This is a genomic window from Paraburkholderia strydomiana (assembly GCF_046030495.1).
GTDB lineage: Bacteria > Pseudomonadota > Gammaproteobacteria > Burkholderiales > Burkholderiaceae > Paraburkholderia > Paraburkholderia strydomiana_A.
Window position 1 is genome coordinate 57,672 of sequence record NZ_JAQQCJ010000028.1, and the last position, 52,525, is coordinate 110,196.

Here is a 52,525-nt window from a genome sequence, read left to right on the forward strand (position 1 = left end):
CGCACCGGCGATCTCCAGTTCGTCGCTGTCGATCGGGGAAATGGCCTGCGACGCCAGCATCGTCAACGGATCGACGCCGATCGCGATCGCCACGTCGAGCGCGTCGCCCGCCGCTTCCGCGGCCTGATAGAACGCCAGCAGATGACGCGGCAACATCAGGATCGCCATGCGGTCCGGGGCGTGCACCTGAATGCGGTTGATCGACACGTTCTGGATGCCGGTCCGCGGATTACGAGCAATCACGAGGCCGGCCGTGATGTAGGGACCGTTGTCGTGCTCGCTGTGGGTCGGGATCGGCAGCAATGCGTGCAGATCGATGCCTTGGGTGCGGACGACCTGCTGACACGCGGCCTGTTCGCGTGGCAGTTCGTGCCAGGCAACAGGATGCCCGGCCGCATCGCGAAAGCGTTCGAGCAGCGCGGCCTCGGGCACGCCCATCGCTTCGGCAATCCACGCGCGCTTCGACATGAAGCCGCTCACCACCGGAATCGCGTGGCCGCCGGGTTTGAGAAAGATGGCGGCCTGTTCGCCGTCGAGCCGCTTGGCAACTGCCGCGAGTTCGTGTTCGAGCGAAACCGGCTGATCGATCGTTGCGACGCGGCCCGTTGCCGACAGGCGTTCAAGCCAGTGGCGCAGCGTCGGCGCGGTGCTCTGCGGCGCCCATGAGGATTGAGGTGTGCCGCTGCCTGCGGCATCGCGTGAGTTCATCTACGTCTCCATCGGTGCTTGCCGTCGGGCGCCGGAACGAGTCTGTCGGGCGGACATGCAGCAAGTTGGAATGAAGCGTAGCGAGAACGGGCTATAACTTCTAATATTGTTTTTTGATGTTTTTCATCATTAGTTTTGATATCAGTGTTAGCCCCGATGACGCCCTTCGGGCGCTCGGTTATCAATACGCAACGTTCCCGGTAAGGGTCTTTCTCACCTATTCAGATAGTTACGCGGTGTGCTGTTGTCACCGGCTTTCGTGAGTGACCTGATGGACCGCGCAGCGGATATCAACTTTCCTGATGCAACCCGCGGCGCCCCTGCTCGACGTCAAATGGACCTCGCATGGACCTGAAGCAGATCCAGTATTTCATCGCACTGTTCGAGGACGGCTCCGTGACGCGCGCCGCCAAGCGCCTGAACATTGTGCAACCGGCGCTCAGCATGCAGATCGCCAAGCTGGAGGAAGAACTGCATCAGCAACTGTTCGACCGTGGCGGGCACGGCATGGCGCCCACCGCCGCCGGACGGCTGATGTACCGCCTCTTTCTGCCGATCGTCCGCGATCTTGCGCATGCGCGTCAGCAAATGGTTCAGCGCGACGAGATCGTGACGGGCCACGTGTCGATCGGGCTGATCGCATCGGTGACGGAAAGCGTTCTCGCCGATTCGCTGTCACGCTTTCACGCGCGCTATCCGCATGTCGAAGTCACCGTCGCCGACGGCTACACCGCGACCTTCATCGACTGGGTGTCGGGCGGCCAACTCGACGCCGCGCTGATCAACAAGCCGCGCTCGCGCCTGTCGCTCGACTCGCAGCCGCTCCTCGATGAAGAGATGGTGCTCGTCACCAGCGCCGAACACGGCCCCGAACTGCCGCATGCGATCGAACTCGCGCAACTGCCCGAACTCGAACTCGTGCTGCCCACCAAGCGCCACGGCCTGCGCGGCGTGCTCGATACGGCCGCGCAGCATGAGGACGTGCTGCTTGCGCCGCGCTTCGAGATCGACGTGTTGAGCACGATCGTGAAGCTCGTCGAAAGCACCCGCTTTGCGACGATCCTGCCGCGCATCGCGGTTGAACGCGCAGTGCGGCGAGGGGCATTACGCACCTATCCGATTCTCGCGCCGCGCATCGTACGCCATATCGTGCGAATCAGTCATCCGCGGCGGCCGTTGAGCGCTGCTGCCGAAGCGCTGATCGAGATCATCGCCGACGAATTACGTGATGTATCGAACGAATCTGCGCCCTGTGCCACGCATGATGAAGGGACGGCTTCGTGAGTTCATCCATGATCAGTTTCCGTCCTGTAAGAACACGGCCTCAGCACTGAGAAGCGGGAGAAAAGCGCGGAGAGACACTGTCACGACACGGCCGGCCTTTGCATCGTAGACGTGACCGCCCACCGTGAACAGCGCCCGGAAGATTTGGGTTTCGTGCGGGCAACGGACAGCGAGACGAAGGGCCTCGCGCTCGAAACCCTCGTGTCGAAAGCCGAACCGAAAGGGGTCTTGCGTGGCCGTCGACGACGTTCGTTAAAGCGGCGCTTTCGCTGTCATCAGGCGGCGGCTCCAGTCAATCGCCGCGCCGCGCGCCTTCGCCGGAGCGTGTTTCGTGCTGCCGCTGTGCATACATATCGCGGTCGGGTTCGACGTCCGCCGCCGCTGCCGCGTCGACCGGATCGTCGCGCTGCCGCATCAGCCAGTAGACGCTTCCCAGCGCCACCAGCGCAAACGCAAGCGCCGCGATCTCCGCGGGTGCGCTGGCCGGGTCGAGAATGATGAATTTACGCGCGATGGCGAGCAGCGCAACGAGAACCACTGTCTTGACCTGAACGATATGATCGCGCCGCGCCATCACGCGCGTAATCGAATGTTTGAATTCCATTGCGATCAGCAGCGTCATGACCATGCCGAAGACCGTTTGAAACACTGCGTGATCAAGCGGGTTCAACGCGTCCGAAACCAGCAATGCAGTAACTGCGTGAATCAATTGCCAAAGCGACACGAGAATGATGACGGAGATCACCACGCTCAGCACATGCGCGACAAGCTGTTCAAAGCGCTCATAAAAGGTGAGTACGGCCCACTCCAGACGCAGCGCATCGAAATCCCTGCGCAGCCAGCTCTTCTTTCCGTCCATGATTTGGCTCCCGGCCGCTGCCGATACCCCGCGTGCGCACATCGGGCATGCGAATTGCACTTGTGCCGTGCACAGGTCAGATGACGATGCGGCAGCGCGTGCGCGACGGTCTTTCGAGTTCATGCTGTTTCTTTGCAGATAGCTGCCTGGAAACGCAACGGGCTGAGGTCGTTGTTGAAAGCTATAAGTCACCGCCGCCAGCGCACACCCTCGGGATCGGCGAATGCGGCATTTTTTTAAATTCGCGCACAGGAACGCGGCATGACACAACACGTACTAAGCTTGAAGTAGAAGCAGGAGCAGGAGCAGGAGTCGCAAGAACAGACCCAGAGGCCGCACCCCGACAGCGCAATATGGAACGTACCGCTTCCCTCGCCCCCCTTCAAGGATTACGCCACTACCCGCCTCGCGCTGCGTGTGTCGACCGGTTGACCGGTACACGTTCCGACATCTGCCTGCTCGTACCGGCCGACAGGACCGCCGTAGAAGCAAGCAGCCGTGACGCAACCGGCAAACGTAACCACCTCAGCGTTAGTGCACCGTGTATCGCCTTCGTCCCACCCACCGCACAATTAGCCGCGCCCAGGGACGATCCACAAGGGCTCGTCATTACGCTCGATTCGCACACGCTCGAAAGCAAATTGCAACAGGTTTTCGGAACGGCGCCCCGTAAGTTGCCACTATGGTCTCAGGCTTGGGATCCGTTCCTGCGCGCGGCGGCCGACACGCTGATTTCGCTCTCTCAAACCGCCGCCGTGGAAGTCGGCTGCCTCGAGGCCTTCGCCGACGCCATTGCCCTGCATGTCTCGTATCACTACAGCCGCAGCGCTCATGCAAGCGACCCCGAAGTACCGATGGAGCAGCAAAAACTGGCGCGCATCGACATCTACATCAGCGAACATATTGCCGAGAACATTCGCGTCGAGCATCTCGCCGCGCTGGTGCATATGAGTCCATCGCACTTCGCGCGAGCATTCAAGAAAGCCACCGGTTTCTCACCTCATTTTTATTTAACAACGGAGCGCCTGACGCTCGCCAAATGGATGCTGTCCTCCAGTCAGGTGCCGCTCGTTGACGTTGCGGCCCGCACGGGTTTCCAGACCCAGCAGCATTTCACCGAAGTATTTCATCGCTACACGGGAATGACTCCGCGCGCATTCCGGCTTGCTGCGCGAAGCGAATTGCCGGCATTGGGGAGGCGTACGCGAGGATCGCAGAATCCCGACACGTCTTGGCAGGATTGAGAAAGAAGTCGCCTATGTGGGCGCGTAGTGTTGAATGCATCGCTTCAATGGCTCCGCCCGGGGCGAATACAGTTCGTTGCTACGCGAGGCCTCACGATGCAAGTCCTGCCGGGACACGCGTGATGGGTGGCAGCGCTGCGCGGCGTCGCGGGTTTCATTCGGCTTGCTGACGCTGCGCCTATCTCGTCTCGTTCACCTTTCCGGTCGCGCTGTACGCGGCCAACGCGATTATTAGCGTGGAACGCGCGTTCGGCCAATTTCAGCGGGCGATTCCGTTGCCGTCCGGTGCCGGCCTCAATCGTACCGACACGCGCTTCGACAACGGCGCGGTGATCATACGCGACATACGCGAGCCCAAAGCGGGCGAGACAAAGCAGACCGCAAAGCAGATCGAGATCGGGTGACCCGCGAATCCCCCGAGGTCTCGCCGCGAGAAATCGTGAATCAGTGCGTCGGCGAGGCGGAAATATCCAGGATACGGACAGCCCAGCCGCCCACATCGCAACGCACAGCGCGTGGGCAGAACCTGAAGAGGAACATCATGGCCAAGTGCAGTGTTTGCGGCAAACCGGCGACTACACAGATTACGATCACCGAGAACGGCCAGCGCCGCCAGTTAATGCTTTGCGACGAACATCACATGGAGTTCATGGCACGCCATCAGCGCAGCCTGTCGCCGCTCGAGTCGCTTTTCCACGGCGGCCTGTTCGAGGGTCTGTTCGACGAGGGATGGTCGCCATTCGAAAACGGCGGCACGGACTGGGAGCGGGCCGGGCGTTCCGCGCCTCGCCGCGCGTCGGCTTCGGCCGGGTCATCCGGTCCGTCTGAAGCAGCGGGCGGCCCCGACAGCAGCGGTGCCCGCCCTCGCCGACACAGGCGTGCACGCGAGGCAGTCGACCTGCAAAGCTTTCTGAGCGAAAGCGGGCTCGACCGGCTGCATGCGGCCGCGCAGAAAGCTGTCGAGTTCGGCAAGAACGAGGTCGACACGGAACATCTGCTGCTCGCGCTCGCCGATAACAACGTGGTCAACGAAATCCTGCGCGAGTTCAAGCTCGATGCCGACGATATCAAACGCACCATCGAACAGGACGCGCCGCGCGGTACGGCCAAAGCCGATGGCGAGGAGCCCCGCATCGGCGTTTCGCCGCGTGCAAAAAGCGCGCTCGAAAATGCACTCGTGGCGTCGCGCGAGCTCGACCATAGCTATGTCGGCCCGGAACACATACTGATCGGTCTCGTCGAGGAAGGCGACGGCTTCGCCGGCGAACTGCTGCGCAAACTCGGGCTGACATCGCAATCGCTGCGCCAGAAAGCAGTGAAGGTGGTGGGCCAGGGCGCCGAAGACGGCAGCGTCGAAGGCCGCTCCTCCACCCCGACGCTCGATAAATACGCGCGCGATCTGAGCGAGCTGGCCAAGCGCGGCAAGCTCGATCCGGTGATCGGCCGCGACAAGGAAATCGAAACCACCATCGAAGTGCTCGCGCGGCGCCGCAAGAATAATCCAGTACTGATCGGCGAGCCGGGCGTCGGCAAGACGGCGATCGTCGAAGGTCTGGCGCAACGCATCGCGCAGGACCAGATCCCTGAAGTGCTGCGCGGCAAGCGCGTGGTCGAGCTGAACATCAACAGCGTGGTGGCGGGCGCGAAGTATCGGGGCGAATTCGAAGAGCGCATCAAGCAGGTGCTCGACGAAATCGTCGCGAACCAGGACCGGCTCATCATTTTCATCGACGAGCTTCATACGATCGTCGGCGCGGGCCAGGGCGGCGGCGAAGGCGGGCTCGATATCGGCAACGTGTTCAAGCCGGCGCTTGCGCGCGGCGAACTGCATCTGATCGGCGCGACTACGCTCAATGAATACCAGAAGTACATCGAAAAGGATTCGGCGCTCGAACGGCGCTTCCAGCCAGTGATGGTCCCCGAGCCGAGCGTCGAAGACACCATCGATATCCTGCGCGGCCTGCGCGACCGGCTAGAGGCGCATCACAAGGTGAAGATCACCGAAGAGGCGATCACGGCCGCGGCGAAGCTGTCGAATCGCTATATCGCCGCCCGCTTCCTGCCCGACAAGGCCATCGACCTGCTCGACCAGGCCGCGGCACGCGTGCGCATTTCGTCGAATTCGCGACCGCAGGCGCTGCACGGTATCGAGGCCACGATCCGTCGTCTGCGTCAGGAGCAGGACTCGGCGAGCGCGGCCAAACAGTTCGACAAGGCGAAGGCACTGCAGGAGAAAATCACGGCCGAGCAGGCGCGTCTGAACGAGTCGACCGAGGCCTGGAAGAAGGAGCGCGGCACCAGTTCGCAGGAAGTCGGGGCGGAAGACATCGCGCAGATCGTATCCTCGCTGACCGGCGTGCCGGTCTCCGAACTCACGGCCGAGGATCGCGACAAGCTGCTGCGTCTGGAAGACCGTTTGAGGGAGCGCGTTGTTGGCCAGGACGAAGCCGTAACGGCCGTATCAAAGGCCGTGCGACTTTCACGCGCGGGGTTGACGGAAGCGGGCAAGCCGATCGCCAGCTTCCTCTTTCTCGGACCGACAGGCGTTGGCAAGACCGAACTCGCGAAGGCGCTCGCCGCCGCCGTGTTCGGCGACGAGAACGCGCTCGTGCGCATCGACATGAGCGAATACTCGGAACGCCATACGGTGGCCCGTCTCGTCGGCGCGCCTCCCGGCTATGTCGGCTACGAAGAAGGCGGCCAGTTGACCGAACGCGTGCGGCGCCACCCCTACAGCGTCGTGCTGCTCGACGAGATCGAGAAGGCGCATTCCGAAGTGCACAACATCCTGCTGCAGCTATTCGACGAAGGACGTCTGACGGACGGCAAGGGACGGCTCGTGGATTTCACCAACACCGTGATCATCGCCACCAGCAACATCGGCTCGCAGATGATTCAGGACAACATGAAGGCCGATTCGAAACAGCTCGACTATCCCGCGCTACGCGACCGGCTGATGGAAATCCTGCGGCATCACTTCAAGCCGGAGTTCCTGAACCGTGTCGATGAAGTGGTTGTGTTCCATGCGCTCGGCAAGGAGCAGATCCGCCGGATCGTCGACCTGCAACTTCAGCGCGTGCAGCGCACCGCGGCCGCGCAAAATATCGAACTGTCGTTCGACGATGCACTGCGTGATCACCTGGCGACGGTCGGATACGATCCCGAGTTCGGCGCGCGGATGTTGAAGCGCAAGATCCGTCTGGAAGTGGAATCGGAACTCGCCGACTCGCTGTTAAGAGGCGATGTGCGCAGCGGCGATGCCGTCGAAATCCGCTGGGATGCCGGCGAAAAGGCCGTACGTGTGAAGAAGCTGGCGACGCAGGAAGAATCGACCGGAGAAGAAGCCAGGAAGGCCGCCGAAAGCCCGGCCTGAGGCCCGTATCGATGGGTGCTGCCGGCGGAGTCAACGCCGCCGGTTGTACCCGCTTACAGTGCCACTTCTCCCGCGATCATCTCGTCACGATAGCACCAGATCCACGTTTCGCCCGGTTCGATCGAACGCACCAGTGGGTGGCCGGTCGCGTGATAATGCGCGCTCGCATGGCGATCGGGCGACGAGTCGCAACAAGCTACATGACCGCACGACATGCAGAGCCGCAGATGCACCCACGGGTGGCCGAGTTTCACGCAGTCCTCGCAATAGTGCCTGGTAGTCTGTAATACGCGGATTCCATCCAGATGCGTGCAGGTGGGAGTCATGGTCAGCTCCTGGTGATGAGATTGCGACAGGGAAAGCGCACGGCGCCTCACTCATGGGGGGCACATGAAGCACATCATGTGCCACTCAGATAGCGGTGCACGAGCGCCACCGCCGTGGCTCCTTCGCCAACGGCAGCCGCCACGCGTTTGATCGAGCCATGGCGGACATCCCCGGCGGCGAACACGCCGGGCATGCTGGTTTCCAGATACAGCGGCTCGCGATCCAGCGGCCAACGCAACGTCCGGTCCGTGTCGTGCAGATCAGGGCCCGTCACGAGATAGCCGGCTTCATCGCGAGCCACCCCCACCTCTTTGGCCCAATCGGTCTGTGGCAGACCGCCGATGCAAACGAAGAGCCAGTTCGTCGTCACGCGTCGCGCTTCGCCGCTGCGGCGATCGGTGAGCGTGATTTCGCGTAGCACGTCGTTGCCGTGCAATGCGGTAACGGTTGTGCAGGTCAGCACCTCGATGTTCGGCGCGGCTGAAATACGGTCGATCAGGTACTGCGACAGTGTGCTTTTCAGCGACGTGTCGCGCACCAACATCGTGACGTGATTGCAGTACTGGGAAAAATGCATCGCTGCCTGCCCCGCCGAATTGCCTCCACCCACGATGTATACGTGTTCGCCGCGGACCAGCGACGCCTCGCTCGCTCCCGCGCCGTAGTACACACCCGCGCCGCTGAAGCGCGCTTCCTCCGGCAATCCGAGCAGCCGGTACGCGACACCTGTCGCGCACACGGACGTACGTGCCGTGATCCGCGAACCGTCTTCCAGATAGACGATCCCGTTGCCCGTCGAGAAATCCGCGCGCACGCCGGCACGGGCCAGCAGGATTTCCGCGCCGAACCGGACTGCTTGAGCGCGGGCCCGCTCGGCGAGCTCCGTGCCGCTGACACCGTCCGGAAACCCCAGGTAGTTCTCGATCTTCGAAGTGCTGCCGGCCTGCCCACCGATGGCCCAGCGCTCCACCAGCACCGTGCGCAATCCCTCGGATGCACCGTAGACCGCGGCGCTCAGACCGGCCGGCCCGGCGCCGTAAATCGCGAGATCGTATTCCGAACGTGATGGGCTGCGGAACCAGCCGAGCTTTTCGGTGATCTGCCGGATGGTCGGACATTCGAGTCTCGTGCCGTCGTGAAACTCGCATACCGGCAGGCGCGAGTCGCCAAGGTGCTGCACGTGCGCCAGCTTCACCGCCTCTTCATTGCTGCTGAGTTCGACCCACTCGAAGGGAATGTCGCAACGATGCAGGAAATCGCGGATCGCATAGCCTTGCGCCGAGCGCATGCGTCCATAGATCTTGACCATGTGTGCCTCGCCCATGTCTGTGGTCCGTGCGTGTGGTTAACAGTCAAACGGAATCCGCCGGCGTTTCGCTCTTTTGCCGGATGAAGCGACGGCCCCATTCGAAGCCGTCACGCACGGCTTCGGCCTCGGTTAGCCATTCCGGCTGCACGGTCTCGGGACGAAACTCGGTCAACACATCCGAAGCCTTGCGTACGCTGACGTTCGCGCGCCATGCGCCGAATTCGTTCTGCTGCGGTTGCACCGCGATCTCGTAGCCTCGCCACGCAAGCGTGTGTGCCTGCATACGGTGTCCGACGTCTGCCGCGACGCCGCCTCGATTTATTGAAACGCACTGGTTGACGCACGTTCGTCTCAATCCGGCAAAACGAACTCCGTACGCATGTCCTCGATGACGCGCCTGACCTGTCGAAGATAGTCGGCGCCGCTCTCATTGAGCGCGAGCATGTTCCAGTTCCGGCCGGAGGCATCGGGCGGATGCCGCTCGGGCAGCGGCACGCGGACTCGCAGATGGTGGGGGACGTCGGCTGAAAGCTGCTCGACGCGCCGTTGTGTTTCGTCGCGAATCTGTTCGGCCGTTTGAATGGACTTCGACATGGGCTTGCCCCCCGGAAGTGGCGGACGTCGACATGGAGTCACGTCGCGCGAAAGTCTCATGCGGAGATCGTGCTCCAGATGATTGAAGTCTAGTGCCTGTTCGACTAACGGTATCAGGATGCTCGCCGATTCATCTGGCTGTCGCGTTCGGGCACCATCCATACAAAATCCGCGTACAGGCACGCGCAAAAATCGGACGTCGATTCGCAGTCAGCTTCATGCTCGAGGGACCCTCAACGCGACGGCGCGCGCCGGTGGCCGCATGAAGTGCGTATCGGGCCATTACCTGATCGCGAGCGGATTCGACTATCTGGTGATGCGTTCCGGCACACCGACAATCGTAGACCGTATCGGTCGTATCGCCATTGCGACAGTAGATGCGTCACCGCCCGATACCGAACGGAGCTGTGCTCGGCCGCCGCTTGTTACCTTCGCGGCGAGTAGCCGTGACGACCGCTGCGAGCGCGATGAAAGTAGTGCTTCCTGCACGGTCACATCATCCTCCGCCGGACGGTGTTCAGGTAGCCGCGCCGCTGGTGTTCAAGCCCTCCAGTGCCTTTCTCAGACGTTCCTCCTGATCGTTCGTCAGAGACGTCTTCAATATCTTTCCACCTAGAGGTTGCAGTTCGGGCAGGACCTTGTCGAAGTTCACGCGACGCACCAGGATGAAAAGCGCGGACGAACCCGCCTCGATGTTCTGGCCTGTCGAACGCATGAAATCGTCATCGATTCCATAGTCTGACAGCGCGCCCGACAACGCGCCCGTGCCGGCGCCGACGACCATGCCTGCCGCCAGTCCGACGAGCGGATTGAGTAATAGCACACCAACCAGCGCACCTAGCAGAGTGCCCCAGGCGGCGCCGCTGAGCGCGCCTATCGTGACGAGATCCACGGCTTGCTTGAGGTGTATCTTGCCCTTCGCGTCCCGAACCACGATGCAGGCATCCTCAAGGTCAATCAGGTGCTCTTTCTGCAACTGCTGGAGCTTGTTCAACACCTGGTCGGCAGTGTCTTCACCTTTGAAACTCACAACGACTAGATCGCTCATGGACTCGCTCCTTCTTTCTGAAAGAATCAAGCGGAACACTGCCGGGACAAGATGATTGATTTGAGTCCCCGCGCCAGCTGCAACCCGGTCAGCCACTCGGCAAGGCTACGGCGGTGCCCCTCGCCCCGGCACCTACTTCCGCATCCAGCGGGGCAGACGGGATGCAACCATCAATCAAGACTAGGCTTCCGCTGACTACGCTTCTTCCGCGTTCCTGCCAAGACATGTCGGATTTCTGCAATGGCGTCGAAACTTGCAGCAGTCTTCCGCAGCGGGCTTCCGCCAATCGTTTGTCACACGACTCGAAGTGAGAGTGACGGCGCAACCTTTTCTTTTGCAGGGCAGCGTGGTCGAACGCGAGGTCCACATTTGAAAATCTTCCCAGCAAGGTCGTCGCAAGCAGCCCAGACACAACGGACGCGACCAAGCATCGTCTTGTGCAGACGCTCGACAATGCCGTTGGCCTGCGGTGACTCTTTCTTCGTGCGTGTGCGGTCGATGTTCTCGACGGCCAGATACAGCTGGCATTCGCGATATTCGGGGTTGCCGCAGTACTCGGTGTCCCGGTCGGTCAGCACTCGCGAGAGCGTAATACCATCGCTATCGAAGAACGGCACGACACGATCATTGAGCAGATCGGCTACCGGCGGAGGTGCCTCGCCACCGTAGAATTTTGCAAATGACACCTTCGAGCAGGTATCGACAAAGGTCTGCTGATAGAAGCGCCCCACGCCTTTGAGGGAACCGACATAAAAGGTGTCCCGCGCGCCAGAGTAGTCGGGGCACTCAGATTCGAACTCGCCGCGCGCCTCCCTTTTTCGCCCAAGCCCACAAAATCAGGGACCGCCGTCGATGGCCGCAGGAAGAACTTCAAGATCTATGTCAACGAATCAAAGCAAAGTGGTCTCTACGCGTCCCCATGCCGTCAACAGTTGCAGGGGCAGTTGGGGCAACACTTACGGTACGGTCAAGAGAGTGCCCACTCGAATTCGCTCCAGAGAGTCTCAACCGGTGTCCAACCCTTAGATGGTCGAACGGGGCTCGTCGTTGATGTGTCGAGCTCCATTGGGTTTTTTATTCAGGCATGGAGCGCAAAGGCCCTGCACCGGCGGATTGTTGGTCTGATTGAAGAACCTTGTAGATTAGTCTTTCGACATCGCTCGTTCGACTGACATGTGGGTCGTCATCATATTCTGGTTCGCGTTGTGCATGACCCACAGCGAAAGCCCGACGATGACAGCTATCAGAAATGCAGTACACGCAAACACTCCGGTTGCTGGCTTTCGCTCGTGTGTAGGTGCGACGGAGGCAGGTGCCGGCTAACCGGCCATAGACCGAAGCAATGCGAACGTCCGACTGCGCGTTGACCTCTAGCGTGATCCGCTTCCCGCGTCCTGCAACGACGAAACTCCAGCCGGGGCGTGCCCGAACCGTGGCTCGGCGTAAGGTTCGATGCGCGCTGCCGATACCGGCTTGCCAATGAAATATCCCTGCACGGCATCGCAACCGAGTTCTTTGACGAGGGCGAGTTGCGTTTCGGTCTCGATGCCTTCCGCGACCGTTCTCATGCCCAGCGCGCGCGCGAGCGCCACCATCGCTTCGACCATCGCGCGTGCCGGGTGACAGGTCTCCTTAACAGTGAGCTCCTGCACGAACGACTTGTCGATCTTGATGCGATCGACAGGCAGCCGTGTGAGGTATGCAAGGCTGGAGTAGCCGGTGCCGAAATCGTCGAGCGAGACGGTCACGCCGAGCCTTCGTACAGCTGAGAGCGCGCGCGATGCGGCGGCGAAGTCGCTCATGACGACAGTCTCCGTCACCTCGATGTCGAGGGCGGAAGCGCATACGCCGGCCGCCTCGGCCGCCTCCGAAACCAGTGCGGCAAGATCGCCGCTCTGGATCGTCGTGGCCGAGAGATTGACGGCGACCTTGAACGGCATGCGGTTCGCCGCCTGCCATTTTGCCGCCTGGAGGAACGCGAGGCGAATTAGCCAGTCGCCCGTCGCCTCGTAGACCGGCGATTCAAGCAGCACGTCGAGGAAGTCGGCCGGCGTGAGCAGCCCCAGTTGCGGATGGTTCCATCGCAGAAGCGCCTCGGCTCCATAGACGCGGCCAGTATGCAGGTCCAGTTGTGGCTGGTAGTGCAGTTCGAACTGGCGCGAGGCGCTCGCACTCTCCAGATCCGCGCGTAGCCGCCGGCGATGCGAGAGGCGCTGCGCATCGTCCTTGCCAAACGACCACACATGCGAACCGCCCGCGCGCTTCGCGTGATACATCGCGGTGTCCGCATTACGCAGCAGCTCGCCCGCATTCGATGCCGAGATGGGGTAGCGCGCCACGCCGATGCTCGCGCCCACCGAGGCCCGCACGCACGGCGTCTGGATTGGCTCGCGCATGCGTACTGTGACGTCGCGCGCGACGCGCGCGGCCTCGCCCTCTGGGGCCTCGACGAGAAAAATGACGAATTCGTCACCGCCGATGCGGGAAACATGGGCGCCTTCGGTAAACATGCCGGAAAGACGCTCGCCGATGACACGCAGCACTTCATCGCCCGCCGCGTGACCAAATGAATCGTTGATGTCCTTGAAGCGGTCAAGGTCGATGAAGAGCAGATCGACGGAAGCGGCCGCACCTTCGTCGACGAGACGGTTCAGGCGCAGCAGCAGTTCCCGGCGGTTGATGAGGCCGGTCAGTTCATCATGCGTGGCCTGGCGCGACAAGCGTTCGGAGATCGCGCGCGCTTCGGTAACATCGCGAACCAGCACGGTGACACCGTCGTCGCACGGGAAGGCCCGCACTTCAAACCAGGTACCGAGCGGTTCGTAGAAGGCGGTCGCGGTGCTGGGCATACCAGTCTCGGCCGCTTGTCGATAGGCCCTTTCGTAGCTCGACCCAATGAGGTCCGGGTACTCGGCCCAGATCTCGCGACCCAGCAGATCCGCAGACCGGCGCTTCAGCAATCGCGCAGCGGTGCGGTTGAGGTTTCGAAACTTCCACTCCCGGTCGAGCAACATCACCCCGTCCGTGATGTGGTCGAGCACTTGGAAATCTTTCACGCTTTTGTCTCCCTTGGCGGACCCGCGCAACGGTGCCCCCATATCTTAGATCGCCACCAGTGCGTATCGTAGGAGGATAGGCCGTGTTTGTGAACTGAAAATCTTCGCCGAACCGGCGCGCCGTGCCCTTCCGGACAAGGCTGCAGTGCGTTGGGCGTCCGCATGTCCCACCGTCGAATGACGCCAGATGGCCGCCCCTTTGTGTCATCGTCCCTCGATAAGCATTCTGACTTCGATCATGATTCTCCGTCTTCCATGTATTCCGGGCCTTTGTTCCCACCAAGGCGGGGCGTACCTCGCTCAGCCGTTGCGTGTCTCACCAACATGCCCAAAGTGCACATCTCCCTCTCGACGTCCGGCGACCACGGACGGCCGTAATTAAGCCGGATGTGACGGCGAAATTGGAGGTTGCGTGAAAAGATTGCACCGGGCGCGATCGCGATGTCGTGCGTCTGCGCTATCTCGAACAGTTGCGCTGTCTCGACGCCTTCTAGAAGCTCCACCCACAGAAAGAATCCGCCGGAAGGCAGAACGACTGACGTACCTTTGGGGAAGTACCTGGCTATCGCGGCCACCCCGAGGTCGAGTCCGCAGCGCGGATCGACGGGAATTTCCACGGCCTTCAGATGCAGGCGCCGAACCGCGTCCTGCACGGCATGGAAAGTGGGCCGTTCTAACCGGAAACGATGCGCGATCGGCGCTACGCAGGGCCGAGTTGTCGCGGCGAACTCAGCGCTCAGGTTTCGATCAGATGAAGGAACTGCTTTACGCGTGGACTGCAGTCCTCACCAAAGAAGGCTTGTGGTGTCGTGTCTTCAACAACGACGCCGCCGTCCATGAACACAACCCGATCCGCAACATCTCGCGCAAACCGCACCTCGTGCGTGACGATCAGCATCGTCATGCCCAGTTTGGCGACATCGCGCATGACGGTCAGGACATCCTCTCGCAGCGCTGGATCGAGAGCGGACGTGGGCTCGTCGAAGAATATGACTTCTGGATCCATCGCCAACGCCCGCGCGATAGCCACGCGCTGCTTCTGACCGCCGGACAGCCGTCCCGGATACTCGTTGGCTTTTGCCGCGAGGCCGACTTGTGTCAGCAGGCGCATTGCGCGCTCCGACGCTTGCGCGCGAGGGACGCCCTTGACGCTGACAGGACCTTCCATCACGTTTTCCAATGCTGTCCTGTGCGGAAAGAGGTTGAACGACTGGAAAACCATTGCCGTGCGCTGGCGGATCGCGCGGATCTTCTTCTGATGCTCGCGTGACGGTTTCGACGAACCAGCGCAATCGACATCGATTCCGCACACAGTCACGGTGCCGGCATCTGGCATCTCGAGGAAGTTCAGTGAGCGCAGCAACGTAGTCTTGCCCGACCCGGACGGCCCCATCACAACGACAACCTCGCCTCTCGATACGCTGAAGTCAACGCCGCGCAAGACCTGGTTGTCGCCAAAAGCCTTCATAAGTCCACGGACTTCAATCGTCCTGAGATCCGTATTCATACAAAACGCCTCGAAATGCGATTCTCGAGGACCGTCTGGACTATCGTGAGAATCTGGTTGATGCCCCAGTAGATCAGACCGACCATCAGGAACATTTCCATGTAGCGGAAGGTGGATGCGCCGACCTGGTCGGCGACGCGGGTCAGTTCTACCACCGTGATCGTCGAAGCGAGGGATGTGTCTTTGATTAATGCGATCAGGCGACTGCCGACAGGCGGAATGGCGACGCGTAGTCCCTGAGGGAGAATAACCCGCGACATGGCTTTCCAGTACCCCATGCCCAGCGACATCGCGGCTTCCCACTGGCCTTTGTCCACTGCGTTGATGCCGGAACGGAAGTTCTCGCTCAGATACGCCGCCGAAAACAGCGTGAGCGCAAGGAGTGCAGCGGGAACCGGGTCAAGTGTCAGACCGTACCGGGGCAAGCCGAAATAGATCAGGAGTATCTGCACGAGCAGTGGCGTGCCACGGAAGATGGATACGTAGGCGAATGCGAACGCGCGTAGTGCGCGTATGCTGGAGATACGCGCCAGGGCGACGAGCAACCCCAGCGTCGAACCGAGCATGAACGACAACAAGCCGAGAAAGAGTGTCATCAGCACCGCACTCTTTAACAGCGGCAGCGAGCGCATGAAAAGCTCGATCATGACTACTCCTTTTGCGCCTTGGCCTTGGTGATCGTGCCGGGCATATCGTAATCGCGCCCGACCCACTTCTTCGCAGTCGCCTGAATCGTCCCATCAGCCATCATGTCCGCAATCGCTTTATCGACCGCTGCAAGCAGGGCCGGTTGGCCTTTCACCATGGCCGGCGCTGACAGCTGGTAGATCAATGGTTCGCCTACTTCCTTGACCGGTAAATGGTTGACGTTGGCGTATTTCATGCCGCCGAAGTGAGAGATAATCACCGCGTCGATACGTCCATTGCCCAGATCGCTGAAGACGAGTCCCCCGTTGTCGTAAGAACGGACGTCGGAGTCATGCAGGTGTGCTCGTGCCCATGTTTCATTGCTGGAGCCAGTAACCACTCCCACTCGCTTGCCTTTAAGGGTTTCCTTGCCCTTGATATCCGTGTTGCCGGCAGGTACGAAAATGCGGAAATCTTCCACGCCGTATGGGTCACCGAAATCAACCTGTTGCGCCCGTTCAGGTGTAGGTGTGAGATCGTTCATCACAAGGTCGTACTTGCCCGTCTTCAGCCCTTCCACGAAGTTCTTGAACGAATCGGCGACGAATACGACGTTCGGCACGCCAATGCGCTTGCCGACTTCCTTTGCAATCGCAACGTCGTAGCCGACAGGGTTATTATTGTCGTCAAGCATGCTCCATGGCGGACTGCTCTGCGTATTGGCCACGCGCAATGTGCCATTCGCCTTCGCCTGCGCGAGAAGATCAGCTGCCTGCACAGTAGCGGGTGAACTGAATGCCGCGCAAAGCGTCACGAAACCCATTAACGTGGCGGCGCGTCTCCATCCATTGAGTGATTTCATTTCGTACTCACTTATTCAGGTAAGTTGAATTAAAAAAGCTATCTAGCGGGTGCTCGGGTGCGTCTGAAAGCGTCAAGACCGGCATTCAGGTCCGCAAGCAGCATCGCGGGGTCCTCCAACCCGATCGAAAGGCGCACGATGGGCTGGTCGGTAAGCGGGAACGCACGCTCGGCCTGCAACGGGGCCGGATAGTAGGCAGCGAGGCTATGCACGCCCCCCCAGCTTGCCCCGATGGGGAAATGCCGGAGCGTATCGAAGAACGCATTGAATGCCTCCTCCGGCGCGGGCTGGAGGATCAGGGAGAAGAGGCACCCGCTGCTCGTAAAATCCCGCTTCCAGATCGCATGACCGGGATCGGACTGCAGGGCCGGGAACAGCACCTTGCTCACTTCCGGATGACGTTCGAGTTCGCTCGCAATCTGCAGCGTTGCGGCGCTCTGGGCGGCGAAGCGGATCTTCAGGGTTTGCAGGCCGCGCATCACGAGGAAGCAGTCATCGGGGCTGGTCTGCTGGCCGAGAATGCTCTGCGTCTCGCGCACGGTCGCGTAGTAACCCGTGTCGTTCATGCTGATGCAGCCCACCAGTAGATCCGAATGGCCACCAAAGAATTTCGTCGCGGCTTCGACGCTGAAGTCCACGCCGTGTTCGAGCGGCTTGAAAGCGAGCGGACTTGCCCAGGTGTTATCCATCATCGTCAGTACGCCATGACGTTTCGCGACTTCCACGATCGCCGGAATATCCGGCACCTCCATCGTCACCGTGCCCGGTGACTCCATGCAGATCATGCGGGTATTGGGCTTGATGTACTGCCGAATCTCAGCCCCGATTGCCGGCGGATACAGTTCGACCTCGACGTCGAAGTGCGCCAGCCACTGATGCGCGAACGTCTTCAGCGCGCCGTAGCAGGCAGCGGACATCAGCAGGTGATCGCCGCCGCGCACGAAGCCCATCACGGTCGTCATCAGCGCGGACTGGCCGGAAGGCGTAACCACGCAATGCGCGCCACCTTCGAGTTCGGCGATGCGGTGCTCGAGTTCCCGCGCCGTTGGCGTTCCGGTGATGCCATAGCTGTAACCGTCCGGCTGCCTCTCCTTACGACGCGTAAACTCGGCCAGAGAATCGAATACGACCGTGGACCCCCGCATGACAGGGGGGGACAGGCTGCGGAACGGCTGCGGCCCTTTCTGGGTATGACTTGTCATCGTGCTCCCGGTGATGCCTGGTGGTGAATTGATGATCGAAGTTTACTTTCGGCCGGGATTGCATCAACATCGGAAATAATTAGGTCAATAAGTTTAAGTTATGAGGATCCGGGATATCGAGGTGTTCAGGGCGGTAATGACCGCAGGGAGCACGAGCAAGGCGGCAGCCCTGCTCGGCATTTCTCAACCGGCTGTAAGTCAGGCCATCAGGCGTCTGGAAACCATGGCGGATTTCGGACTATTCGAGCGGGTGCGCAGCCGACTCGTTCCTACCCAGGAAGCCGTCGCCCTGATGCGTGAGGTTGACCAGTACTTCCGCGGATTCGAGGTGATCGAGCATCGAATCCGTAGTTTGCGGTCTTACGGATTGGGCCGGATGGCGATCGCCTCTCTGCCGGCACTGGGCACAGGCTTTCTGCCTCGTGTCATTGCGGCGTTCGATGCTCCATCCAGAAACGTACAAATTTCCCTACAGGTGATGAGTTCTCGCGAAGTGCATGAGAAGGTTTCGGCTGGACAGGTGGATTTCGGCCTGATGTCCGACGAGATGTCGATGGCCGGCCTCGAGCACTCGGTGTTCGCGCGTATGCCGGGTGTCGCAGTGATGAACTCACATCACCCTTTGGCCGCGCGTCCTTTCATCGCTGTTGCAGACCTGCCCGAATTTCCCTTCATCGCGCTGAATCCCGAAGACAGCACCAGGCTGCGTCTGGACACGCAACTCACGGCGCGCGAACTCCGCCTGAAACCGGTCGTCGAGACGCCGTATTCGCACACGATATGCGAACTGGCGCTTGCCGGAGTCGGTATAGGAATCGCTCATCCGATCGTGACCTTGGATTTCGTAGAGCGGGGGCTTGTCGTGAAGCCGATTGACGTCGAGGTCATGTTCACGGGAGTGCTGGTGTTTCGCCCTGGTACGCCACTCGCGGAAACTGCGAGGCAGTTCATGCGGCACATGAGAATGCAGCTTGAACGTGACCAGAAGGCGCTCAAACTGGCGTTAGACGCTGCGGTGGCAAAGGAGGACGAAGCCGCCACTCGCAAGCGCAGTCGCCGTGCGGCAGGAGGGCGTGTCCCCCAGAGTCGCTAGTGCCCTGAAATGCATCCTGCCCAAGGAGGATCGTAGGCAACAACGCCGCGCACAGCGTTTCAACGGACACGCGAAGACTTTCGTGCAACCGGTCGACGTCCACCATACCCAGCTGCGGCACAACACCCTCGTACGGATCGACGTCCGGTCCCAGCAGTCGTGCAACCACGTGGCCCGGTAGTGCATTCGCCTTCTCGAACTTCCACAGTATCGAGACGAGGGGCTCGCATGGATCGAGCCACTTCCTGTTGAAGACGTAACCGAGCGCAGGCGTAAGCTTCCGCTCATCGACCGCGAGGATCGGAAAGCGCGGCGCCTTCAGGGGCGCCGTACTATGCTGCGGCGACGAGAACGCGACCAGACGATGATCTCCAGGGTTTATGGCCGCTGGATGCCGGAAGCAGATCGCGGTGCAGGCAGTCGCGCAGCCGCAATGTTCTCGACTCCGACCACGCCGACGACAGAATCGAGTGTGACGGAGTAGTGGCGTGAGAGTGTCATTCCTGCGGGTACTGCGGGGTAATGTGGGGGCAAGAACAGTTTGAAGGAAAACAGTCGATCGCTCGCAAACCCTTATAGAACCGAGGGCGGAAGGCAGCCGGAGTCGAACCGACCTGAGAACGTCTGACGCCCTCAACTGGGTTTGAAGCCCAGCCGCACCACCGGATACGAATGCCTTCCTTCGGTGATTGAACTACGCGTTATTCGATCAGCAGATCGAGCCAACGACTCTCCGTGCGCATCAGGTGCAGGCCACGGTGGAAGCGAGTATACCCAACCCGGTCGAAGAATTCCAAAAGCTGGATCGCGCGCTTGCGCCCCAGTCCGGTGGCATCACGAAAAGGCGCGGCCCCTACCGTGCCCACGTTCTTCTGTGCTTCGGTCGCCGCGATGGCAGCCAGCTCGCGAATCATTTCCGGGTGATAAAAGAGGTCATGCACGACCTGGAAAAGCTCGCCCTGGCGCGCGAGTTTGCGCATCAATTGACGCACACGCACCTCGGGCACACCATGGGCGCTCGCCAGATCACGCACCCACGGCGGATCGAAGCGCCCTGCCTTGATCGCCGGCAGCAGCGCTGCCGCGAGCGCCCGATCGGCGTCGTCGAGCGTCACGGTGTGGCGAGGCAGATGCAGCCATGGCCCGCGCTTGACCACCGCACCGCGCGCCGCCGCCTCGTCGACGAGCGCGCGCCACAGCACATCGTCCACCAAGGGCGCTGCGATTCGCCGCAAGCGCGACACGTCCGGACCCAGTTCGTCCGGGGAGCGTTCATGATATTGCGTCAGCGTCGATATCAGCCGGTTGTCCAACGCCTGCCATGAAGCATTGGCGACCAGCAACGCATCGTGGCGAGGCAATTCGACCACGCGAGTGCCGGACGGCAACGCGAGCGCAGCCGCCGGCATGCCCGTCAGCCTTTCCAGCAACGCGCGCGACAAACCATGCGGCGCCCTCGCGAACATCGCGTCGAGCGTGCCGGTGTCGAGCATCGTCTGGATCGCATCGAGCCACGCGAGCCGCTCGGCCGAGCGCCGTTTGCGCGACGGCGCGAACGCATCGAGCACATGCCCACCGCCCACGGTTCGATCGGCCTGCGCATTGCGTACGACGAAGCGATCGCCCGCGACCGCGCACACCGGCCGCTCGAACACGAGTTGCACACGGGCGCGTTGACCGGCGCCCAGTGTTTCACCTTCGAGCAATGCGACATGCGCAACCTGATGCTGCGTGCCCAGATGAACATGCAGCGGCGCCCAATGCTCGAGCGTGAGCGGCGCATCGGCGAGCAGCGTCAGCATCACGTCGAGCCGCTCCGACGCCTGCGACAGACGCGGATCGACGATCCAGTCGCCGCGATCGATCGCGCTCTTCTCGATGGCCGCCAGATTCAACGCGCAGCGCTCGCCGGCACGCCCGCTCTCGGCCGGCCGATTCTGCGCATGAATGCTGCGCACCCGCACCGCCTGATTCTTCGGTGCCAGCAGCATCGTCTCCCCGACCGTCACGCTGCCGGCGACCACGGTCCCGGTGACGATGGTGCCTTGCCCCGCGAGTGTGAAAACCCGATCGACGGCAAGCCGGAACAGGCCGTCGGCGCGCTTCATATGCCACGCCGCGGCCGCCGCATGCAGATGCGCTTTCAACGCGGCGACGCCGGGGTCATCAACGCGCGTCGCGCAGGTCTCGAACACGGGCGCATCCTTCAGCACGCTGCCGCTCACAAACGCGGCGACCTCATCGCGCACTTCCCGCAGTCGCTGCGCATCCACCCGATCCACCTTGGTCAACGCGATCGCGCCGCGCTGGATGCCGAGCAGTTCCACGATCGCCAGATGCTCGCGCGTTTGCGGCATCACGCCGTCGTCGGCGGCAATCACGAGGAGCGCGAAATCGATGCCGCTCGCGCCCGCGGTCATCGTATGCACGAGCTTTTCGTGGCCCGGCACGTCGATCAGGCCGAGCACGTCGCCATTCTCGAGCGGCACGTACGCGTAACCCAGTTCGATCGAAATGCCGCGCGCTTTCTCTTCTTTCAGCCGGTCCGTATCGACGCCCGACAACGCCTTCACCAGGCTCGTCTTGCCGTGATCGATGTGTCCCGCCGTGCCGACGATCATGCCTTCGCGCCCTTCAGTTGTTCGGTCAACTGCGCGATCAGTTGCGCTTCATCGGCGGCTTCGAGGCAACGCAGATCGAGGCGCAGCGCGTCGTCCGCGATCCGGCCGATCACCGGCCGCGCCATCTCGCGCAGCAGCTTTTCCACCGCGAGCAAATGACGTCCGCCGCGCTTGCCGTCGGCCATCCTGACGACGAGGCCGTAGCTCGGCAGCACGTCGACCGGCAACGCGCCGCTGCCGATCTGGCTGAACATCGGCTCCGCGACCACCGCATAGCGCTCGCCGAGCGCACGCTGCAAAGCCGGCTGCACGCGCTCGGCCGCGAGCCGGATGTCGTCGGCGGCACGCGTGAGCAGGCGCAGCGTGGTCAGCCGCTCCACGAGTTTTTCCGGCGTGCGATACAACTGCAGCACCGGCTCCAGCGCCGCGAGCGTCAGCTTGCCGACACGCAGCGCGCGCTTGAGCGGATGCTTCTTGATCTTCGCGATCAGATCGCGCCGCCCGACGATCAGGCCCGCTTGCGGGCCGCCGAGCAGCTTGTCGCCGCTGAACGTGACGAGGTCTGCGCCGGCTTCGACGGTTTCGCGCACGGTCGGCTCGCGCGGCAGGCCCCATTGGCTCAGATCGACCAGCGTGCCGCTGCCGAGATCCACGGCAACCGCGAGGCCGCGCTCATGCGCAAGCGGCGCGATTTCGTCGAGGCTGGCTTCCTTGGTGAATCCGTTGATCGCGTAGTTGCTCGCGTGGACCTTCATCAGCAGCGCGGTTTGCGGACCGATGGCTTCGGCGTAGTCTTTCAGATGCGTGCGATTGGTCGTGCCAACTTCGCGCAGTTTGGCGCCCGCGCGGCTCATGATGTCAGGAATGCGAAACGCGCCGCCGATCTCGACCAGCTCACCGCGCGACACGACCACTTCCTTCTTCGACGCCAGCGCGGAAAGCGTAAGCAGCACCGCGGCGGCGTTGTTGTTGACCACGGTGGCCGCTTCAGCGCCGGTCAGCTCGCAAATGAGTTCGTCGATGAGGTCGTCGCGGTCGCCGCGCTTGCCGGTGCCGAGATCGAACTCGAGGTTGGCGGGTTGCGTGAGCGCCTTCATCACGGCCTGCACCGCCTCATCGGGCAACAGCGCGCGGCCGAGATTGGTGTGCAGCACCGTGCCGGTCAGATTGAACACGCTGCGCAAGCGCGAGGCGTTGCGCTTGCGCAGCGCGGCTTCGACCGCTGCCTGCAGCCGCGCGATGTCGAGCGCGCTGGCGGACGCATCGCCCGCTTGCGCGCTGGCGCGCCACGCGTCGAGCGCGGCACGCACCGCGCCCAGCACCTGCGTACGGCCATAGTTGCCGATCAGCGCCGCGAATTCCGCCGACGCCATGACCCTCTCCACCGACGGCACGCGCGCCATCAGCGCGCGCAGTTCCGAGCCGCTCACATCGCTCACGAAGCAATCCCTTTGAAGTGGTGTCCGGCCGATTCTAGTCGGACCCGGACTCGCCGGCGGGCTCATCCGTGTCGCCAGCCTGCTCCGGCCACAGCCACGGATGCGGCGACGCGCGCCGGTAACCCTCCGCCCCCATCAGCAGATCCAGCGTGAGGCTGGCGAGATCGTCCGCGAACGGCTCGAAATCGTAGTCCTTCGACTGAATGCCGATCTTCCGGTAAGTATGGCATTCGTCGCACGACTCCGCCTTCAATACGGCGTTTTTCGATTCGGCTTCCCGCGTCGCTTCGTCCGCGTCCGGCGAGCCGACCGCGTGATAGGCGATGCCCTTTGTCGAATCGCAGTTCGAGCATTTCGAGCGGACCATGTGCCACTCGGTTGAGCACAAGCCGCATTGCAGGTAGCGGTAATTGTCATGCGCGCCGCCCACCCGCACGATGCTCGCCACGGGATGCGAGCCGCACACGGGGCAGAGCCCGAGCGTTTCGATATACGGCACTTCGCGCTTGTCGATGTCGGCGGCGAGATCGGTCCAGACCACCTGCAGCGCGGCCATGATGAACGGCGCGCTGGCCGGATCGATTTCGTCGAAGCGCTGCGCGAAGATCGCGTCGGCCTGAGCGTCGAGCGCGGCGGTGTCGAGCGTGCGCAAGCGCGCGATCAATTCCACGAGCGGCGGCGTGAGCGGACCGGCGGCTTCGAGCTTGTCGAGCAACTGGCTCAGCACCGCGCGCCACGCGGGATCGCGTGCGCCGGAGAGCGCGGGGATCAGCGGCATCGAATGCTGCTGCGCGCTTGCGATCAGTTCGGGACTCGGCGGCTGCGCCTTGAAGCCCGCGATCACCGCCTGCTGCGCGTCAGCCAGCACGGCCATCAGGCGCAGGTAACCGGCGATCGGATTGTTGAGAGCCGCGAGCTGGCGCAGGCGTGCGGCGCGCGGCGCGAACACCGCGAGGCGTTCCGGCATGCGGATGCGGGGAATCGCCGTGTGATCGAGCGCCTCGATGTCGCCCGCTTCAAGAATGCGTTGAACCACTGTATCGACCTCTAAAAACTGAAGAGCCGCCGCGCTTCGTCGAACAAAGGCGGCGGCTCGGTGTGCAGGGCGCTGAAACGCGCTGCCTTATTTGCCGATGATTTCCTTGAACCAGTTCGGATGATGCTTGCGTGCCCAGCCGTACGTGACCGTGCCGCGCGTCATCGCGCCGATCGAGCCCTTCACCCACAACGCGGCGTATATATGCACGACGATGCCCACGATCAGCACGAACGCCGTGGCCGCATGCACCAGCGCCGCGAGCCGGATGATCCCGATCGGGAAATAGAACGAGAAGTAGCGCCGCCAGATCACGATGCCGCTCAGCAGCAACAACACGAGACAAACCACCATCGTGAAGAACAGCAGCTTCTGACCGGCGTTGTACTTGCCGATCGCGGGGAGCTTTTCCTCGCGATTGTTGAGCACGTCGTCGATCTGCCTCATCCACTGGATGTCGGCCTGGTCGAGATAGTTGTGATGCCAGAAGCGCAACGCAAGAATCAGGAACGACACGAACATCACACAGCCGACGAACGGATGCAGAATGCGCGTCCATTGCCCGCCGCCGAAGATCGCATAGAGCCACGACATCGCCGGATGAAACATGGCGAGGCCGGAGAGCGCCAGCAATACGAACGTGATCGCGGTGATCCAGTGATTCGTGCGCTCGTTCGGCGTATAGCGCACGATCAGGCTATTGCCCTTCACGTCCTTCAGCTCGGTATGCTCAGGGTGCTTCATTGGATGCCTCCCTCGAACGGCGTGCTTCGTCGGCTTCGCGTTGTGCCACGGCTTCGTCTTCCACCGTCACCTCGTTCGGACCGACACGCGTGTAATGGAAGAACCCGGCCACGGCCGCGAACGCAATACCCGCCAGCGCGAGCGGCTTAGCGAGCCCCTTCCACAGCGAGACCATCACGCTGATCTTCGGATTGTCCGGCAAGCCGTGATACAGACCCGGCCGGTCGGCATGGTGCAGCACGTACATCACGTGCGTGCCGCCCACTCCTGCGGGATCGTACAGACCGGCGTTCTGGAAACCCCGCTCCTTCAGATCGACGATCCGGTCCGCGGCCTGCTGGTGCATGTCCTCCTTGGTGCCGAACATGATCGCACCCGTCGGACAGGTCTTCACGCAAGCAGGCTCCTGCCCGACCGCCACGCGATCCGAACACAGCGTGCACTTGTACGCGCGGTGGTCCTTCTTCGAAATGCGCGGCACGTTGAACGGGCAGCCGGCGATGCAATAGCCGCAGCCGATGCAGTTTTCCTCGTGGAAATCCACGATGCCGTTCGTGTACTGCACGATCGCGCCAGGTGCCGGACAGGCCTTCAGGCAGCCCGGATCCTCGCAGTGCATGCAGCCGTCCTTGCGGATCAGCCACTCCAGATCGCCTTGCTCGTTCTCGTACTCGGAGAATCGCATGACGGTCCACGAGTGCTCGGTCAGATCGGCGGGGTTGTCGTAGACGCCGACGTTCACGCCGACTTCGTCGCGCAGGTCGTTCCATTCCATGCAGGCGGTCTGACACGCCTTGCAGCCAATGCACTTCGACACGTCGATGAGCTTGGCGACCGTACCCGTGACCGGCTCACGCACTTGCGGCGCAGGCACGGTCGTGGCGGAAATACGTCTGATATCCAGTGATTGCAGTGCCATCTCTTTTCCTTATGCCTTTTCGACCTTGACGAGGAACGACTTGAATTCCGGTGTTTGCGAATTCCCGTCGCCCACGGAAGGCGTCAGCGTATTGACGAGATAACCCGGTTGCGTGAGGCCCTTGAAGCCCCAGTGCAACGGCAATCCGACGGTCTGGACTTTCTTGCCTTCGATCGTCAGCGTTTTGATCCGCTTGGTGACGAGCGCGACCGCGAACACATGGCCGCGATTGGACGACACCTTGATGCGATCGCCGGCCACCACGCCGACTTCCTTCGCCAGATCCTCGCCGATCTCCACGAACTGCTGCGGCTGAATGATCGCATTCAGATGCGCGTGCTTCGTCCAGTAGTGGAAATGCTCGGTCAGACGATAGGTGGTCGCCGTATGCGGGAAGTTCTCGTGCGTGCCGAATGCCGCCCGATCGTCCGGGAACACGCGCGCCGCCGGATTGCTGACGACCGCCTTGTTCTGCGGATGCAGCGGGTTGTAGCCGAGCGGCGTTTCGAACGGCTCGTAGTGCTCGGGGAACGGCCCTTCGACCAGACCGTCACGCGAGAAGAAGCGCGCGACACCCTCCGCATTCATGATGAACGGATTCATGCCGTTTTCCGGCGGCTCGTCGACCTTGAAGTCCGGAATATCGGCGCCCGACCACGTCTTGCCGTTCCACGCGATCAGCTTGCGCTTCGGATCGAACGGCTTGCCGCTCACGTCGCACGACGCACGGTTGTACAGAATCCGCCGGTTCGCCGGCCATGCCCACGCCCAGTTCAGCGTATTGCCGATACCGGTCGGGTCGGAGTTGTCGCGGCGGCCCATCTGGTTGCCCGCCTGGGTCCACGATCCGCAGAAGATCCAGCACCCGCTCGCGGTGCTGCCGTCGTCGCGCAACTGCGCAAAGCTCGCCAGCTGCTCGCCCTTCTTCGCGAGCACCTTGGTTTTATCCGTCGGATCGGTGACGTCGGCGAGCGCCTTGCCGTTGAACTCCATCGCGATCTCTTCGGGCGTCGGGCTTTCCGGATTCGAGTACGGCCAGCTCATGTTGAGGATCGGATCGGGATACTTGCCGCCGTCCTTGCGATAAGCTGCGCGGATGCGCAGCCACAGCCCCGACATGATCTCGAGATCGCTCTTCGATTCGCCCGGGCCTTCCCCGCCTTGCCAGTGCCACTGCAGCACACGGCTCGAACTGACCAGCGAGCCGCGCTCTTCCGCGAAGCAGGTGGTCGGCAGACGGAACACTTCGGTCTGAATCGACGCCGTATCGACGTCGTTGAAGTCGCCGAAGTTCTTCCAGAACTCGGACGTCTCGGTGGCGAGCGGGTCCATGATGACAAGCCACTTCAGCTTGGCCAGACTCGCGCCGATCTTCGCCTTGTTCGGCGCCGCGGCGAGCGGGTTGAAGCCCTGCGCGATGTAGCCGGTCATCTTGCCTTGATTCATCAGCTCGAAGACCTGCAGCATGTCGTACGACTTGTCGAGCTTCGGCAGATAGTCGAAGCCGAAGTTGTTCTCGGCCGTCGCGTTATCGCCCCACCACGACTTCATGAAGCTCACATGGAACGCGCGATAGTTGCGCCAGTAGCTCAACTGGTTCGGCCGCAGCGGCTGCGCCGCGCGCTTCGTGATGTACGCGTCGAAGTCCTGCTCCGCTTCCATCGGCAACGTCATGTAGCCGGGCAGCAGGTTCGACATCAGGCCGAGGTCGGTCAAGCCCTGAATGTTCGAGTGACCGCGCAGCGCATTCATGCCGCCGCCCGCAATGCCGATGTTGCCGAGCAGCAGCTGCACCATCGCGCCGGTGCGGATGATCTGCGAGCCGACCGAGTGATGTGTCCAGCCGAGCGCGTACAGCACCGTGCCGGCGCGTCCCGGGACGGCCGTCGAGGCCAGCATCTCGCACACGTGGAGGAACTTCTCCTTCGGCGTGCCGCAGATTTTCTCGACCTGCTCGGGCGTGTAGCGCGAGTAGTGCTGCTTCATCAGCTGATAAACGCAGCGGGGGTTCTGCAGCGTCGGATCGACCTTGGCGAAGCCGTCGTCGCCGCGCTCGTAATCCCACGAACTCTTGTCGTAGCTGCGCTTCTCGGCGTTGTAGCCGGAATACAGACCGTCGGTAAACGAGAAATCCTCACGAACGATGAACGACATGTCCGTGTAGTTCTTCACGTACTCGTGCTGGATCTTGTCGTTGGTGAGCAGATAGTTGATCACACCGCCCAGGAACACGATGTCCGAGCCGGTCCGGATCTGCGCGTAATAGTCCGCCACCGACGCCGTGCGCGTAAAGCGCGGGTCGACCACGATCAATTTCGCCTTGCGATGCGCCTTGGCTTCCGTCACCCACTTGAAACCGCACGGGTGCGCCTCGGCCGCATTGCCGCCCATCACGAGAATCACATCCGCGTTCTTGATGTCGACCCAATGGTTCGTCATCGCTCCACGGCCAAACGTCGGGGCAAGACCTGCCACCGTCGGGCCGTGTCAGACACGTGCTTGATTGTCGAATGCGAGCATGCCAAGACTACGGATAGTCTTGTGCGTCAAATAACCTACTTCATTGCTACCGGCGGATGCGGCCAGCATGCCGGTGGTCAGCCAGCGGTTGACCTTCTTGCCGTCTTCGGTCGTCTCGACGAAGTTGGCGTCGCGATCTTCCTTCATCAGCCTGGCGATGCGGTCGAGCGCGTCTTCCCACGAAATACGCTTCCATTCGTTGGAACCGGCCGCGCGGTACTCGGGATACTTCAGACGGCTTTCGCTATGAATGAAGTCGATCAGGCTTGCGCCCTTCGGGCACAGCGTGCCGCGATTGACCGGATGATCGGGATCGCCTTCGATGTGGATGATGCTGGACTTTGCATTCTTGGCGTTGTCGCCCAGTCCGTACATCAGGATGCCGCAGCCTACCGAGCAGTACGGGCAGGTGTTGCGGGTTTCGGTTGTGCGCGACAATTTGTACTGGCGGACTTCCGCTAGCGCGGGTGCCGGCGAGAAGCCCATCAGGGCGAGACTCGATCCGGCTAGCGTGGTGGCGGAGACTTTCAGGAATTGTCGCCGGGACATATGGGTCATTTAATGGCCTCGGCTCTTTGGGGTACTGAAGGGATTATAGGGTGCGATATGACGTCGTGCAGCCAGACTTGCACGCTTGAACACCAGGGGAAATATGAACTTTTACAGCCGGTTTTAAAAAACCGCGGGCATCATTCCTGCTGCATAGATTGCGCTACTCCAACTTTAACTTCGGTAAAAGGCGCTCCTATGACCCGCCGTTCTCTGTTCCATTTCCGCCCAGGCAATTTTCACACTTCAGCGCGAGTATTGGCGCCGGCGCGGGTGGCGTCGGTCGTGCTGGGCGGCGTGATGCTCGTCGCGAGTCCCTACGGCAGCGCGCAAATTCCGCAGGGCGCTGGCTCGCAGCAGCAGGAAAATCGCACGTCTGCCATGGGGGCGACGCCCGACCCGGCGGCCTCGATGGTCCACGAGTCGCACAAACCGCAAGCCAAGGACGGCGGATCGGCCACCTCACGCGGCAAAACCGGTGAAAAGGATCACAAAACCCATGGTGCGGGCGGTTTTGACAATGGCTTGTACGGCACCGGCGCAGGCAGCAACAAGTGACAATTGACGCGAGTCAATTTGTCGCACCTTTGCGGAACGTATTTTGCGGCTTGCCCCGCATTGAGGGCTCCGTTTATTTTGAGATAAGGCACTGCGCAATAGCGCGTGGCTCATAGCGCTTTGCCGCGCCTTCCCGCGCGAGCCGCATGCGCGAGGCACGTCTGGGCAGCGCCGCGGGCGAACAACCCGCATAATTGCGGTCATCCGCAGCCCGAGACTCGCGCCAACATGACCGACACCCCCGCCCAAATCAGCTCACCGCCCCGCCTCACCAGCCTGTCGCATGGTGGCGGCTGCGGCTGCAAGATCGCGCCCGGCCTACTCGCCGATCTGCTCAAGCGCAGCGCGCCGCTGCCGTTCTTCCCCGACCTGCTGGTCGGCAACGACACCGCCGACGACGCCGCCGTCTACAAGCTCAACGACGAGCAGGCGATCGTCGCCACCACCGACTTCTTCATGCCGATCGTCGACGACCCGTTCGACTTCGGCCGCATCGCCGCCACCAACGCGCTGTCTGACGTCTACGCCATGGGCGGCAAGCCGCTCATGGCGCTGGCCATCGTCGGCATGCCGATCAACGTGCTGCCGCACGACGTGATCGCGGCCGTGCTGAAGGGCGGCGAGTCCGTCTGCGCCGAGGCCGGCATTCCGCTCGCGGGCGGCCATTCGATCGATTCGGTCGAGCCGATCTACGGCCTCGTCGCGATTGGCGTGGTCGATCCGAAGCGCGTCAAGCGCAATGCCGGCGCTCAGGCGGGCGACGTGCTGATTCTCAGCAAGCCGCTCGGCGTCGGCATCCTGTCGGCGGCGCTGAAGAAAGACCGGCTCGACGCCGCCGGCTACGCCGCGATGATCGGCGCAACGACCAAGCTCAATCGTCCGGGCGCGGAACTGGCGCGGCTGGACGGCGTGCATGCGCTTACCGACATCACCGGCTTCGGCCTGCTCGGGCACACGCTGGAACTGGCGCGTGGCTCGAATCTCACCGCCCGCGTGCGTTATGCAGATCTGCCCTGGCTGCCGGACGTGGTCGACCTCGCGCAAGCCGGCATCGTTACCGGCGCCTCAGGGCGCAACTGGGACGCGTACGGCAAAGACATCGTCTTGCCCGCCACGTTGCCGTCGACGGCCCGTGCGCTGCTGACCGACCCGCAAACCTCGGGGGGCCTGCTGGTCTCGTGCGCACCGGAATCGGCCGACGAAGTGCTCGCGCTGTTCCATGCCGACGGCTTCGGCGACGCTCGCGTGATCGGCGAAATGGTGGAGGGAGAAAGGCGCGTCGAGGTCGTTTGAAGCGTTTGAGGCGTTTGAGGCGTTTGTTTGGCGAGCTTGTCGACGCTTTTGCTCCACTCACCTGGCGCAGGCCACAGGCCGGCACGAGAACCCACGCGAACCGCCCCGCACGCCAACGCCTTTCCGCATACGCCGGCCCGCCCTGGCGGCGCATGCGATAATTTCACCCTTCCGCCGCCCCGTTTCGTCCGTACCCCTTGAAAAACCTTCTCGTCAGCCTCGAAAAAGCAGGTGATTTCGATGAAATCATCGATGTCCGCACGCCTCTCGAGTTCGCGGAAGACCATATTCCCGGGGCGCTCAACGCGCCTGTGCTGAGCAACGAAGAGCGGGTGCTGGTCGGCACGACGTACAAGCAGGTGTCGCCGTTCGAAGGCACGCGCATCGGCGCGGCACTGGTCGCACGCAACATCGCGCATCACCTGGAAACGACCTTCGCCGACCGGCCGCGCAACTGGCGGCCGCTGATCTATTGCTGGCGCGGCGGCAAGCGCTCGGGCTCGGTCACGACGCTCTTCAACATGATCGGCTGGCCGGCTCGCCAGCTGGACGGCGGCTACAAGAGCTATCGGCGCTTCACGCTCGACACGCTCGACACCCTGCCGAAAACCTTCTCCTACATCGCGCTGGTCGGCCCGACCGGCAGCGGCAAGACGCGCCTGCTCGCGGCGCTGAACCAGGCGGGCGCGCAGACGCTCGACCTCGAAGCGCTGGCCGCGCATCGCGGCTCGCTGCTCGGCGCATGGGCGGGCGTGCCGCAGCCGTCGCAGAAGCGTTTCGACACGCTGCTCGTGAGCGCGCTGCGCGAGTTCGATCCGGGGCGGCCGGTGTTCGTCGAAGCGGAAAGCCGGCGCATCGGTTCGGTCGCGTTGCCGCTCGCGCTGCTGGAAACGTTTCATCAGGGTGCGTGCGTCGAGGTGCTGTCGAGCCGCGAAGATCGCGCCGAGTTCCTGTTGCACGACTACGCCCATCTGTTCGACGACCCCGAGGCGCTGAAAGGGCAACTGCAACGGCTGATCGGTTTGCATAGCCGCGAACGGGTGACGGGCTGGCAACAGCTCGTCGACGCCGACCAGCGCGCCGAACTCGCGCACGAACTGATCGAGCGTCACTACGATCCGGCGTACGCGCGCAGCAGCCATCAGCACTTCGTCCAGTTGCCGCACGCTTTGCCCTTGACTTTCCGCCCCAACGACGCCGACGTCGTCGACCAGGCGAAAGCGTTATTGGCGCGGCTCGACAGCCGCGCGCTTGCCGCTGTGATCTGATCAAAAAACCACGCTGGGACCACTCATGCAATCAACCCTTAGACAACCTCGTATCGCGCTTGGCTGGATCGTCTTCCTGCTGATCGCCGTCGTCGGCCTCTTCTACGTGAAGTGGTTCCCGTACTACAACCGCGCCTTCGTCGCCGCGAGCCAGCACTCGATCGGCAAGTCGATCCTGATGGGCACCTCGGCGAGCGCGCCGGACGCATCGTGGCAAGCCGCGATCGACTACGCGTTTGCGTACGGCAAGGCCATCTGGCAAGCGATGGTGCTCGGCCTGCTGCTCGGCTCGGCGGTGCAGGCGCTGATTCCGCCGCAATGGGTCGCGCGCGCGCTCGGCCGGACCGATTTCAGCAGCGTGGTAAAGGGCGGGCTGATGTCGTTGCCGGGCATGATGTGCACCTGCTGCGCGGCGCCGGTCGTTGCCGGTTTGCGTGCGCGCCAGGCGGCGCCGGGCGCGGCGATCGCGTTCTGGCTCGGCAACACCGCACTGAATCCGGCCACGCTGATCTTCATGGGCTTCGTGCTCGGCTGGCAGTGGATGGGCTTGCGCCTCGCGCTCGCCATCGTGATGGTGTTCGGCCTCGGCTATCTGGTGAACCGCATGGTCACGCCGAAAGAAGCCGAAGCGTCACGTGAAGCCCTCTCGCAGCTGATCACCGCCGACGACCCCGGCACCGCGTTCACGCGCTGGATGAAAATCCTCGCCAGCATGACGCTGCGCCTCGTGCCCGAATACATCGTGCTGGTGCTGATTCTCGGCGCCGCGCGCGCGTGGCTGTTTCCGCACATCGGCCCGCACATCGACAACAGCCTGCTGTGGATCGTCGCGTTGGCGATCGCCGGCACCCTGTTCGTGATCCCGACCGCCGGCGAAGTGCCGATCATCCAGGCGATGCTTTCGTTCGGCATGGCCGCGGGTCCTGCCGGCGCATTGCTGTTGACGCTGCCGCTGATCAGCGTGCCGTCGATGGCCATGCTGGGCCGCTCGTTCCCGCGGCGCGTGCTGACCGCGGTGGCAGTGGCCGTGGTCGCGTGCGGCGTGGTGAGCGGCCTGCTTGCGATTGCTTTGGGCTTCTGAATTTCCGCTTCTTTTCCGCTTCTTTTCCGTATCGCAAGCGTATGAAACGAATCGCCGCATTCACGCTGACAAGCTGGTCGGCTGCCGGCCTGCTGTATGTCGGACAACACTCGGTGGCGCTGATCGCGATCAGTGGCGTCGTTGCGCTAGCCGGCTTCGATCTGCTGCGCCCCTGACGGCGAGCCGCGTTCCAGTCGAACTGAACGCGGCCTGCCGCGAGGCGGCTCGCCGCCTTTCCTGCGCAACCCTTCCCCGTTCGGCGCAGACGTTCAGCTCTGCGCCAGCATCGCTTCGCGCGCCGCATCACGCGCGCCTTCCTGACGCATCCGCGTGATCAGCCCCAGTGCGCAGAACAGCGTAATCAACACGTGCAACACGCCGAGTGCGACCACCGACAGAATCGAGCCGGTCGCGCCGAGCAGGTATTGCCCGAGAATCGGCGTCGTACCGGCGAACACCATGCCGCAGATTTGATAGGAAAGCGAAATACCCGTGTAACGCACTTGCACCGGAAACGACTTCGCCAGAATGCCGGCCATCGCCGCGTAGTACAGCGAGTGTGGAATCGACGCGAGCGCCATGCCGAGCATCGCGAGTTTCGTCGAGCCGGTTGCGATCAGCGAAAACATCAGCGGCAGTGCGATGATTTCCGGCACCAGCATGTAAATCACCGCTTTTTTCAGGTCCATTTTCGTCGCCAGCAAGGCGCCGAACGGTTGCACGATGAGCTGCACGACGATCGCCCCGGTGATCACCGTGAGGAACTGCGTGCGGTCGAAACCGATACTCGTCACGGCCCACGACAACGCAAACGTCGTCTTGAAATAAGTCGCCGACAAGCCGATCACGCACGCGCCCACGCCCATCGCCACGAGACCTTTGTGGTCGCGCAGCACTTCGGCGATCGGCAGTTTCGCGACCTTCTTGCGGTCCTTCAATTGCTGCATCGCGGGCGATTCGTCGACGCTCATGCGGATGAACATCCCGACTACCACCAGCAACGCGGAGAACAGGAACGGCACGCGCCAGCCCCACGTCATGAACTGGTGGTCGGGCAGCATCGACGTCAGCAGGAACGCCACGGTTGCAAGAAGATTGCCGGCGGGCGAGCCTTGCTGTGCGAAGGCCGAATACAAGATTTCCTTGCCCTTCGGTGCGTGTTCGGACGACAGCACCACCGCGCCGCCCCACTCGCCGCCCATCGCGATGCCCTGCATCAGACGCAGCAGAATCAGCAACGCGGGCGCAAGCAAACCGATCTGGTTGTAGGTCGGCAAAAGACCCATGCCGGTCGTGCAGCAACCCATCAGCATCAACGTAATGATCAGCGTTTTCTTGCGGCCCACCTTGTCGCCGAGGTGGCCGAAGATGATCCCGCCGATCGGCCGCGCCAGAAAGCCCACCCAGAAGGTCGCGAACGCGGCGAGCGTGCCGGCCAGCGCCGACGTGGTCGGAAAGAAGATCTTGCCGAGCACGAGCGCCGCCGCCGTGCTGTACGCGTAAAAGTCATACCACTCGATCGTCGTCCCGACGAATGATGCGATACCCGCCTTGCGGGCATTCCGGTGTTGCGTTTCGAGCGTGAGCGCCATCGGGGTACGTCTCCATGTTGAGTCGCCAATGCAAGCGGACGGACCTCACATCCGACCCGCGTTCGCTGTTCGATTAACGAACTTTATTTTCTCTACCGAACAGGAGGCGGACTATAGGGATCGTCGGCGATACGCGTCAATCGAGGGATTACCCTGCGACAACTTCCGGCAACACGGCAAGCGACTAGGTGTATACCCGTGCCCCTATTGCCATCGCATTATCTAAATGTCGATAATGTTCTCATGGATGTGAAAACAGCAGTACGCGTCTTCGACGTGATAAACCTCTTTGCCGAAGTGCGGCAACCCATGATCTACAGCGAGATCGCGCGTCGAACCGAGATCCCGCTGTCGAGTTGCCACGCGCTTTTGCAAACCATGGTGGCCAAGGGCTACCTGTACGCGCCGGGCGTGAAGGCCGGCTATTACCCCACCCAGCGGCTGCTGCACGTCGCTCGCGACATCTGCAGCGAAGACCCGCTGACGCTGCTGTTCCAGCCGCTGCTCAGTTCGCTGCGCGACGCCACGGGCGAGACCGCGGCGCTCGCCACGCTGGCCGGCAACCGCGTCGTCTATCTCGAGGTGATGGAGTCGCGCCAGAAGATTCGCTACAGCGACGAGCCCGGCGGCTTCATGTACGTGCATGCGAGTGCGGCGGGCAAGGCGCTGCTCGGCGCGCTGTCGGTGGATGCGCGCCGCAAGCTGCTCGACAGTTGCGAGCCGTTGACCGCATCGACCGACGGCTCGGTGATCGACCGCAAGACACTCGACGCCGAAGTCGAGCAAGGCGTGACGAACGGCTGGCATCGCTCGACGGGCGAAAACGTCGAAGACGTCGCCGGTCTCGCACGCGGCTTCCTGATTCACGGCGAAGCGTTCGCGCTGGTAATCGGCGGCCCGAAGGCACGGCTGCTCAAAAACGAACAGCGCGCAATCGAAGCGCTGCTCGACATCTACGGCCAGATCCCGCCAGAACTCCTGGCGTGACGGCGCGCCGCCACGCATCGTTCGGTATCCGAACGGTGCAGTGCGCAGGCCAGCTCAGAAGGATTTGCAATGCGCTGGAAGAACAGGCCGGAAGGCTCGAACTGGGGTGACTTCGGAGCCGACGACCAACTCGGCAGGCCGAATCTGATCGGCACGGAACAGGTACTGAGGGGCGCGCGTGAAATCCGCGCGGGTCTGAGCTTCTGTCTGTCGTTGCCGCTCGACTTTCCCGGCGACAACAAGCTGAACGTGCGCCGCCACCCGCCCGTCTTGCGACCCACGTTCAGGGACGGCCTGCCCTACGTGAACTTCCCGTTCGCGCGCAACGAACCCGGCGCCACCGACGTCGTCAGCGACGACCAGGTGTTGCTGAGCCTGCAATATTCGACGCAATGGGATTCGCTCGCGCACGTGGGCGCGCGCTTCGACGCGGACGGTGACGGCGTGCCCGAGAGCGTCTACTACAACGGTTATCGTGCGCACGCCGATGTCGTCGGGCCGATCGAGTATCGCGCCGACGAAGGCTTTGCGCCGCACGCATGCGGCGGCGAACACAGTCACGCCGACGTGCTCGGCATCGAGAACCTGGCGGTCAAAGGCATGCAGGGCCGCGGTGTGCTGGTCGATCTGGTCGCGCACTACGGTCGCGAGCATCGCACGGTCGGCTACGACGACCTGATGTTCGCGATCGAGGCCGACGGCGTGCGGATCGAACGCGGCGACATGCTCGTGCTGCGCACCGGCTTCGCGGAGATGGTGCTGGAAATGAATCGTCATCCTGACGAAGCCGTACTCGACAGTCACTGCTGCGCGCTCGACGGCCGCGACGAACGCCTGCTGCAATGGCTCACCGATTCGGGCATTGCAGCGCTCGCCGCCGACAACTACGCGGTGGAACGCTATCCGGCGCGCCCGCCCGCGACGCCGGGCGAGCATCCGCTAATGCCGCTGCACCACCATTGCCTGTTCAAACTCGGCCTGCCGCTCGGCGAACTCTGGTACTTGCGCGATCTCGCCGCGTGGCTGCGCGCAAACGGCCGCTCGCATTTCATGCTGACGGCGCCGCCGCTGCGCCTGCCTGGCGCGATGGGTTCGCCCGTCACGCCGATCGCGACCGTCTGAGCTTTCTCTCTTTCCCTTTCTGAATCTGAAACATGGCCAAAGAACGAGTGTTGATTACCGGCGGCGCCGCCGGCATCGGAGCGGCATGCGCCGCGCGCTGCGAGGCGGATGGTTATGACGTGGTCGTGATCGATCGCGTGGGCGACGGACTGATCGCCGATCTGTCGGACCCGCAGGCGACTGCACAAGCACTCGAACGCGCACTCGAAGGCGGGCCGATCACGCGCCTCGTCAATAACGTCGGTGTCGTGGTGCCGGCGAACGCCGCGGAGCAATCGCTCGAAGAACTCGAACGCGCGTGGGCGCTCAACGTGCGCTGTTCGCTGCAATGCATGCAGGCGCTGTTGCCCGGCATGAAGGCTGCAGGCTTTGGACGCATCGTCAATATGTCGTCGCGTGCGGCGCTCGGCAAGGAATTGCGCACCGCCTATTCGGCGACCAAGGCTGCATTGCTCGGCATGACGCGTGTGTGGGCGCTCGAACTCGGCGCGTTCGGCGTGACCGCGAACGCGATCGGCCCCGGTCCGATCCGCACCGAACTGTTCGACCGCGCGAATCCGCCGGATGCGCCGCGCACGCGCGCGATCATCGACAGTGTTCCGGTCAAGCGCGTCGGCACGCCGGCCGACGTCGCGCATGCCGCGTCGTATCTCCTCGATGCGCGCAGCGGTTTCGTGACGGGCCAGGTGCTGTACGTGTGCGGCGGCATGACCGTCGGCATCGCGGGAGTCTGAGCATGGCCGCTCAGAAGACGCGGCGTGCGGGCATTGTCGGCGGCGGCAGCATCGGCATTGCATTCGCGGTGGTGTTCGCGCGTGCCGGTTGGCAGGTGCGTCTGTTCGATCCGGCTGCGGAGCGGCGCGAGCTTGCGCCGGCGGAAATCCTGCACCGGCTCGAAGAGTTGACGCGCTTCGGCCTGCTCGATGAAGCAGCGAACGTGGTCGCCGCTCGCGTCGAAATCGTCGCGACGCTCGACGCCGCCGCAGCACACGCTGACCTCGTGCAGGAATGCGCACCCGAGCGCGAGGAGATCAAGCGCGAACTGTTCGCTCAACTCGATCGCGCCGCGCCCGCACATGCGATCCTCGCGAGCGCCTCGTCGTTTCTCGCAGCGTCGCGCTTTGTCGACGCTACCTTGCCGGGCCGCGGCCGCTGCCTCGTCGCGCATCCGGGCAATCCGCCCTATCTGATTCCGGTCGTCGAAATCGTGCCCGCGCCGTTCACCGACGACGACGCCGTCACACGCGCCATCGATCTGTTCAGCGACGCCGGCCTCAAGCCGGTGCGCGTCGCGAAAGAAGTGGAAGGCTTCGTCTTCAATCGGCTGCAAGGCGCGCTCTTGCGCGAAGCGTATTGCCTCGTGCGCGATGGTGTCGCGTCGGTGGACGACATCGACACCGTCGTGCGGGAAGCGCTGGGTTTGCGCTGGTCGGTGATCGGCCCGTTCGAAACCGCCGATCTGAATACGCGCGGCGGCATCGCGTCGCACGCGCAGAAGATGGGCCCCTCGTATGCGCGCATGGGCGCCGAACGCGGCCAGCACGATCCGTGGACTCATGAGCTCGTCGCGGATGTGGCCGCCGCACGCCGCAGCGCGTTGCCGCTCGACCAATGGGAAGCGCGTGTCGCATGGCGCGATCGTGCACTGATGAAGCTGGCCCAGTATCGCAAGGAATCCCTATCGAACGATTCATAGCCCGCGGCCGTTATATCCCGCCGTAATCTCCGCATGACCCGATAACTACTATTCGACCAAAGCTAGAGACAGTCCCATGCAGAAAATCACCGCGTTCTTCACCGAGCTGATGCGCAAGTATCTGCCCGACCCGTTCGTGTTCGCCATCGGCCTCACGCTACTCACGATGCTTCTCGCCGTGCTCGTTCAGGGCCAGGCGGTCACCGCGCTCACCCTGAGTTGGGGCAAGGGCTTCTGGGCGCTGCTCGCGTTCACCACGCAGATGGCGGTGATTCTCGCGATGGGCTATGTGCTCGCCACCGCGCCGCTGACCGAACGCTTCCTCGACCGGCTCGTCGCGCGGGTTCATGATCCGCGCATGGCGGTGATCGTCGCGACGCTGGTCGGCGGCATCGGCAGCTATCTGAACTGGGGCTTCGGTCTCGTGATCGGCGGCATCGTCGCGCGCAAGCTCGCGATGAGCATCAAGGGCGTGCACTACCCGCTGATCATCGCATCCGCCTATAGCGGTTTCACGATGTACGGTCTGGGTCTGTCGGCAAGCATTCCGGTGCTGATCTCCACCAAGGGTCATCCGATGGAAGCGCAGATGGGCGTGATTCCGCTCGCGGAAACGATCTTCTCGCCGACCATGCTGCTCACGAGCCTCGTCGTCATTATTACGCTGCCGCTGCTCAACGCGTGGCTGCATCCGAAGCCGGGCCAGCCGGTCACGGAAATCGACCCGGCGCTGTACGAAGCGCCGAAGGCCGCGACGCCCGCCGTCGATATCGACGAAAGCAACACGATCGCCAACCGCCTGAACAACAGCCGCCTGCTGAGTTTGCTGATCGGCGCGATCGGCGTGATTTACGTGGTGCTGTATTTCCACGGCGGCGGTTCGATGGACCTGAACCTGATCAACTTCATCATTCTGTTTCTCGGCATCATCCTGCTCGGCACGCCGATTCGCTATGTGGAGAAGCTGAACGAAGGCATTCGCACGATCAGCGGCATCATTCTGCAATACCCGTTCTATGCGGGGATCATGGCGATCATGGCATCGTCGGGTCTCGTCAACACGTTCTCGCATTTCTTCGTGAACATCGCCACGCCCGCCACGCTGCCGTTCTGGGGCCTGGTCAGCTCGTTCTTCATCAACTTCTTCGCGCCCTCGGGCGGCGGCCACTGGGTGATTCAGGGGCCGTTCATGATCGAAGCGGCCAAGTCGATCGGCGCGTCGGTGGGACACACGGCGACCGCCGTCATGCTCGGCAACGCATGGAACGATCTGATCCAGCCCTTCTGGATTCTGCCGGCGCTCGCGCTCTCGAAGCTGAAATTGAAGGACATCATGGGCTATACGGTCATCATGATGTTCTGGATCGGCATCGTGTACACGGTGGCGATTCTCGCCTGGGGTTGAGCAAGGATCCGGCCGCAAGGTACGCGGCCTCATCGATGGAGAGAAGTTTCGAATGCTATATCTGGTTCATATGCAGGTTCAGATTCCCGCCGACGCCGACCGCGCGTTGACCGATCGTCTGAAGGCCGAGGAAAAGGCGTTCTCGCAGAAGTTGCAGAACGAGGGCAAATGGCGTCATCTGTGGCGCGTGGCGGGACAGTACGCGAATTACAGCGTGTTCGACGTCGAGTCGAATGACGAACTGCATACGCTGCTCAGTTCGTTGCCGCTCTATCCGTACATGAGCGTGAACGTGACGCCGCTTGCGCAGCATCCGTCCGCAATTGTGCCGAACTGAAGGGGAGAGCCGATGCCCTACATCATCGAAACATTCGACAAGCCCGGCCATGCCGAAGTCCGCGCGCGTGCGCGCGATACCCACCTTGCGTTCCTCGAGAAGAACAAGGCGCTGCTGCTCGCGTGCGGCGCGAAGCTGAACGACGACGGCAGCGGTGCGGGCGGCGGCTTATATGTAGTCGATCTGGAGACGCGCGAGGAAGCCGAACGATTCATTGCGGCCGATCCGTTTTCATCGGTCGGCCTGTTCGAGCGTGTGACGATCACGCGTTGGCGCAAGGCTTACTTCGACGGCGAATGCTGTTTGTAGAGACGCGACGTCGACTGTTTGATTGAACGGCTAGCAGTGTTCGTACTGTTAGCCGTTTTCTTTTCGGGCACGCAAGCACTGGTGCAATGCTGCTTACTTCACCCACACGTCCCGAATCGCAGCCAGCCACAACGCCACCGCATGCGCGCCTGGGTCCACGTGACCGAGCGCGCGGTCGCCGACATAACTCGAACGCCCTCGCCGTGGATGCATCGACGCCGTTTGCGCAGTGCCTTCGGAGGCGGCGTCGACAGTAGCCTGTAGTGCGGCACCGATCTCCGTCGAGCCTGCGAGCGCGGACTGCAACGCGTCGGCAGCCGGCTTCAGTGCATCGACCATCGTGCGATCGCCCGGCCTCGCACCGCCTAACTCCATCAATCCTTCGACGCCCGCGCCGAATGCCGCCGCCCATTGCGTCGCCGTGGCGCCGCCCGACTGTTCGAGCGCAGCGGCGGCACGCAACAGCATCACCGCGTACAGCGGTCCCGACGTGCCGCCGACCACACGGCGCAGCGTCGCGGACATGCTGCGCAACACGGCGCCCGGCATCGTTGCGGCGGGATAGGTGTCGAACTCATGCAGCAGCGCGCGCGCGCCGCGCGACAGACTGATGCCGAGATCGCCATCGCCGACGCGTTGATCCATCTCGGTCAGCGTCGGCTCCGCTTTCAGCAGGCACGCGCACACCGCTTCGATCACACGACGCAGCGTCGCATCACGCGCGAGCGTTGCGCCGCTCGTACGCTCCGGCCTCTGCGGCGCGGGCCGCAACGACACCTGCGCGACGCGGCCGCTCGACGCGGGCCATGCACTCGTGTGCGCCACGGCATCGAGCCAGTCGAGCCGCTCGTCGTCCACGCGCAGAAGCGTCAACGAGATGCCCGCCATTTCCAGCGCGCTCAGGAACGTACCGGCCCACGCACGCTCCACCTTGATGCCCCGCTCCGCCAGATTGCGCAGCGCGGACCCCGCCGCCACGTTCAACTCGCTCGATGGCGTGCCGCCGAGGTTGTTCACCAGCAGCGCCACACGCTCGCCGGCCTGCAACGCGAGATCGTCGACGATTTTCGTCAGCAGTCTCGCGACGATCGCCTCGGCCGGCTCCATCGCGCCGCGTTCGACACCGGGTTCGCCATGAATGCCGAGCCCCCACTCGATTTCACCGTCGGCCAGTTCGAACCCCGGCTTGCCCGCTGCGGGCACCGTGCACGGCGTGAGCGCGACGCCCATCGTGCCGAGCGACGCGGCCACCTCGCGCGCGATCCGCGCGACCTCGCCCAAAGGACGGCCCGCTGCCGCTGCCGCGCCCGCGATCTTGTGAACCAGCACGGTCCCCGCGAGCCCGCGACGGCCTGCGTGGTCGCCGCTCGCCGTCAGCGCGACGTCGTCGGCGACGATCACCATGTCGGTCGGGATGCCCTCCGCGCGCGCGATCTCTGCGGCAAGGCCGAAGTTGAAGCGGTCGCCCGTGTAGTTCTTCACGATCAGCAGCGCACCGGCCGGGCCGGCCACCGCGCGTATCGCGTCGAGCACGGCATCCGTAGACGGCGACGTGAACACTTCGCCCGCCACCGCCGCGCTCAACATGCCGTGGCCCACATAGCCGCCGTGCGCGGGCTCGTGGCCCGAGCCGCCGCCCGAGATCAGCGCGACTTCGCCGCGCGCGACAACGGCCTCGGCATCGGCCCGCACGACGATCGTGCTGCCTTGCAATAGTGAGAGATGGGGATTGAGCGCCGCGAGTCCGTCGAGCATGTCGGGGACAACGGCGCAGACGTCGTTGATGAGCTTCTTCATTACGTCGGCTTCCTTTCAAGCTGCCGGCACCGCGTGATGCTCTGACGGCAGTTTATTCAGTTGCGAAAACGGGAATGGGAAGCCTCAACTGTACCGCGCATTGGCAAAGGCGACGCAATGCAGAGGCCGCGCACGTGCAATGGCACTCGTGACGGAGTCAGGCGACAAAACGAATGGGAGCAGTGCAGAAGGGAGAAACTGACAGCACCGTAGACGAAAGCGCAACCGCTTTCGTCTACGCCACCGATGCGTTGGTAGGCTCGATTGGATTCGAACCAACGACCCCCACCATGTCAAGGTGGTGCTCTAACCAACTGAGCTACGAGCCTTTAGAGAGCGCGAATTATAGAGAGTCCGAGCGGACAGCACAAGCCCCTATCGCTATTCAGGCCCACACGGACGAGCCGTTCAATTCGCCAGCGCCCATTCGGTGGCCGTATCCAGCGGATAAACCGGCCGCCTCACATGCTCGAAGGCGAACAGCCCGTAATCGGAACTCGTCACGCCACGGCTGTCGCACTCCACGAGCGCAGCGGCGATCGGCACGAAAACAGGCCGGCAGTACATGCGCGATTTGAGCAGCAGAAAGCGCGCGCGGCGCGGATCGATACCAACGCTCTCGAACACGCCCAGGTCCCACGGTTCGTGCGTGTGCTCGGTCATCACGAGCTTCACGGTGCCGGTGTCGAGCACCGCGGCGCGTCCCATGAAAGCGCGCTGGCCGGTGTACGTCGGACCGCTGATCACGTATTCGCCGTCGGTCAGCGCACGCACCACGCCGGTCACGGCCAGCGGCGGGCGCGGCGTCAACGCGTCGCTCGCAACCTTGTTGCCGATCGTCACGGTCACCGTGCTGCCGACGCCCGCCGACATCAACGCCGCGACCGCTTGCGGATCGCACAACGGCCCGCTGACGATACCTTCGAGCTTCTGCTTCAACGCTTCTTCGAGCAGATCCATCGTGTCGCAGGTGCCGCCCGACATGCAGTTGTCCCCGTGATCGAGCAACAGCACGGGTTTGTCGGCGCCCTGCGCGAGCGAGGCCGCTTGCGCGACCGACTCCGCGAGCGGCGCGCTGCGATAGACGAAATCTTCGCGTTCGTCCCAGATCTGCCGCGCGATGTGTTCCGCCACCGCTTCGGCCTCGTCACGCGCGCCGTTACTCACCACGACGACGCTGATGCACGGCGCGGCAATATCGGCCAGCGAAAAGCCGGACAACACCGACACCGCCAGCATGCCGTCGGCCTCGGCCTCACGCGCGGCGTCCACCGCGCGTTTCATGGCGCCTTCGGCGGTCGCACTGCGCAGCGTGTGCGTGAGCAGCGGCGGCTGACGCCATGCGATCACCGGCTTCGTCTTGCCATGCACGAGATCGAACATCAGACGCGCCGCGTGCGCGCCCGTCTCGTACATATCGACGTGCGGATAGGTCTTGAAGCTGACGATCACATCCGCGTTGTCGATCATCTTCTGCGTGACATTGCCGTGCAGATCGAGCGCGACCGCAATCGGCGCATCGGGCAGCAATGCACGCACGCGTTCGAGCAGATCGCCTTCGCCGTCGTTCGAATTCTCGGCGACCATCGCGCCATGCAGATCGAGCATCACGGCATCGCAACCGCCGGCGGCCGCCACGATTGCGTCGCAGATCGCATCGTAAGCGGTGGCCTCGACCGGTCCGCTCGGATTCGCCGAAGCGGATATCGGCGTGACGATCTCCGCATGCTCGCGCTCGGCGGCGTCGATGAACGCGGCCATCGCGGTCTGCATGCCCTTGTTGTCGTTGAACGCGTCGTCGCCATAGCTCGGGCCGTTGCGGCCGAATGCGGCGAGCGGCGTCGCCACCGGCGAGAACGTGTTGGTCTCGTGATTCATCCGCGCGATGAGGATCTTCATGCGTTTGCGCTCCCGAGCTTCCACGCGGCATCCAGCATCGCCTGCAACAGCACGTTACAACCGGCTTCGAGATGATCGGCGCGCGCGTCTTCGATTTCGTTGTGACTGATGCCGTCCTTGCATGGCACGAAAATCATCGCGGCGGGCGCGACGCGCGCCAGATAGACGGCATCGTGGCCCGCGCCGCTGATCACGTCCATCGACGAAAAGCCGAGTGCGTCCGCGCCCTGCTTCACCGCGGCGACCAGGTTCGCCGCGAACGGCTGCGGCGGGAAATACACGACCTGTTCGACGTCGACGGCGATGCCGGCCTGCTCGGCCGCCGTCGAGCACGCGGCGCGCAAGGCGGTGTCCATCGCGGTGAGCGTCGCGTCGTCGGCGGCACGCAGATCGACCGTGAGCGTCACGCGGCCCGGGATTACGTTGCGCGAGTTCGGATGCACGTCGAGCCAGCCCACCGTGCCACGGCCGTGCGGCGCGTGGTCGAGCGCGATGCGGTTCACCGCGTGAATCAGATCGGCCGCGACGAGTAGCGCGTCGCGGCGCAATTCCATCGGCGTCGGCCCCGCGTGCGCTTCCATGCCCTGCACCGTCACGTCGTACCAGCGTTGGCCAAGCGCGCCTTGCACGACGCCGATGGTTTTATCGTGCGCTTCGAGCACCGGCCCCTGTTCGATATGCGCTTCGAAATACGCACCGACGGTATGCGGTTTTCCGTTCTCACCGGCATAGCCGATCGCCGTCAGCGCATCGCGCACCGACACGCCCTCACGATCGCGTTGCGCCAGCGCATGCTCCAGCGTGAACGCGCCGGCAAACACGCCCGAGCCCATCATCACCGGCACGAAGCGCGAGCCCTCCTCGTTGGTCCACACCGCGACTTCCAGCGGCGCGAGCGTTTGCACGTTGGCCTCGGCCAGGGTGCGCAGCACTTCGAGACCCGCGAGTACGCCGTAATTGCCGTCGAATTTGCCGCCCGTCGGTTGCGTGTCGATGTGGCTGCCGGTCATCACCGGCGGCAGGTCGTCGTGCAAACCGGCGCGGCGCGCGAAGATATTGCCGATCGCATCGATCCGCACGGTGCAGCCGATCTCTTTCGCCCACGCGATAAAAAGCTCGCGCCCCTGGCGGTCCAGCTCCGTCAACGCGAGCCGGCACACTCCGCCTTTATCGGTGGCGCCGATCTGCGCGAGTTGCATGAGACTGTCCCACAGCCGCGGGCCGTCGACTCGCAGATCGGCGGGCGTCGCGACGGTTGTTGATTCATGAACTTGCATCGATGCTTCCTCGTATTGAAGACAGCGCCGGCGTCAAACGACGCCCACGCCGAGATAACGGTCCTTGATCGACTCGTCCGCGGAGAATGACGCGTTGTCGCCCGAATAGACGATCACGCCCTGTTCGATGATGTAGTGGCGGTCCGCGAGTTGCGTGCAGACTTCAAGGTTCTGCTCGACCAGAAGAATCGCGACACCCGCTTCGCGGATCAGCTTGAGCTGCGCGACGATTTCCTCGACGATCACCGGCGCCAGTCCCTCCACCGGCTCGTCGAGCATCAGCAGACGCGGGTGATTCATCAGCGCGCGGCCAATCGCGAGCATCTGCTGTTCACCGCCGGACAGTTGTGCGCCACCGTTCATGCGCCGTTCCTTTAGGCGCGGAAAGATGCGATAGATGTCCTCCAGTTGCCACGGCGAATCCTTGCGTGCGCCAAGCCGCAAGTTCTCTTCGACCGTGAGCAGACGAAAGATGCCGCGATGCTCGGGCACGAAGCACACGCCGCGCGAGGCGATCTTGTGCGGTGGCATGCCGCCGATCCGCGCGCCGCTGAACGTCACCTCGCCGCGTCTTGGCGCGACGACGCCGGCAATCGCTTTGAGCGTGGTGGATTTGCCAGCACCGTTCCGGCCTAATAGTGTGACCGTTTCGCCATCGCCAATCTGCAAGGACACGCCTTGCAGAATGTGGCTCTTGCCGTAGAAGCCGTGAATCTGCTGCACGTCGAGAATCATGCGCGGCCTCCGGTGATCATATTGCCAAGATACGCGCTGCGCACGCGCTCGTCGCCGCGAATGTCGTCCGGCCGCCCTTCCACCAGCACGCGGCCTTGCTGCATGACGGTAATCGTGTCGGAGATGTCCATCACGATGCCCATGTTGTGTTCGATCAGCACGACCGTGTAATCGTCGCGCAGGCCGCGAATCAGTTGCTTCATGTCGTCGAGATCGTCGATGCCCATCCCCGAGGTCGGTTCGTCCAGGAAAATCGCCTTGGGCCGCGCCGCAAGCGCCATGCCGACTTCGAGCCGCCGCTGCTGACCGTGCGACAGCGCGGCCGCCGGGACCTCGCTGAAACGCTGCAACGCGAGCCGCTCGAGCACGCTGTCGACAGTGTCCGCATACGCGAGCGCACCGTGCGGCGGCGTCCACGCATTCAGCGCGCGCACCGCATCGACGCCTTGCGCGGCGAGGCGCAGGTTCTCGCGTACGCTCAGATTGGCAAACAGGCTCGTCACCTGAAACGATCGCGCGACGCCGCGGCGCACGCGCTTGTGGTCGGGTTCACGCGTGACGTCGTGGCCGTCGAAGACGATCTTGCCTTCAGTAATGGGAAGCGTGCCGGTCAATACGTGAAAGAGCGTGGTCTTGCCCGCACCGTTTGGACCGATCACCGAATGCACCGTGCGCGGCATGATGCTCAGATTCACATCGGAGAGCGCGGTGAATTTGCCGTAGCGCTTTACTATGCCGTTCGCTCGCAGAATGGCTTCGCTCATGCGGCCTCCTTGTTCGCGCCGTTGCCTGTATTGTCCGGGTCATTGTCCGCATCGGCGGACGGCTTGCGGCGCAGTGCATGCCAGATGCGCTCGCCCAATCCCCAGAGTCCGCGCTGCATGAACAGGCTGACCGCGATCAGTACGATGCCGAGCAGCAACAGCCAGCGCGGCCACAGCGTCGAAAGCCAGTCGGCGAACAGCACATAGAACGCCGCGCCCAGGACCGACGCGAACAGATTGCCGGTGCCCCCGATCACCGTCATCACGAGGATCATCTCGCTCGTGTGGTAGTCGATATTGGAGAGCGGCGCGATGCCGGTCATCAGCGCATGAAGCGCCCCGGCGAGTCCGGTGACCGCGCCTGAAATCACGAACGCCATCAGCTTGAAGCGCTTGACGTCGTAGCCTACCGCCGCCGCCCGCGCCTCGTTGTCGCGAATCGCGAGCAACGTGCGGCCGAATACCGAATGCGATACGCGCATCAGCAGCCAGAACACCACGAGAAACAGCACTGCGACGAAGCCGTAGTATTGCCACGGCGAGGTCAACGGGACGACCGATTTGCCAAACAGACTCAGCGCAGGGCGTGGAATGTCGAGCAGGCCATTGTCGCCGCCGGTCAGATCGGGCGTGGTATAGGCCAGAAAATAGAAGAGCTGGCCGAACGCGAGCGTCAACATCACGAAGTACGTGCCGCGCTGGCGAATCGAAAACCAGCCCACCACGGCGGCTGCCGCGGCGCCGGTCACAGCCGACGCGAGCAGCGCGACGGGCAGCGGCAATGCGGTTCTGGTGAGCACCAGTCCCGCGCAATAGCTGCCGAGTCCGAAGAAGATACCCTGCCCGAACGATAACAGGCCTGTGTGACCGAGCAGCAGATTGCAGCCGAGCGCGGCAAGCGCGAACACCAGTACTTCCGTGGCGAGCGAGCCGGAATGCAGTGTCAGTGGCAAGACGCACACGACCAGCAGCGCAAGCAGCAGGAAACGATAGCGATGCAGCGTGTGCTTCATGCCCTGCTGAGCCGAGGAAGAGCGAATACTTTGCATGGCGGGCTTCGATGTGTCGATCATGCCGCCCTCCCGAGCAAACCGTTCGGGCGCAGCAGCAGAACCGCGGCCATCGCGACGTAGATCATCAGCCGCGCACCTTCCGGCCATAAGGTGCTCATCACGCTTTGCACGATCCCCACCAGCAGGCCGCCGACGAGCGCACCGAGAAAATTACCCATGCCGCCGACCACGACCACGACGAATGCAACCCCGAGCGCTTCGATGCCCATGAACGGATCGACGCCGCGAATCGGCGCGGCCAGCACGCCTGCCAGTGCCGCGGTTGCCGCGCCGAGCGCGAACACGAGACTGAAAACGCGCAATACGTTGATGCCGAGCAGCGACACCATCTCGGTCGATTCGCTGCCGGCACGCACCGCGCTGCCGAGTCGCGTACCTTCCAGCGCCCACCACAAGAGCGCGGCCAGCACGGCAGTGAAACCAATCACGAATAGACGGTACTTCGGATAGACGAAGCTGCCCCAGATCACCACGCCGTTCAGTATGTCGGGCACCGCGACGTTATCGCCCAGCGGCCCCCAGATCAGGATCGCGCATTCCTGCACGACGAGTGCGAGGCCCACGGTCACGAGAATATGAAACTCGTGCTGCTGCGCATAGACGTGCCGCAGAATCAGTTTCTCGACGACCCAGGCAAGCGCGCCGACAGCAATCGGCACGACGACGAGCGCTGTCCAGAAGCTCATCGACCACTGCATCGCCTGATAGCAGAAGTACGCACCTAGCAGATAGAACGCGCCGTGCGCGAAATTCACGAAACGCAGCAGGCCGAATACGATCGACAAACCGACTGCGAGCAGGAAATACAGCATCCCCACTCCGATGCCGTTGACGATCTGCAGAAGATAAACGTTCATGGCGTCCGTGCGATAGGTGTGGCAAAGAGGTGTCGCGATGCCGGCTCGCGATTGCAATGAACGTGCCGCGCTTGCATGCAGCACGAGGGCATCACGACATCTTGCAGCCGGTCTTGTCGAGCGGCAGGAAGGACTGGCCGGAGCTCACGATGTCCGCGTAGTCGTCGGCGCTCTTCATTTTGCTCTTCGCCTTGCCCTTGAGCAGATAGTAGTTCTTCAGCACCTGATGGTCGCCCGCGCGAACCTCTTCGGGGCCGGTCAAACCGTCGTATTTCATGCCCTCGAGTGCGGCAACCACTTTCTTCGGATCGACCGTCCCCGCCTTGATGATGCCGTCGAGCAGGATCTTCGTGCAAATATAGGAACCGGCGAGGCTGTAGTTAGGGTTCGCCTTGAATGCCGTATTGGCGCGTTTGACGAGATCGCGATTGAGCGGCGAATCGATGCCATGCCAATACTGTGCACCAAAATAGACGCCATCGCACAGGTCCGCGCCGAGCGATTCGAATTGCTCGAGACCGGACGCCCACGCCATCAGAATCGTGCAATTGTTCTTCATGCCGAAACTCACGGCCTGGCGAAGCGTATCGGACGATTGCGAGCCGAAGTTCAGAATCAGCAGAACGTCGGGCTTCGCGGCGACGGCATTCGTCAGATAACCACTGAATTCCTTCTCATTGAGCGAATGGTAGCTGTTGCCCACATGCTCGATGCCCTTCTCCTTGAAGACCGCTTTGGCTGCCGACAGCAAGCCGTCGCCGAAGACGTATTGCGGCGTGATGGTGTACCAGCGCTTTGCTTTCGGTAACGTCTGGATCAGCGGACGCACGGTCTGCTCGATCGCACCATAGGTCGGCACCGACCAGCGGAACGTGGCGGCGTTACAGTCCTTGCCGGTGATTTCGTCTGCGCCCGCGGTCGTGATGAAAATGCCCCCTGCCTTCTGCACTTCCTTGCCCATCGCCAATGCTTCGGAGGACAAAATACCGCCCGCAAAGAAGCGAGCGTTCTTTTGCTGCGCGATTTCCTGCACGCGGCGCACCGCGGTAGCGGGCTTGCCCTCGGTGTCGAGCACCGTATAGGCAAGTGGCTGACCAAGAACCTTGCCGTATTGCTCGATGGCCAGCTTCATGCCGAGGTCGGCGTATTTGCCATTAGCGGCGAATGGTCCCGACATCGGCACCGGACACGCGAACTGCACGGTGCCCGTCTGCGCGAACGCACTACGCGCGACCAGCGAGCCCAACGTCCCCGGAACGGCCGACAACGCGGCCAGCTTCAACATATTTCGGCGATTCAAAATGACGCTCCTTGAAAGAGACACGCACTGACCGGCTACGAAACTGCACACGCGATGCGACCGACTGCTTGAGCTTGCTGGCCGTTTGAAGTTTTCCACCTCTTCGGCTTTGTTCTATTTATCATGATAAATAGGTTGGACTTGATCGTAGGTACAATAAATTCGAGTGTCAATAAGGCAAAATTCCTGGCCGTCTCCCAGTGTCGCTCCTCACCGTGAAGTGGCCGGCGGATCGATCGGGAATCGTGCGGGACAAACTGGGAGAATCGAATATGGCCACGGACCGAACCAAGGCTCGCGCCGCGATAGAGATCAAACAGCAGAAGCGCGGCGATCTGGTCGCGGAAGAAATCAAGCGGCTCATCACAGAGAAAGACCTGAAGCCGGGTGATCGCCTGCCGCGCGAGGTGGAGTTGCAGCAACTCTTTTCAGTGAGCAAAAGTACGATCCGCGAAGCGTTGAAGTCACTCGAGGTGCAAGGTCTGATCAAGGTGACGACTGGCCCGAGTGGTGGCGGTATGGTGGTGGAAGTGCCGCTCGATCGCACGCTGCAGCTTTTGCAGAACTATCTGTTCTTCAAGGACGTGTCGATCGACGACATCTACACCGTGCGCAAATTGCTGGAGCCGGAACTCGCGGCCGGAGCCGTCCCGCATTTGACCGAGCAGGACTTCGACGCACTCGAAGCGAGCATTGCGTGTTGCGATCGACCCGCGTCTTCGCGTGGCGGCCAGGACATCGTGCGGCAACGTCAGGAAGACGTGAACTTTCATGACATTCTGGCAGCAGCGAATCCGAATCCGTTTCTGCGTTTCAGTTGTGAGCTGATCAATGAAATGATCCGGCAGCTCATCGAATTTCGTAACGACACGCCGCAAGCCGAGCATGAACGGTTCGGTCAGGCGAACGTCAAGATTCACAAAGCAATCACGAAAGCGGCGCGTGAGCGCGATGCGGAGAAGGTGCGTGAGTTGATGGTGATCCACATGACCGAGGCGCCACGCTACGTGAAGCGGATGAAGGGAAAACTGCGGGGACGTTTGATTCTGGATTCCGAGATCCGTCGACGGGTGCGGGCGCGCAGTGTGGCGCCGTCGGATGGGGATGGGGAACAGTGATGGGGTTTGTCGGCAACAGGTGACGGGTTTCGGGATGGTTGGCGTTTAACTTTCCGCAGACGTGGAGCGGGCACTGTCAGCGACTCTTGGCTCATTCTGTCATCGCCGTTCGTAACAGAAGGTCTCGCGGTGAAGCACGCTGCGCCATGGCGATTGGCCGAAACGCGTCACCCGACTGAATTGAAAAGATACGCACGGGCTCCAGCGAGGCGAGCACGATTCATGCGGAAGTGGCTGCAACCGGTGTTTTCAACCGGGAGTCGGTGGGATCGACGACGAGGGCTCAACCTTTTTCGGGCCGCGCCGTTATTGCATCTGCACAGGCACAAACACCGGACCTTCATGGCACAACCTATTCCCTTTTCCCGCAACGCAGGTGCGACGCGCGCGCGGCATGCCAAGGCCATGCTGTTGCCGATCGCCCGGCCGATCGCCGACGACCTCGCATTGCGGGTGCACCTGGCGCTCGACGCATTGCGCCGTGGCGTCGGCAGCAAGGCCGACGCGCAGACGCTTACACAGATCGTGCTGCTGACTGGCTTTTTGGCGGAGTCCGGCTTCGGCTTGATTAGCGGCGAGGAACTCGGCGCGGCGGACCGCGCTGTGTCGGCGGTGTTCGATATTGGCCGGGAGACCGGCGAGTGGCGATTGGACGGCGCGGGGTTCGCGCTTTTTGCGTCGCTCGCCACGAATTATGACCGGCAACTGCACAGTGCGCCTCTTTGGGCCATCACGGCGGCGAGCGAACGACTCAATCGCCTCGTCGCTGGTGTGCCTGATCAGACACCAGTGCGTAAGCAAGCTTAGTCGGGATGAGAGGCGATGAACTGCGAGGAGAGTTTGTCGGCAGGTTTCTGGAATCCGCCGGTGTGGGGGACTCGGGTAGCTTGGTGGTTAGCTCTTGAGCAGGTGCGGTACAAGTCGGGTTAGAGCAAGGCGCCAGAGCGGCGGGAGTTTTCTGACTCCGCGTTCAGGACGACGCGCATGCCGCGAGCGGTCCGGCCTTCAGTTGGCGGCCGGGTTGAGATGGGGGGCCGCCAGGCGGCTGATGTGCCATGCGTTGGTTGCGCGTGGCGGAGCGGGATCGGGTGGGCCTGTCGGGTGGCCTGTTACGGCGCGACGTCCGCACCTTTAAT

47 protein-coding genes, 2 tRNA genes and 3 pseudogenes (1 of these 52 running past the window's edge) are annotated in these 52,525 nt (G+C 62.7%); 19 read left to right on the forward strand and 33 right to left on the reverse strand.

What is annotated here, in order from left to right; genetic code table 11:
* Positions 1–708, reverse strand: the 5' portion of a protein-coding gene (locus tag PQQ53_RS28795) for a UbiD family decarboxylase (protein ID WP_408327931.1). The gene continues 789 nt to the left of window position 1, outside the view; the window shows 708 of its 1,497 coding nt (coding positions 1–708); its start codon is at positions 706–708; the stop codon falls past the left edge of the window.
* Positions 709–1,053: 345 nt separating this feature from the next.
* On the opposite strand from PQQ53_RS28795, the gene PQQ53_RS28800 reads away from it, so the two are divergent.
* The gene (locus PQQ53_RS28800; protein WP_408145909.1) at positions 1,054–1,992 is read left to right on the forward strand and encodes a LysR family transcriptional regulator; all 939 of its coding nucleotides are present in this window, start codon (positions 1,054–1,056) and stop codon (positions 1,990–1,992) included.
* A 292-nt stretch (positions 1,993–2,284) separates the two neighbouring features.
* On the opposite strand, the gene PQQ53_RS28805 is transcribed toward PQQ53_RS28800, so the two are convergent.
* The gene (locus tag PQQ53_RS28805; RefSeq protein ID WP_408145911.1) at positions 2,285–2,851 is read right to left on the reverse strand and encodes a phosphate-starvation-inducible PsiE family protein; all 567 of its coding nucleotides are present in this window, start codon (positions 2,849–2,851) and stop codon (positions 2,285–2,287) included.
* A gap of 353 nt (positions 2,852–3,204) precedes the next feature.
* Here PQQ53_RS28805 and PQQ53_RS28810 point away from each other — a divergent pair, with 353 nt between their 5' ends.
* From PQQ53_RS28810 to PQQ53_RS28820, 3 genes are all read left to right on the forward strand, one after another.
* Positions 3,205–4,095 (forward strand): helix-turn-helix domain-containing protein, encoded by an 891-nt coding sequence (locus PQQ53_RS28810; RefSeq protein ID WP_408155588.1) that lies wholly within the window; start codon positions 3,205–3,207, stop codon positions 4,093–4,095.
* Between the two features lie 236 nt (positions 4,096–4,331).
* On the forward strand, positions 4,332–4,499 hold the full coding sequence (locus tag PQQ53_RS28815) for an Hsp20/alpha crystallin family protein (RefSeq protein ID WP_408327934.1): 168 nt from the start codon (positions 4,332–4,334) through the stop codon (positions 4,497–4,499).
* A 137-nt stretch (positions 4,500–4,636) separates the two neighbouring features.
* Entirely contained in the window at positions 4,637–7,468 is a 2,832-nt protein-coding gene (locus PQQ53_RS28820) for an ATP-dependent Clp protease ATP-binding subunit (protein ID WP_408327937.1), read from the forward strand.
* A 53-nt stretch (positions 7,469–7,521) separates the two neighbouring features.
* Here PQQ53_RS28820 and PQQ53_RS28825 read toward each other — a convergent pair whose 3' ends face one another.
* From PQQ53_RS28825 to metC, 13 genes and pseudogenes are all read right to left on the reverse strand, one after another.
* Positions 7,522–7,794, reverse strand: a complete 273-nt coding sequence (locus PQQ53_RS28825; protein ID WP_408145920.1) for a UBP-type zinc finger domain-containing protein — start codon at positions 7,792–7,794, stop codon at positions 7,522–7,524.
* A gap of 74 nt (positions 7,795–7,868) precedes the next feature.
* Entirely contained in the window at positions 7,869–9,119 is a 1,251-nt protein-coding gene (locus PQQ53_RS28830; protein ID WP_408327940.1) for an NAD(P)/FAD-dependent oxidoreductase, read from the reverse strand.
* 28 nt (positions 9,120–9,147) lie between these two features.
* Positions 9,148–9,387, reverse strand: coding sequence for a DUF6566 family protein (locus PQQ53_RS28835; protein ID WP_408327942.1), 240 nt, complete (start codon positions 9,385–9,387; stop codon positions 9,148–9,150).
* 68 nt (positions 9,388–9,455) lie between these two features.
* A complete protein-coding gene (locus PQQ53_RS28840) occupies positions 9,456–9,698 on the reverse strand; it encodes a hypothetical protein (protein ID WP_408145926.1) in 243 nt (80 codons plus the stop codon).
* Between the two features lie 517 nt (positions 9,699–10,215).
* A complete protein-coding gene (locus PQQ53_RS28845) occupies positions 10,216–10,746 on the reverse strand; it encodes a DUF1269 domain-containing protein (RefSeq protein ID WP_408145927.1) in 531 nt (176 codons plus the stop codon).
* Between the two features lie 425 nt (positions 10,747–11,171).
* A pseudogene (locus PQQ53_RS28850) lies at positions 11,172–11,558 on the reverse strand (transposase family protein); the annotation flags it as partial.
* 330 nt (positions 11,559–11,888) lie between these two features.
* A pseudogene (locus PQQ53_RS28855) lies at positions 11,889–12,020 on the reverse strand (cytochrome o ubiquinol oxidase subunit IV); the annotation flags it as partial.
* A gap of 96 nt (positions 12,021–12,116) precedes the next feature.
* Positions 12,117–13,802 carry a putative bifunctional diguanylate cyclase/phosphodiesterase gene (locus PQQ53_RS28860; RefSeq protein WP_408327945.1) on the reverse strand — a complete coding sequence of 562 codons (1,686 nt, stop codon included), beginning with the start codon at positions 13,800–13,802 and terminating at the stop codon, positions 12,117–12,119.
* A gap of 236 nt (positions 13,803–14,038) precedes the next feature.
* The gene (locus tag PQQ53_RS28865) at positions 14,039–14,419 is read right to left on the reverse strand and encodes a hypothetical protein (RefSeq protein ID WP_408327947.1); all 381 of its coding nucleotides are present in this window, start codon (positions 14,417–14,419) and stop codon (positions 14,039–14,041) included.
* A 119-nt stretch (positions 14,420–14,538) separates the two neighbouring features.
* The gene (locus PQQ53_RS28870) at positions 14,539–15,309 is read right to left on the reverse strand and encodes an amino acid ABC transporter ATP-binding protein (RefSeq protein WP_408155602.1); all 771 of its coding nucleotides are present in this window, start codon (positions 15,307–15,309) and stop codon (positions 14,539–14,541) included.
* The gene (locus PQQ53_RS28875) at positions 15,306–15,956 is read right to left on the reverse strand and encodes an amino acid ABC transporter permease (RefSeq protein WP_408145933.1); all 651 of its coding nucleotides are present in this window, start codon (positions 15,954–15,956) and stop codon (positions 15,306–15,308) included. Before PQQ53_RS28875 ends, PQQ53_RS28870 begins: the two co-directional genes overlap by 4 nt.
* 2 nt (positions 15,957–15,958) lie before the next feature.
* Complete coding sequence (locus PQQ53_RS28880) at positions 15,959–16,798, reverse strand: transporter substrate-binding domain-containing protein (RefSeq protein WP_408327950.1); 840 nt, start codon at positions 16,796–16,798, stop codon at positions 15,959–15,961.
* Positions 16,799–16,836: 38 nt separating this feature from the next.
* Positions 16,837–18,000, reverse strand: a complete 1,164-nt coding sequence (gene metC, locus PQQ53_RS28885) for a cystathionine beta-lyase (RefSeq protein ID WP_408145937.1) — start codon at positions 17,998–18,000, stop codon at positions 16,837–16,839.
* 100 nt (positions 18,001–18,100) lie between these two features.
* Here metC and PQQ53_RS28890 point away from each other — a divergent pair, with 100 nt between their 5' ends.
* The gene (locus PQQ53_RS28890) at positions 18,101–19,093 is read left to right on the forward strand and encodes a LysR substrate-binding domain-containing protein (protein ID WP_408327953.1); all 993 of its coding nucleotides are present in this window, start codon (positions 18,101–18,103) and stop codon (positions 19,091–19,093) included.
* Between the two features lie 37 nt (positions 19,094–19,130).
* On the opposite strand, the pseudogene PQQ53_RS28895 reads toward PQQ53_RS28890, so the two are convergent.
* The 8 genes and pseudogenes from PQQ53_RS28895 to fdnG all read right to left on the reverse strand — a co-directional run.
* Positions 19,131–19,415: pseudogene (locus PQQ53_RS28895) on the reverse strand (hypothetical protein); the annotation flags it as partial.
* A gap of 266 nt (positions 19,416–19,681) precedes the next feature.
* A tRNA-Sec gene (locus PQQ53_RS28900) sits at positions 19,682–19,774 on the reverse strand.
* A gap of 20 nt (positions 19,775–19,794) precedes the next feature.
* Positions 19,795–21,714 (reverse strand): selenocysteine-specific translation elongation factor, encoded by a 1,920-nt coding sequence (gene selB, locus PQQ53_RS28905; protein ID WP_408327956.1) that lies wholly within the window; start codon positions 21,712–21,714, stop codon positions 19,795–19,797.
* Positions 21,711–23,153 (reverse strand): L-seryl-tRNA(Sec) selenium transferase, encoded by a 1,443-nt coding sequence (gene selA, locus PQQ53_RS28910; RefSeq protein WP_408145992.1) that lies wholly within the window; start codon positions 23,151–23,153, stop codon positions 21,711–21,713. The genes selB and selA overlap by 4 nt, the downstream gene beginning before the upstream one ends.
* 34 nt (positions 23,154–23,187) lie before the next feature.
* Positions 23,188–24,189, reverse strand: a complete 1,002-nt coding sequence (fdhE, locus tag PQQ53_RS28915) for a formate dehydrogenase accessory protein FdhE (protein WP_408145942.1) — start codon at positions 24,187–24,189, stop codon at positions 23,188–23,190.
* Between the two features lie 87 nt (positions 24,190–24,276).
* Positions 24,277–24,933: a formate dehydrogenase subunit gamma gene (locus tag PQQ53_RS28920; protein ID WP_408145944.1), complete on the reverse strand. Its 657-nt coding sequence runs from the start codon at positions 24,931–24,933 to the stop codon at positions 24,277–24,279.
* Positions 24,920–25,852 (reverse strand): formate dehydrogenase subunit beta, encoded by a 933-nt coding sequence (gene fdxH / locus PQQ53_RS28925; RefSeq protein WP_408145946.1) that lies wholly within the window; start codon positions 25,850–25,852, stop codon positions 24,920–24,922. The genes PQQ53_RS28920 and fdxH overlap by 14 nt, the downstream gene beginning before the upstream one ends.
* Positions 25,853–25,861: 9 nt before the next feature.
* Positions 25,862–28,930 carry a formate dehydrogenase-N subunit alpha gene (gene fdnG, locus PQQ53_RS28930; RefSeq protein ID WP_408327959.1) on the reverse strand — a complete coding sequence of 1,023 codons (3,069 nt, stop codon included), beginning with the start codon at positions 28,928–28,930 and terminating at the stop codon, positions 25,862–25,864.
* A gap of 264 nt (positions 28,931–29,194) precedes the next feature.
* Between fdnG and PQQ53_RS28935 the strand changes: the two genes are divergently transcribed.
* From PQQ53_RS28935 to PQQ53_RS28955, 5 genes are all read left to right on the forward strand, one after another.
* Positions 29,195–29,479 carry a beta-xylosidase gene (locus PQQ53_RS28935; protein ID WP_408327962.1) on the forward strand — a complete coding sequence of 95 codons (285 nt, stop codon included), beginning with the start codon at positions 29,195–29,197 and terminating at the stop codon, positions 29,477–29,479.
* 228 nt (positions 29,480–29,707) lie between these two features.
* On the forward strand, positions 29,708–30,772 hold the full coding sequence (gene selD, locus PQQ53_RS28940) for a selenide, water dikinase SelD (RefSeq protein WP_408327965.1): 1,065 nt from the start codon (positions 29,708–29,710) through the stop codon (positions 30,770–30,772).
* Between the two features lie 197 nt (positions 30,773–30,969).
* On the forward strand, positions 30,970–32,040 hold the full coding sequence (mnmH, locus tag PQQ53_RS28945) for a tRNA 2-selenouridine(34) synthase MnmH (protein ID WP_408327968.1): 1,071 nt from the start codon (positions 30,970–30,972) through the stop codon (positions 32,038–32,040).
* A gap of 25 nt (positions 32,041–32,065) precedes the next feature.
* Positions 32,066–33,121: a permease gene (locus tag PQQ53_RS28950; protein ID WP_408145955.1), complete on the forward strand. Its 1,056-nt coding sequence runs from the start codon at positions 32,066–32,068 to the stop codon at positions 33,119–33,121.
* 41 nt (positions 33,122–33,162) lie between these two features.
* Positions 33,163–33,297, forward strand: coding sequence for a hypothetical protein (locus PQQ53_RS28955; protein ID WP_274597584.1), 135 nt, complete (start codon positions 33,163–33,165; stop codon positions 33,295–33,297).
* Between the two features lie 93 nt (positions 33,298–33,390).
* Here PQQ53_RS28955 and PQQ53_RS28960 read toward each other — a convergent pair whose 3' ends face one another.
* Positions 33,391–34,713 (reverse strand): MFS transporter, encoded by a 1,323-nt coding sequence (locus PQQ53_RS28960; RefSeq protein WP_408145957.1) that lies wholly within the window; start codon positions 34,711–34,713, stop codon positions 33,391–33,393.
* Between the two features lie 243 nt (positions 34,714–34,956).
* On the opposite strand from PQQ53_RS28960, the gene PQQ53_RS28965 reads away from it, so the two are divergent.
* From PQQ53_RS28965 to PQQ53_RS28995, 7 genes are all read left to right on the forward strand, one after another.
* Positions 34,957–35,700, forward strand: coding sequence for an IclR family transcriptional regulator (locus PQQ53_RS28965; RefSeq protein ID WP_408145959.1), 744 nt, complete (start codon positions 34,957–34,959; stop codon positions 35,698–35,700).
* 69 nt (positions 35,701–35,769) lie between these two features.
* Positions 35,770–36,822: a cyclase family protein gene (locus PQQ53_RS28970; protein WP_408145961.1), complete on the forward strand. Its 1,053-nt coding sequence runs from the start codon at positions 35,770–35,772 to the stop codon at positions 36,820–36,822.
* 32 nt (positions 36,823–36,854) lie between these two features.
* On the forward strand, positions 36,855–37,556 hold the full coding sequence (locus tag PQQ53_RS28975; protein ID WP_408145963.1) for an SDR family oxidoreductase: 702 nt from the start codon (positions 36,855–36,857) through the stop codon (positions 37,554–37,556).
* Positions 37,557–37,558: 2 nt separating this feature from the next.
* Positions 37,559–38,518, forward strand: coding sequence for a 3-hydroxyacyl-CoA dehydrogenase (locus PQQ53_RS28980; RefSeq protein ID WP_408155617.1), 960 nt, complete (start codon positions 37,559–37,561; stop codon positions 38,516–38,518).
* Positions 38,519–38,594: 76 nt separating this feature from the next.
* Positions 38,595–39,923, forward strand: a complete 1,329-nt coding sequence (locus PQQ53_RS28985) for a short-chain fatty acid transporter (RefSeq protein WP_408145966.1) — start codon at positions 38,595–38,597, stop codon at positions 39,921–39,923.
* A 52-nt stretch (positions 39,924–39,975) separates the two neighbouring features.
* Entirely contained in the window at positions 39,976–40,260 is a 285-nt protein-coding gene (catC, locus tag PQQ53_RS28990) for a muconolactone Delta-isomerase (protein WP_408145968.1), read from the forward strand.
* A gap of 12 nt (positions 40,261–40,272) precedes the next feature.
* Positions 40,273–40,569 carry a YciI family protein gene (locus PQQ53_RS28995; protein WP_408327971.1) on the forward strand — a complete coding sequence of 99 codons (297 nt, stop codon included), beginning with the start codon at positions 40,273–40,275 and terminating at the stop codon, positions 40,567–40,569.
* A 93-nt stretch (positions 40,570–40,662) separates the two neighbouring features.
* Here PQQ53_RS28995 and dhaK read toward each other — a convergent pair whose 3' ends face one another.
* From dhaK to PQQ53_RS29040, 9 genes are all read right to left on the reverse strand, one after another.
* The gene (dhaK, locus tag PQQ53_RS29000; RefSeq protein WP_408327974.1) at positions 40,663–42,366 is read right to left on the reverse strand and encodes a dihydroxyacetone kinase subunit DhaK; all 1,704 of its coding nucleotides are present in this window, start codon (positions 42,364–42,366) and stop codon (positions 40,663–40,665) included.
* A gap of 252 nt (positions 42,367–42,618) precedes the next feature.
* Positions 42,619–42,695, reverse strand: a tRNA-Val gene (locus PQQ53_RS29005).
* A gap of 79 nt (positions 42,696–42,774) precedes the next feature.
* Entirely contained in the window at positions 42,775–44,265 is a 1,491-nt protein-coding gene (locus PQQ53_RS29010) for a M81 family metallopeptidase (RefSeq protein WP_408327976.1), read from the reverse strand.
* Positions 44,262–45,542, reverse strand: a complete 1,281-nt coding sequence (locus tag PQQ53_RS29015; protein WP_408327979.1) for a Zn-dependent hydrolase — start codon at positions 45,540–45,542, stop codon at positions 44,262–44,264. The genes PQQ53_RS29010 and PQQ53_RS29015 overlap by 4 nt, the downstream gene beginning before the upstream one ends.
* A 33-nt stretch (positions 45,543–45,575) precedes the next feature.
* Complete coding sequence (locus PQQ53_RS29020) at positions 45,576–46,277, reverse strand: ABC transporter ATP-binding protein (protein ID WP_408145978.1); 702 nt, start codon at positions 46,275–46,277, stop codon at positions 45,576–45,578.
* On the reverse strand, positions 46,274–47,041 hold the full coding sequence (locus PQQ53_RS29025; protein ID WP_408155628.1) for an ABC transporter ATP-binding protein: 768 nt from the start codon (positions 47,039–47,041) through the stop codon (positions 46,274–46,276). Before PQQ53_RS29025 ends, PQQ53_RS29020 begins: the two co-directional genes overlap by 4 nt.
* Positions 47,038–48,114 carry a branched-chain amino acid ABC transporter permease gene (locus PQQ53_RS29030; RefSeq protein WP_408145981.1) on the reverse strand — a complete coding sequence of 359 codons (1,077 nt, stop codon included), beginning with the start codon at positions 48,112–48,114 and terminating at the stop codon, positions 47,038–47,040. The genes PQQ53_RS29025 and PQQ53_RS29030 overlap by 4 nt, the downstream gene beginning before the upstream one ends.
* The gene (locus tag PQQ53_RS29035) at positions 48,111–48,971 is read right to left on the reverse strand and encodes a branched-chain amino acid ABC transporter permease (RefSeq protein ID WP_408327981.1); all 861 of its coding nucleotides are present in this window, start codon (positions 48,969–48,971) and stop codon (positions 48,111–48,113) included. The genes PQQ53_RS29030 and PQQ53_RS29035 overlap by 4 nt, the downstream gene beginning before the upstream one ends.
* Positions 48,972–49,062: 91 nt before the next feature.
* Positions 49,063–50,271, reverse strand: a complete 1,209-nt coding sequence (locus tag PQQ53_RS29040) for an ABC transporter substrate-binding protein (protein ID WP_408155632.1) — start codon at positions 50,269–50,271, stop codon at positions 49,063–49,065.
* Positions 50,272–50,543: 272 nt separating this feature from the next.
* Here PQQ53_RS29040 and PQQ53_RS29045 point away from each other — a divergent pair, with 272 nt between their 5' ends.
* The gene (locus PQQ53_RS29045; RefSeq protein WP_408145986.1) at positions 50,544–51,389 is read left to right on the forward strand and encodes a FadR/GntR family transcriptional regulator; all 846 of its coding nucleotides are present in this window, start codon (positions 50,544–50,546) and stop codon (positions 51,387–51,389) included.
* 342 nt (positions 51,390–51,731) lie between these two features.
* The gene (locus PQQ53_RS29050) at positions 51,732–52,196 is read left to right on the forward strand and encodes a hypothetical protein (RefSeq protein WP_408155636.1); all 465 of its coding nucleotides are present in this window, start codon (positions 51,732–51,734) and stop codon (positions 52,194–52,196) included.
* The last annotated feature ends 329 nt before the right edge of the window (positions 52,197–52,525 follow it).

What these genes read in the sequence shown, in the direction of transcription:
- PQQ53_RS28980 (WP_408155617.1), top strand. Translation starts at nt 37,559, where the DNA reads ATGGCCGCTCAGAAGACGCGGCGTGCGGGCATTGTCGGCGGCGGCAGC.
- PQQ53_RS28875 (WP_408145933.1), bottom strand. Translation starts at nt 15,956, where the DNA reads ATGATCGAGCTTTTCATGCGCTCGCTGCCGCTGTTAAAGAGTGCGGTG.
- PQQ53_RS29010 (WP_408327976.1), bottom strand. Translation starts at nt 44,265, where the DNA reads ATGAAGATCCTCATCGCGCGGATGAATCACGAGACCAACACGTTCTCG.
- PQQ53_RS29035 (WP_408327981.1), bottom strand. Translation starts at nt 48,971, where the DNA reads ATGAACGTTTATCTTCTGCAGATCGTCAACGGCATCGGAGTGGGGATG.
- PQQ53_RS28840 (WP_408145926.1), bottom strand. Translation starts at nt 9,698, where the DNA reads ATGTCGAAGTCCATTCAAACGGCCGAACAGATTCGCGACGAAACACAA.
- PQQ53_RS29045 (WP_408145986.1), top strand. Translation starts at nt 50,544, where the DNA reads ATGGCCACGGACCGAACCAAGGCTCGCGCCGCGATAGAGATCAAACAG.
- PQQ53_RS28845 (WP_408145927.1), bottom strand. Translation starts at nt 10,746, where the DNA reads ATGAGCGATCTAGTCGTTGTGAGTTTCAAAGGTGAAGACACTGCCGAC.
- PQQ53_RS29025 (WP_408155628.1), bottom strand. Translation starts at nt 47,041, where the DNA reads ATGAGCGAAGCCATTCTGCGAGCGAACGGCATAGTAAAGCGCTACGGC.
- PQQ53_RS28825 (WP_408145920.1), bottom strand. Translation starts at nt 7,794, where the DNA reads ATGACTCCCACCTGCACGCATCTGGATGGAATCCGCGTATTACAGACT.
- PQQ53_RS28965 (WP_408145959.1), top strand. Translation starts at nt 34,957, where the DNA reads ATGGATGTGAAAACAGCAGTACGCGTCTTCGACGTGATAAACCTCTTT.
- PQQ53_RS28805 (WP_408145911.1), bottom strand. Translation starts at nt 2,851, where the DNA reads ATGGACGGAAAGAAGAGCTGGCTGCGCAGGGATTTCGATGCGCTGCGT.
- PQQ53_RS28970 (WP_408145961.1), top strand. Translation starts at nt 35,770, where the DNA reads ATGCGCTGGAAGAACAGGCCGGAAGGCTCGAACTGGGGTGACTTCGGA.
- PQQ53_RS28810 (WP_408155588.1), top strand. Translation starts at nt 3,205, where the DNA reads ATGGAACGTACCGCTTCCCTCGCCCCCCTTCAAGGATTACGCCACTAC.
- selD (WP_408327965.1), top strand. Translation starts at nt 29,708, where the DNA reads ATGACCGACACCCCCGCCCAAATCAGCTCACCGCCCCGCCTCACCAGC.
- PQQ53_RS28830 (WP_408327940.1), bottom strand. Translation starts at nt 9,119, where the DNA reads ATGGGCGAGGCACACATGGTCAAGATCTATGGACGCATGCGCTCGGCG.
- PQQ53_RS28985 (WP_408145966.1), top strand. Translation starts at nt 38,595, where the DNA reads ATGCAGAAAATCACCGCGTTCTTCACCGAGCTGATGCGCAAGTATCTG.
- PQQ53_RS28955 (WP_274597584.1), top strand. Translation starts at nt 33,163, where the DNA reads ATGAAACGAATCGCCGCATTCACGCTGACAAGCTGGTCGGCTGCCGGC.
- selB (WP_408327956.1), bottom strand. Translation starts at nt 21,714, where the DNA reads ATGATCGTCGGCACGGCGGGACACATCGATCACGGCAAGACGAGCCTG.
- PQQ53_RS28920 (WP_408145944.1), bottom strand. Translation starts at nt 24,933, where the DNA reads ATGAAGCACCCTGAGCATACCGAGCTGAAGGACGTGAAGGGCAATAGC.
- metC (WP_408145937.1), bottom strand. Translation starts at nt 18,000, where the DNA reads ATGACAAGTCATACCCAGAAAGGGCCGCAGCCGTTCCGCAGCCTGTCC.
- PQQ53_RS29015 (WP_408327979.1), bottom strand. Translation starts at nt 45,542, where the DNA reads ATGCAAGTTCATGAATCAACAACCGTCGCGACGCCCGCCGATCTGCGA.
- PQQ53_RS28960 (WP_408145957.1), bottom strand. Translation starts at nt 34,713, where the DNA reads ATGGCGCTCACGCTCGAAACGCAACACCGGAATGCCCGCAAGGCGGGT.
- PQQ53_RS28890 (WP_408327953.1), top strand. Translation starts at nt 18,101, where the DNA reads ATGAGGATCCGGGATATCGAGGTGTTCAGGGCGGTAATGACCGCAGGG.
- PQQ53_RS28835 (WP_408327942.1), bottom strand. Translation starts at nt 9,387, where the DNA reads ATGCAGGCACACACGCTTGCGTGGCGAGGCTACGAGATCGCGGTGCAA.
- PQQ53_RS29030 (WP_408145981.1), bottom strand. Translation starts at nt 48,114, where the DNA reads ATGATCGACACATCGAAGCCCGCCATGCAAAGTATTCGCTCTTCCTCG.
- PQQ53_RS28995 (WP_408327971.1), top strand. Translation starts at nt 40,273, where the DNA reads ATGCCCTACATCATCGAAACATTCGACAAGCCCGGCCATGCCGAAGTC.
- PQQ53_RS29020 (WP_408145978.1), bottom strand. Translation starts at nt 46,277, where the DNA reads ATGATTCTCGACGTGCAGCAGATTCACGGCTTCTACGGCAAGAGCCAC.
- PQQ53_RS28880 (WP_408327950.1), bottom strand. Translation starts at nt 16,798, where the DNA reads ATGAAATCACTCAATGGATGGAGACGCGCCGCCACGTTAATGGGTTTC.
- PQQ53_RS28820 (WP_408327937.1), top strand. Translation starts at nt 4,637, where the DNA reads ATGGCCAAGTGCAGTGTTTGCGGCAAACCGGCGACTACACAGATTACG.
- PQQ53_RS28870 (WP_408155602.1), bottom strand. Translation starts at nt 15,309, where the DNA reads ATGAATACGGATCTCAGGACGATTGAAGTCCGTGGACTTATGAAGGCT.
- PQQ53_RS29050 (WP_408155636.1), top strand. Translation starts at nt 51,732, where the DNA reads ATGGCACAACCTATTCCCTTTTCCCGCAACGCAGGTGCGACGCGCGCG.
- catC (WP_408145968.1), top strand. Translation starts at nt 39,976, where the DNA reads ATGCTATATCTGGTTCATATGCAGGTTCAGATTCCCGCCGACGCCGAC.
- PQQ53_RS28975 (WP_408145963.1), top strand. Translation starts at nt 36,855, where the DNA reads ATGGCCAAAGAACGAGTGTTGATTACCGGCGGCGCCGCCGGCATCGGA.
- PQQ53_RS28950 (WP_408145955.1), top strand. Translation starts at nt 32,066, where the DNA reads ATGCAATCAACCCTTAGACAACCTCGTATCGCGCTTGGCTGGATCGTC.
- PQQ53_RS28800 (WP_408145909.1), top strand. Translation starts at nt 1,054, where the DNA reads ATGGACCTGAAGCAGATCCAGTATTTCATCGCACTGTTCGAGGACGGC.
- dhaK (WP_408327974.1), bottom strand. Translation starts at nt 42,366, where the DNA reads ATGAAGAAGCTCATCAACGACGTCTGCGCCGTTGTCCCCGACATGCTC.
- fdxH (WP_408145946.1), bottom strand. Translation starts at nt 25,852, where the DNA reads ATGGCACTGCAATCACTGGATATCAGACGTATTTCCGCCACGACCGTG.